The 57,029-nt window shown below is 71.6% G+C and carries 53 protein-coding genes and 3 tRNA genes (1 of these 56 running past the window's edge); 30 read left to right on the plus strand and 26 right to left on the minus strand.

The genetic code is table 11. The annotated features are described in order from the left end of the window. Positions 1-75: 75 nt before the first annotated feature. The 4 genes from AB0C15_RS14100 to AB0C15_RS14115 form a co-directional block, all read right to left on the minus strand. Positions 76-148, minus strand: a tRNA-Glu gene (locus AB0C15_RS14100). 330 nt (positions 149-478) lie between these two features. After that, positions 479-551 (minus strand) — tRNA-Glu (locus AB0C15_RS14105). A gap of 133 nt (positions 552-684) precedes the next feature. Next, a tRNA-Gln gene (locus AB0C15_RS14110) sits at positions 685-756 on the minus strand. Between the two features lie 108 nt (positions 757-864). Further along, a complete protein-coding gene (locus tag AB0C15_RS14115) occupies positions 865-1,668 on the minus strand; it encodes a fumarylacetoacetate hydrolase family protein (protein WP_357351752.1) in 804 nt (267 codons plus the stop codon). A 567-nt stretch (positions 1,669-2,235) separates the two neighbouring features. Between AB0C15_RS14115 and AB0C15_RS14120 the strand changes: the two genes are divergently transcribed. Continuing rightward, entirely contained in the window at positions 2,236-3,450 is a 1,215-nt protein-coding gene (locus tag AB0C15_RS14120) for a hypothetical protein (protein WP_357352138.1), read from the plus strand. A gap of 34 nt (positions 3,451-3,484) precedes the next feature. After that, positions 3,485-4,354 carry a 3-methyladenine DNA glycosylase gene (locus AB0C15_RS14125; protein ID WP_357351754.1) on the plus strand — a complete coding sequence of 290 codons (870 nt, stop codon included), beginning with the start codon at positions 3,485-3,487 and terminating at the stop codon, positions 4,352-4,354. A 149-nt stretch (positions 4,355-4,503) separates the two neighbouring features. On the opposite strand, the gene arfB is transcribed toward AB0C15_RS14125, so the two are convergent. The 7 genes from arfB to AB0C15_RS14160 form a co-directional block, all read right to left on the minus strand. Then, positions 4,504-4,929, minus strand: a complete 426-nt coding sequence (gene arfB / locus AB0C15_RS14130; RefSeq protein ID WP_357351756.1) for an alternative ribosome rescue aminoacyl-tRNA hydrolase ArfB — start codon at positions 4,927-4,929, stop codon at positions 4,504-4,506. 34 nt (positions 4,930-4,963) lie between these two features. Beyond that, on the minus strand, positions 4,964-5,260 hold the full coding sequence (locus AB0C15_RS14135; RefSeq protein WP_357351758.1) for a hypothetical protein: 297 nt from the start codon (positions 5,258-5,260) through the stop codon (positions 4,964-4,966). 99 nt (positions 5,261-5,359) lie between these two features. After that, the gene (locus AB0C15_RS14140; protein ID WP_357351760.1) at positions 5,360-6,229 is read right to left on the minus strand and encodes a trypsin-like peptidase domain-containing protein; all 870 of its coding nucleotides are present in this window, start codon (positions 6,227-6,229) and stop codon (positions 5,360-5,362) included. Positions 6,230-6,267: 38 nt separating this feature from the next. Then, a complete protein-coding gene (locus tag AB0C15_RS14145) occupies positions 6,268-7,227 on the minus strand; it encodes a VWA domain-containing protein (protein ID WP_357351762.1) in 960 nt (319 codons plus the stop codon). Then, entirely contained in the window at positions 7,224-8,249 is a 1,026-nt protein-coding gene (locus AB0C15_RS14150) for a DUF58 domain-containing protein (protein ID WP_357351764.1), read from the minus strand. Before AB0C15_RS14150 ends, AB0C15_RS14145 begins: the two co-directional genes overlap by 4 nt. Continuing rightward, positions 8,246-9,295 carry an AAA family ATPase gene (locus tag AB0C15_RS14155; protein WP_357351766.1) on the minus strand — a complete coding sequence of 350 codons (1,050 nt, stop codon included), beginning with the start codon at positions 9,293-9,295 and terminating at the stop codon, positions 8,246-8,248. The genes AB0C15_RS14150 and AB0C15_RS14155 overlap by 4 nt, the downstream gene beginning before the upstream one ends. Before the next feature lie 223 nt (positions 9,296-9,518). After that, complete coding sequence (locus tag AB0C15_RS14160; RefSeq protein WP_357351768.1) at positions 9,519-10,025, minus strand: hypothetical protein; 507 nt, start codon at positions 10,023-10,025, stop codon at positions 9,519-9,521. Positions 10,026-10,413: 388 nt separating this feature from the next. On the opposite strand from AB0C15_RS14160, the gene AB0C15_RS14165 reads away from it, so the two are divergent. Continuing rightward, on the plus strand, positions 10,414-11,358 hold the full coding sequence (locus tag AB0C15_RS14165; RefSeq protein ID WP_357352140.1) for an endonuclease/exonuclease/phosphatase family protein: 945 nt from the start codon (positions 10,414-10,416) through the stop codon (positions 11,356-11,358). A 241-nt stretch (positions 11,359-11,599) separates the two neighbouring features. On the opposite strand, the gene cimA is transcribed toward AB0C15_RS14165, so the two are convergent. After that, positions 11,600-13,183, minus strand: a complete 1,584-nt coding sequence (gene cimA / locus AB0C15_RS14170) for a citramalate synthase (protein WP_357351770.1) — start codon at positions 13,181-13,183, stop codon at positions 11,600-11,602. A gap of 318 nt (positions 13,184-13,501) precedes the next feature. Here cimA and AB0C15_RS14175 point away from each other — a divergent pair, with 318 nt between their 5' ends. The 4 genes from AB0C15_RS14175 to AB0C15_RS14190 all read left to right on the plus strand — a co-directional run bounded on the left by AB0C15_RS14175 (position 13,502) and on the right by AB0C15_RS14190 (position 15,680). Further along, the gene (locus AB0C15_RS14175) at positions 13,502-13,678 is read left to right on the plus strand and encodes a hypothetical protein (protein WP_357351772.1); all 177 of its coding nucleotides are present in this window, start codon (positions 13,502-13,504) and stop codon (positions 13,676-13,678) included. Between the two features lie 2 nt (positions 13,679-13,680). Beyond that, on the plus strand, positions 13,681-14,211 hold the full coding sequence (locus AB0C15_RS14180) for a carboxymuconolactone decarboxylase family protein (RefSeq protein ID WP_357351774.1): 531 nt from the start codon (positions 13,681-13,683) through the stop codon (positions 14,209-14,211). Between the two features lie 184 nt (positions 14,212-14,395). After that, positions 14,396-14,854: a PRC-barrel domain containing protein gene (locus AB0C15_RS14185; protein WP_357351776.1), complete on the plus strand. Its 459-nt coding sequence runs from the start codon at positions 14,396-14,398 to the stop codon at positions 14,852-14,854. 55 nt (positions 14,855-14,909) lie between these two features. Continuing rightward, on the plus strand, positions 14,910-15,680 hold the full coding sequence (locus tag AB0C15_RS14190) for a tyrosine-protein phosphatase (RefSeq protein WP_357351778.1): 771 nt from the start codon (positions 14,910-14,912) through the stop codon (positions 15,678-15,680). A gap of 51 nt (positions 15,681-15,731) precedes the next feature. Here the strand turns inward: AB0C15_RS14190 and AB0C15_RS14195 are convergent, their stop codons facing one another. Beyond that, the gene (locus tag AB0C15_RS14195) at positions 15,732-16,829 is read right to left on the minus strand and encodes a branched-chain amino acid aminotransferase (RefSeq protein ID WP_357351780.1); all 1,098 of its coding nucleotides are present in this window, start codon (positions 16,827-16,829) and stop codon (positions 15,732-15,734) included. Between the two features lie 152 nt (positions 16,830-16,981). Then, entirely contained in the window at positions 16,982-18,013 is a 1,032-nt protein-coding gene (locus tag AB0C15_RS14200; RefSeq protein ID WP_357351782.1) for a 3-isopropylmalate dehydrogenase, read from the minus strand. A 228-nt stretch (positions 18,014-18,241) separates the two neighbouring features. On the opposite strand from AB0C15_RS14200, the gene AB0C15_RS14205 reads away from it, so the two are divergent. Next, positions 18,242-19,084, plus strand: a complete 843-nt coding sequence (locus AB0C15_RS14205; RefSeq protein ID WP_357351784.1) for an FAD:protein FMN transferase — start codon at positions 18,242-18,244, stop codon at positions 19,082-19,084. A gap of 309 nt (positions 19,085-19,393) precedes the next feature. Continuing rightward, positions 19,394-19,750, plus strand: coding sequence for a hypothetical protein (locus tag AB0C15_RS14210; RefSeq protein WP_238671028.1), 357 nt, complete (start codon positions 19,394-19,396; stop codon positions 19,748-19,750). A 109-nt stretch (positions 19,751-19,859) separates the two neighbouring features. Here the strand turns inward: AB0C15_RS14210 and serA are convergent, their stop codons facing one another. From serA to AB0C15_RS14235, 5 genes are all read right to left on the minus strand, one after another. After that, positions 19,860-21,458 carry a phosphoglycerate dehydrogenase gene (gene serA / locus AB0C15_RS14215; RefSeq protein ID WP_357351786.1) on the minus strand — a complete coding sequence of 533 codons (1,599 nt, stop codon included), beginning with the start codon at positions 21,456-21,458 and terminating at the stop codon, positions 19,860-19,862. Positions 21,459-21,911: 453 nt separating this feature from the next. Next, positions 21,912-22,925: a ketol-acid reductoisomerase gene (gene ilvC, locus AB0C15_RS14220; protein ID WP_357351788.1), complete on the minus strand. Its 1,014-nt coding sequence runs from the start codon at positions 22,923-22,925 to the stop codon at positions 21,912-21,914. A gap of 94 nt (positions 22,926-23,019) precedes the next feature. Beyond that, positions 23,020-23,535 (minus strand): acetolactate synthase small subunit, encoded by a 516-nt coding sequence (ilvN, locus tag AB0C15_RS14225; RefSeq protein ID WP_088946549.1) that lies wholly within the window; start codon positions 23,533-23,535, stop codon positions 23,020-23,022. Then, positions 23,535-25,412, minus strand: coding sequence for an acetolactate synthase large subunit (locus AB0C15_RS14230; protein WP_357351790.1), 1,878 nt, complete (start codon positions 25,410-25,412; stop codon positions 23,535-23,537). Before AB0C15_RS14230 ends, ilvN begins: the two co-directional genes overlap by 1 nt. 188 nt (positions 25,413-25,600) lie before the next feature. Then, the gene (locus AB0C15_RS14235; RefSeq protein ID WP_357352142.1) at positions 25,601-27,955 is read right to left on the minus strand and encodes a bifunctional diguanylate cyclase/phosphodiesterase; all 2,355 of its coding nucleotides are present in this window, start codon (positions 27,953-27,955) and stop codon (positions 25,601-25,603) included. A gap of 129 nt (positions 27,956-28,084) precedes the next feature. Here AB0C15_RS14235 and ilvD point away from each other — a divergent pair, with 129 nt between their 5' ends. From ilvD to AB0C15_RS14255, 4 genes are all read left to right on the plus strand, one after another. Beyond that, positions 28,085-29,932 carry a dihydroxy-acid dehydratase gene (gene ilvD, locus AB0C15_RS14240; RefSeq protein ID WP_357351792.1) on the plus strand — a complete coding sequence of 616 codons (1,848 nt, stop codon included), beginning with the start codon at positions 28,085-28,087 and terminating at the stop codon, positions 29,930-29,932. 432 nt (positions 29,933-30,364) lie between these two features. Beyond that, complete coding sequence (locus AB0C15_RS14245; RefSeq protein ID WP_357351794.1) at positions 30,365-31,696, plus strand: AAA family ATPase; 1,332 nt, start codon at positions 30,365-30,367, stop codon at positions 31,694-31,696. Beyond that, positions 31,677-32,093 (plus strand): RloB family protein, encoded by a 417-nt coding sequence (locus AB0C15_RS14250; RefSeq protein WP_357351796.1) that lies wholly within the window; start codon positions 31,677-31,679, stop codon positions 32,091-32,093. Before AB0C15_RS14245 ends, AB0C15_RS14250 begins: the two co-directional genes overlap by 20 nt. 292 nt (positions 32,094-32,385) lie before the next feature. Further along, positions 32,386-33,225: a hypothetical protein gene (locus AB0C15_RS14255; RefSeq protein ID WP_357351798.1), complete on the plus strand. Its 840-nt coding sequence runs from the start codon at positions 32,386-32,388 to the stop codon at positions 33,223-33,225. A gap of 98 nt (positions 33,226-33,323) precedes the next feature. Here the strand turns inward: AB0C15_RS14255 and AB0C15_RS14260 are convergent, their stop codons facing one another. The 3 genes from AB0C15_RS14260 to AB0C15_RS14270 are packed head-to-tail and all read right to left on the minus strand — an operon-like array spanning position 33,324 to position 35,880. Next, the gene (locus AB0C15_RS14260) at positions 33,324-35,342 is read right to left on the minus strand and encodes a hypothetical protein (RefSeq protein ID WP_357351799.1); all 2,019 of its coding nucleotides are present in this window, start codon (positions 35,340-35,342) and stop codon (positions 33,324-33,326) included. Further along, positions 35,339-35,590, minus strand: a complete 252-nt coding sequence (locus tag AB0C15_RS14265) for a hypothetical protein (RefSeq protein ID WP_357351800.1) — start codon at positions 35,588-35,590, stop codon at positions 35,339-35,341. The genes AB0C15_RS14260 and AB0C15_RS14265 overlap by 4 nt, the downstream gene beginning before the upstream one ends. Beyond that, the gene (locus AB0C15_RS14270) at positions 35,587-35,880 is read right to left on the minus strand and encodes a DivIVA domain-containing protein (protein ID WP_357351802.1); all 294 of its coding nucleotides are present in this window, start codon (positions 35,878-35,880) and stop codon (positions 35,587-35,589) included. The genes AB0C15_RS14265 and AB0C15_RS14270 overlap by 4 nt, the downstream gene beginning before the upstream one ends. Before the next feature lie 113 nt (positions 35,881-35,993). On the opposite strand from AB0C15_RS14270, the gene AB0C15_RS14275 reads away from it, so the two are divergent. The 6 genes from AB0C15_RS14275 to AB0C15_RS14300 all read left to right on the plus strand — a co-directional run bounded on the left by AB0C15_RS14275 (position 35,994) and on the right by AB0C15_RS14300 (position 38,890). Further along, the gene (locus AB0C15_RS14275; RefSeq protein WP_357351804.1) at positions 35,994-36,974 is read left to right on the plus strand and encodes a helix-turn-helix transcriptional regulator; all 981 of its coding nucleotides are present in this window, start codon (positions 35,994-35,996) and stop codon (positions 36,972-36,974) included. Next, positions 36,967-37,161 carry a DUF397 domain-containing protein gene (locus AB0C15_RS14280; RefSeq protein WP_357351805.1) on the plus strand — a complete coding sequence of 65 codons (195 nt, stop codon included), beginning with the start codon at positions 36,967-36,969 and terminating at the stop codon, positions 37,159-37,161. Before AB0C15_RS14275 ends, AB0C15_RS14280 begins: the two co-directional genes overlap by 8 nt. 133 nt (positions 37,162-37,294) lie before the next feature. Then, entirely contained in the window at positions 37,295-37,558 is a 264-nt protein-coding gene (locus tag AB0C15_RS14285) for a hypothetical protein (protein ID WP_357351807.1), read from the plus strand. 15 nt (positions 37,559-37,573) lie between these two features. After that, positions 37,574-37,834, plus strand: coding sequence for a hypothetical protein (locus AB0C15_RS14290; RefSeq protein WP_357351809.1), 261 nt, complete (start codon positions 37,574-37,576; stop codon positions 37,832-37,834). Beyond that, positions 37,831-38,478: a hypothetical protein gene (locus tag AB0C15_RS14295; protein ID WP_357351811.1), complete on the plus strand. Its 648-nt coding sequence runs from the start codon at positions 37,831-37,833 to the stop codon at positions 38,476-38,478. Before AB0C15_RS14290 ends, AB0C15_RS14295 begins: the two co-directional genes overlap by 4 nt. Next, entirely contained in the window at positions 38,429-38,890 is a 462-nt protein-coding gene (locus tag AB0C15_RS14300; RefSeq protein WP_357351813.1) for a hypothetical protein, read from the plus strand. The genes AB0C15_RS14295 and AB0C15_RS14300 overlap by 50 nt, the downstream gene beginning before the upstream one ends. 262 nt (positions 38,891-39,152) lie before the next feature. On the opposite strand, the gene AB0C15_RS14305 is transcribed toward AB0C15_RS14300, so the two are convergent. Further along, positions 39,153-40,382, minus strand: a complete 1,230-nt coding sequence (locus tag AB0C15_RS14305) for an ROK family transcriptional regulator (protein WP_357351814.1) — start codon at positions 40,380-40,382, stop codon at positions 39,153-39,155. A 166-nt stretch (positions 40,383-40,548) separates the two neighbouring features. On the opposite strand from AB0C15_RS14305, the gene AB0C15_RS14310 reads away from it, so the two are divergent. Genes AB0C15_RS14310 through AB0C15_RS14335 form a run of 6 tightly spaced genes read left to right on the plus strand, consistent with a single transcriptional unit; the run spans position 40,549 to position 45,590 of the window. Next, positions 40,549-41,277 carry an amino acid ABC transporter ATP-binding protein gene (locus tag AB0C15_RS14310; RefSeq protein WP_357352144.1) on the plus strand — a complete coding sequence of 243 codons (729 nt, stop codon included), beginning with the start codon at positions 40,549-40,551 and terminating at the stop codon, positions 41,275-41,277. A gap of 19 nt (positions 41,278-41,296) precedes the next feature. Continuing rightward, positions 41,297-42,265 carry a glutamate ABC transporter substrate-binding protein gene (locus tag AB0C15_RS14315; RefSeq protein ID WP_357351816.1) on the plus strand — a complete coding sequence of 323 codons (969 nt, stop codon included), beginning with the start codon at positions 41,297-41,299 and terminating at the stop codon, positions 42,263-42,265. A gap of 16 nt (positions 42,266-42,281) precedes the next feature. After that, on the plus strand, positions 42,282-42,926 hold the full coding sequence (locus AB0C15_RS14320) for an amino acid ABC transporter permease (RefSeq protein WP_357351818.1): 645 nt from the start codon (positions 42,282-42,284) through the stop codon (positions 42,924-42,926). Further along, entirely contained in the window at positions 42,923-43,792 is an 870-nt protein-coding gene (locus tag AB0C15_RS14325) for an ABC transporter permease subunit (RefSeq protein WP_357351820.1), read from the plus strand. Before AB0C15_RS14320 ends, AB0C15_RS14325 begins: the two co-directional genes overlap by 4 nt. Then, on the plus strand, positions 43,789-44,850 hold the full coding sequence (locus AB0C15_RS14330) for an asparaginase (protein WP_357351822.1): 1,062 nt from the start codon (positions 43,789-43,791) through the stop codon (positions 44,848-44,850). The genes AB0C15_RS14325 and AB0C15_RS14330 overlap by 4 nt, the downstream gene beginning before the upstream one ends. Then, entirely contained in the window at positions 44,847-45,590 is a 744-nt protein-coding gene (locus AB0C15_RS14335) for a copper homeostasis protein CutC (protein ID WP_357351824.1), read from the plus strand. The genes AB0C15_RS14330 and AB0C15_RS14335 overlap by 4 nt, the downstream gene beginning before the upstream one ends. Positions 45,591-45,664: 74 nt before the next feature. Here AB0C15_RS14335 and AB0C15_RS14340 read toward each other — a convergent pair whose 3' ends face one another. Then, positions 45,665-48,136 carry a glycoside hydrolase family 2 protein gene (locus tag AB0C15_RS14340; protein ID WP_357351826.1) on the minus strand — a complete coding sequence of 824 codons (2,472 nt, stop codon included), beginning with the start codon at positions 48,134-48,136 and terminating at the stop codon, positions 45,665-45,667. A gap of 112 nt (positions 48,137-48,248) precedes the next feature. Between AB0C15_RS14340 and AB0C15_RS14345 the strand changes: the two genes are divergently transcribed. After that, positions 48,249-49,268 carry a LacI family DNA-binding transcriptional regulator gene (locus tag AB0C15_RS14345; RefSeq protein WP_357351828.1) on the plus strand — a complete coding sequence of 340 codons (1,020 nt, stop codon included), beginning with the start codon at positions 48,249-48,251 and terminating at the stop codon, positions 49,266-49,268. A gap of 6 nt (positions 49,269-49,274) precedes the next feature. Here the strand turns inward: AB0C15_RS14345 and AB0C15_RS14350 are convergent, their stop codons facing one another. Next, a complete protein-coding gene (locus AB0C15_RS14350) occupies positions 49,275-51,632 on the minus strand; it encodes an EAL domain-containing protein (RefSeq protein WP_357351830.1) in 2,358 nt (785 codons plus the stop codon). A gap of 231 nt (positions 51,633-51,863) precedes the next feature. Between AB0C15_RS14350 and AB0C15_RS14355 the strand changes: the two genes are divergently transcribed. Next, positions 51,864-52,256, plus strand: a complete 393-nt coding sequence (locus AB0C15_RS14355) for a PH domain-containing protein (RefSeq protein ID WP_357351832.1) — start codon at positions 51,864-51,866, stop codon at positions 52,254-52,256. Here AB0C15_RS14355 and AB0C15_RS14360 read toward each other — a convergent pair. Continuing rightward, complete coding sequence (locus tag AB0C15_RS14360; protein ID WP_357351834.1) at positions 52,250-53,176, minus strand: 2-hydroxyacid dehydrogenase; 927 nt, start codon at positions 53,174-53,176, stop codon at positions 52,250-52,252. The two genes, AB0C15_RS14355 and AB0C15_RS14360, sit on opposite strands and share 7 nt — an antisense overlap. Before the next feature lie 177 nt (positions 53,177-53,353). On the opposite strand from AB0C15_RS14360, the gene AB0C15_RS14365 reads away from it, so the two are divergent. The 3 genes from AB0C15_RS14365 to AB0C15_RS14375 all read left to right on the plus strand — a co-directional run. Then, complete coding sequence (locus tag AB0C15_RS14365) at positions 53,354-55,171, plus strand: SpoIIE family protein phosphatase (protein WP_357351836.1); 1,818 nt, start codon at positions 53,354-53,356, stop codon at positions 55,169-55,171. A gap of 81 nt (positions 55,172-55,252) precedes the next feature. Continuing rightward, on the plus strand, positions 55,253-56,425 hold the full coding sequence (locus AB0C15_RS14370; protein ID WP_357351838.1) for a PQQ-dependent sugar dehydrogenase: 1,173 nt from the start codon (positions 55,253-55,255) through the stop codon (positions 56,423-56,425). A 59-nt stretch (positions 56,426-56,484) separates the two neighbouring features. Continuing rightward, a protein-coding gene (locus AB0C15_RS14375; protein ID WP_357351840.1) for a metallophosphoesterase crosses the window boundary here: on the plus strand, positions 56,485-57,029 show its start. 1,036 nt of this gene lie beyond the right edge of the window; the window shows 545 of its 1,581 coding nt (coding positions 1-545); it begins with the start codon at positions 56,485-56,487; its stop codon lies off the right edge, out of view.

Consider the following 57,029-nt stretch of genomic DNA (forward strand, 5'->3'; position numbering starts at 1 on the left):
GGCCCCCCCCGCGCCGGGGCGGGGCGGGGGGTATGGGAAAGGCTCACCTCGCGGAGCGAGGTGAGCCTTTGGTTGTAGCCCCGACCGGATTCGAACCGGCGCTACCGCCTTGAGAGGGCGGCGTCCTGGGCCGCTAGACGACGGGGCCAGAACTTTTCCGTTCACCGCCCTCGCGGGCGGTGCGACTGTAGTCTAGCGGCACCGTACCCGGGCACGAGCGCGGGGTGCGGGGGTCGCCAGTAGGCAGGGCAGCGCAGCCAACGGGCCCGCCGGCGGACAAGGAACGGGCCGCCGACACACAAGGAACGGGCCGCCGACACACAAGGAACGGCCCGCCGACACACAAGAAACAGGCCCGCCGGCAAACACGGAACAGGCCCGGAGGCAAACACGAGACGGCCTGCCGGCAGGCAGGGAACAGCCCGGCGGCGGACACGAAACAGCCCGCCCCACGAGGTGGGACGGGCTGTGCACGATGTAGCCCCGACCGGATTCGAACCGGCGCTACCGCCTTGAGAGGGCGGCGTCCTGGGCCGCTAGACGACGGGGCCAGAACAACTTTCGCTCCCCCACCGTTACGGCGGAGGAGCTGCACTCTACCGAAGACCGCCCTCCGCCCCCGGAGGGGCGGAGTCGAACTCCGTCAGAATCCAGCGTCTGAAATTCTCGCGAATTCCAGCAGCGCTGGGGTACCAGGACTCGAACCTAGACTAACTGAACCAGAATCAGTCGGGCTGCCAATTACCCCATACCCCATTGGCCCCTTGCGGCGCCGGGAGTGAACTTTACCCTCCCGGTGCCGACAGGCCAAATCCGATCCCCCCGAACCACCCTTGAGCTGCGGAAACAGGGGCATCAGACGGATCAGGCGACGGGAACCACCGGGTTGGTGAGCTCGCCGATGCCGTCGATCCGCACGGTGACCGTATCCCCCTCGACAAGCGGGCTAACCCCGGCCGGAGTGCCGGTGAGAACGACGTCGCCGGGCAGCAGAGTCATCACGTGCGAGATGTACGACACCAGGCCCGGCACGTCGAAGACCATGTCCTTCGTCCGGCCGAGTTGGCGTACCTCCATCTCCTCCGGGTTGCGACCCACCTCACACCGGATCTCCAGGTCGGAGACGTCCAGCCCGGTGGTGATCCACGGGCCGATCGGGCAGAACGAGTCGAAGCCCTTGGCCCGGGTCCACTGCCCGTCCGAACGCTGGAGGTCCCGCGCGGTGACGTCGTTGGCGCAGGTGTAGCCGAAGATGGCGCGTTCGGCGGCGGCCCGGTCGGCGCGGCGCGCGCCGGGCGCCCCGATCACGACCGCCAACTCGGCCTCGTGCTCGACCTGCTTGGAGAAGATCGGCAGGCGGATGGCGTCGCGGGGGCCGATCACCGAGGTGGACGGCTTGAGGAAGAGCAGCGGCTCCTTTGGCACCTCGTTGCCGAGCTCGGCGGCGTGGTCGGCGTAGTTGCGGCCGACGCAGACGACCTTGCTGGGCAGGATCGGCGAGAGCAACCGGACGTCGGAGAGGGCCCAGCGGGCCCCACTGAAGGAGAGGTTGCCGAACGGGTGACCCTCGATCTCGGCGATGGTCAGACCCTGCGGCCCGGCCTCCACCTCGCCTTCGACGGCACCGAACGACATTCCCTTGGCATGGGCGAAACGAGCGATACGCACCCGGCCAATCTAGCCCCGCCGGCCCCCCGACCGGCCAGGACCGGCGTTCGGGTGTGCTCAACCCGTCAGCAGCGCGGCACCCTACCGGAGCGTGAGGTGACCGGGGCGGGCTTCCCGACTTCGTACCCGCACGGAGGCGGCTCGCCCCTAGCGTCGGCTCCGGAGGTTCGTCGTATGCCTGCATCGACACGACACCACAGAGCCCTCGCAGTGTTCGTGCACTGCCTCGGCATCCTCGCCGCCGTTCCGGCCCTGCCGTCGGCGGCTCCGGAGGCGGCGGCCACGCCACGACCGGCGGCGGCCACGCCACGACCGGCGGCGGCCACACCGGGGCCAGCAGCGGCCACACCGGGACCGGCAGCGGCCACACCGCGACCAGCAACGGCCACACCGAGGCAAGCGGCGGCCACGCCCGGGCTGGCAGCGGCCACAGCGGGACCAGCGACGGCCGCCACCGCGCCGCCGCCGGCCGCCGGGCCGGCGGGCACTGCCACACCACGTCCCGGCGACCCACGGACCTCGGCGGTGCGGCCGGAGGTGTACCGGGCCGACCGGCCGACCGTGGCGATGGTCGCGAGGGTGACCGAGCCCACCCCGCCCTCGGCGCCACCGGCGATGGCGCCGCCCACCCGGGCACCGGCGTCGGCGCCGCCGCAACAGGTGACCGTGGCCGTCGCGACGGAGAACAGCCCGGCACCGAGGTACCGGATCCAGGTGCGCAACGTCAGCAACTCGCCGTTGGAGACCACGGTGCGTCAGGAACTGCCGCCGGGCTCGTCGACGACCGCGATCAGCGGTGGTGGCCGGTCCACCCCCGCCGGCGGATCGTCCACCGAGGTGACCTGGCGGTTGCGACTGCCGGCGCACAGCACCACCACGCTCGGCACCGCGCTCGCCGCGACCGCGCCGGGCCGGCCGGTGACCGCGCCGACCTGCGCGTTCACGAGTGACGGCAGCCGGCCGTACGACTGCGCCACGGCCACCTGGCAGGCGGCCGGGGCACCGGCGGCCAAGGTGACCGAGGCGCCGGTATGGCGTCGCTACCCGGTGCTGCTCGCCGGGCTGGCGGTCCTGCTGGTGCTCAGCGCCGCCCTGGTGTGGGTGTGGCGGCGTCGGCGCGGTCGCCGGGTGACGGCCGCCGCGCTCTCCACCGGCGGCGGAGCCGAGGATGGCCGCGGGACGGTCTACCCCCGACCGGCGGCCCCGAGTCCGGTACGACGTCGGCGCACCCCGCCGGTCTGGATGTTGGTGGGCGCCGCCGTCGTGGTGCTGGCCGGGTTGGTCGGGACGGTGGGTTGGACGGCGACCCGACAGGTGTCGGCGATCGACACACAGAAGCAGCCCACCAGCGGCGCGTGGCGGGGCACCGGGGTCACCGGGGCGCTTGGCGTGCCGCTGCGGGAGTCGGCGTTCGAGTTCACCGTGTACCGGATGATCTGCGGCGCGCCCGGCACCGCCGGCAAGTCCGCCGGCGGTGGTGCGGCACCGGCCAACGGTCGACGCTGCGAGGCCACCGTGGGTGTGCGCAACCTCACCGGCGACCACCAGCCCTGGCACAGCGAGCTGCAACGGGCGTACCTGCCCGGTGGGCGGTGGGTGAGCACCGACGAGTCGGCCACCCGAACGGCGAACCTGGGTCGGGACGTCTTCGCCGACCCGATGGCCGCGGGCACCCGGATGGTGCTGCCGCTGGTCTTCACGGTCGACGGGCGGGACCCGCCCCAGCAGCTGGAGCTGCGCAGCGGGGTGTTCTCCGCCGGGGTCCGGGTGCAGATGCCCTGACCGGTGCGCGGGCGGCGGTCGTACCCTGGGGTGCGTGACCGCCGCCCTCGCCCCCGCCGTGCTCGACGTGGCGCAGTGGCAGGCCCGCCGACGGGCCCACGAGGAACGGGTCGACGTCTGGCTGACACCGCACCTGGCCCGGCGGCGGCGCGGTGAGCGGCATCCGGTGGCCGACTTCCTGTTCACCTACTACTCGCACCGCCCGGCCCAGCTTCGTCGCTGGCATCCGGGCCCCGGGGTCGAGCTGCGCGATGCGGATCCGGCCGAGTTCGGCCGCGACTACCGCGCCACCGCCGCCGGGGTCACCCTCGACACCGATGGGGTACGCGGCCGCCGCGGCGAGTCGATCGCCTGGATCCGCACCCTGCTGGCGGCGACACGTGAGCGGGCGCCGCACTTCGGCTGCTTCGGGATGCACGAGTGGGCGATGGTCTACCGGCAGACCCGCGACGAGCTGCGGCACAACGCCTGGCCACTGCGGTTGAGCGCGGAGCAGACCGCAGCGGTAGTCGAGGAGCGGGGCGTGCGGTGCAGCCACTTCGACGCGTTCCGGTTCTTCACCCCGCCGGCCCGCCCGTTGAACCTGCTCACCCCGACCCGGGAGACGCAGCACGCGCACGAGCAGCCGGGCTGCCTGCACGCCAACATGGACCTGTACAAGTGGGCGTACAAGTTGTCGCCGTTGGTCTCTTCGGAGCTGGTGGCCGACGCGTTCGACCTGGCCCGGGACGTCCGCACCTTGGACATGCGGGCCAGCCCGTACGACCTGGCGGCACTGGGCTACCCGCCGGTGCGGGTGGAGACCCCGGACGGCCGGGCCGAGTACGCGGCGGCGCAGCGCGCCTTCGCCGAGCGGGCCGCAGTGCTGCGCGACCGGTTGCTCGCCGCCGTCCCGGCCCAGTAACCGCCACCCAGGCCAAAGGCCGTCGATCATGGAGTTGTGGTGGGTCGCAAAGCGCCTTTGTGCGACCAGACCGGGCACCACAACTCCTTGATCGACCGAGAGTGGCTGCGCACCGCACGTCACCGTCGACCGCGCCGAACGCTGTCGGATCAGTCGTCGTCGGCGCGGCGGTCCCGCTTGCGTTGGGACTGGCGTTTCTTCTCGGCGAGCCGACGCTCCTTGGCCCCACGGGACGGGCGGGTCGCTCGGCGGGCCGGTGGTGCCGGCGCTGCGGCCTCTCGCAGCAGTGCGGTCATCCGCGCCCGGGCGGCCTCGCGGTTGGCCAACTGGGCCCGGTGCTCGCTCGCGGCGATCGTCAGCACCCCGTCGACCAGGCGGTTGGCCAGTCGGGCCAGCGCCCGCGACCGCAGCCAGTCGGGCACGGCCGGAGAGTTGGCCAGGTCGTAGCTCAGTTCAACCCGGGAGTCCGCAGTATTGACACCCTGGCCACCCGGCCCCGAGGAGCGGGAGAAGCGCTCCCGCAACTCCCCGGCCGGGACGACCCACCGGTCGGTCACCCGCAGTCCGTCGTCCACGCCCCGAGGCTAACCCGCGTCGCCCCGTCGGAGGTCATCGGTGCGGGGGCTCGCTCCGGGTCGGGGACTGGCTGGGCGCCGGCCCGGCGGTCTCGTTGTCGGAGCCGACCGCCGCGTACGCCACCGCGCCGAAGAGCAGCAGCCCGATCACCGCGGCCTTGACGGTGACGCCCCGGATCAGCGACCAGGCTCCGCGGCGGGCGCCAGGCACCGATTTCTTGACGGTCTGGTAGTCGTTCCACCCGCGTCGTGCCCGGGCGTACGCCGACCCCACTGCACATCCGATGACCAGGCCCACCAGCAGGAGGACCGTGAGAAGAGGACGCTCCACCTCCGCCAGTATTCACACCGAACGGCACATTTCCATGATCCGATGCCGTCCGGCCGGATATCCGACAGTGGTGGCCCGCCGGGCGGGCGTTCGGGCAGCTCAGCCACCCTTACCGATGATCGTGTCGGCGGTCTGCTGCACCTGGTCGATCGGAATGGCGAACCCGATACCGATCGACCCGCTTCCATCGATGGTGGCGATGGCGGTGTTCACTCCGACCACCTCTCCGCGCGCGTTCACCAGTGGCCCACCGGAGTTGCCGGGGTTGATGGAGGCGTCGGTCTGCACCGCCGTGTGCCGGTTGTTGCCGAGCCGTACCTCACGGTCCAGCGCGCTGACGATGCCAGCGGTGACCGTCCCGGCCAGGCCGAGTGGCGAACCGACCGCGAGCACCGGCTCACCGACCCGGGTGGCGCCGGGTTTGGCCAGGGGCAGTGGGGTGAGGCCCGCCGACGCCGGCACCTTGAGTACCGCCAGGTCGCTGCGCGGCTCCCGTCCGACCACCTCGGCGGCGAACCGACGGCCGTCGGGCAGCTCCACGGTCACCGGCCCGCCACCGCCCTTGGCCAGGATGTGGTCGTTGGTGATGAGGTGCTGCTGGTCGTCCACGGCGAAGCCGGACCCGGTCGCGGACCCGCCGGTCGAGGACCCGCCGGTCGCGCCGCCAGCAAGCACCGACACCACCCCGGGTACGGTCTTCTCGGCCGCGGTGACCAGCTCGGCCGGCACCGGGGCGGCGGACGCCGCAGCCGGGCCACCGACCCCGTCCCGGCTGGCCACCACGCCACCGGCGAGAGCACCGGAGACGGCCGAGACCGCCACCACGCCCAGTACGGCCAGCAGTCGCCCGGGCCGTCGCCCGCCCGGGTCGCGTTCGGGCGCGTCCCACCACCCGCGCCCGTCCGGGTCGAGTTCCGGCGAGATGAACCAGGGACCACGCGGTTCGCCCAGTCCGGTCTGCACTGCCATGCGTACTCCTCACTGTCGACGTCGGTTGTGCGCGGCGGTCAGGGCAGCCGGGAGAACCAGCGCATCGAGCCGGCGGCGGCACCCATCGCGAACACCAGTCCGAGGCCGATGAACCGGGCCGAGACGTCCTGCCGCTCGGTGCGGTAGCCGACCGAGCTGCCGATGTCGTCGTAGACGGCGCGCAGCTCGTCGGTGGTGCTGGCCTCGTGGAACATCCCGCCGGTCTCCTCGGCGACCGCCTTGAGGGTCTGCCCGTCCACGGGTACCTGGATGGGCCGTCCACCGCGGTCGACGAACCCGGACGGTGTGCCGAACGAGATCGAGTGCACCGGCACCTCCGCCTTCACCGCCTCGGCGGCCGCCTCCATCGGGTCCATCCCGGAGGTGTTGGCGCCGTCGGAGAGCAGGATGATCCGGGCCGGCGGCGGCTCTTTCGCGGCTTCGCTGTCCAGGCCCTTGACCGCGCCGAGCGAGGTGTTGATGGCCTCACCGATCGCGGTGCCCTGCACGCCGGTGATGCCCTCGGCGAGCCGACCGATCCCCTCGTCGAGGGCGTCCCGGTCGGTGCCCGGGGGCACCAGCACGGCGGCGCTGCCGGCGAAGGCGACGAGCCCGACGTTGAACTCGTCGGGCAGACCCTCGACGAAGCGCCGGGCGGCCTGCTTCGCCGCGGCCAACCGGTCCGGTTCGACGTCGGTGGCGAGCATCGAGGTGGAGACGTCCACCGCCACCATCACGGTGGCCCGTTCCCGGGGCACCCGGACCTCGGCGCTCGGGCGGGCGAAGCCGACCACGAGCAGCGCCAGCATGGCCAGGAAGAGCCCAGCCGGTACGTGCCGACGCCAGGCGGGCCGTTGCGGCGCGACCCGGTCCAGCAGTCGCAGGTTGGTGAAGCGGACCGCGTACCGGCTGCGTCGCCGCTGCACCACGAGGTACGCGACGACCAGGGCGAGCACGCCGATCAGCAGCCAGAGTCGCAGCGGCGACTGCCAGATCACGCGACACCTCCCCGGAATTGGCCGGCCGGGGCGGCGGCCAGCCGACGCTGGGCGTGCACGTGTCGGACGATGTCCGCGCTCCAGTCGCCGTCGGTGCGCAGCGGCAGGTGGGTGGCCCCACTGCGGCGCAGCGCCTGGTGGACCTGTTCGCGCTGGGCGGTCGCGGCCTCCGCGTACCGCTCGCGCAGCCTCCGGTCCGATGTGCACACCTCGCGGTGTCGACCGGTCTCCGGGTCGACGAGCGTGATCAGGCCGACGTCCGGTATTTCCCACTCACGCGGGTCGGTCACCTCGATCGCCAGCACCTGGTGCCGGACGGCCAGCCGACGCAGGGTCCGCTCCCAGGGCGCTGCCGCGTGGGGATCGTCGGGCAGACCGTCGAGGAAGTCGGAGACCACCACGACCAGCCCTCGTCGGTTGGCGATCCGGTGCAGCGCGTCGAGTCCGTCGGCGAGGTCGGGTGGTCGGGCCGTCGGCCCCCGCCCCGGCCGGTCGGTGGGCTCGGTGGCGCGCGGGGCGGCGAGCAGCGTGCGGAGCAGGGCAAGCAGATGGGTACGCCCGCTGCGGGCCGGGAAGCGACGTACCCCGTCGGCGCGCAGCACCTGGGCACCGAGCCGGTTGCCGACGCCCGCGGTGAGGAAGCCGACCGCCGCGACGGCGGCCACCGCCAGTTCCCGTTTGTCCAGCTCGGCGGTGCCGAACTCCATGCTGGCGCTGCCGTCGACGAGGAGCCAGGTGGTCAGTTCCCGGTCGGCGTCGACCTGCCGGACGTGCGGCACGGCGGTCCGGGCCGTCACCGCCCAGTCCATCCGGCGGACCTCGTCCTCGCCCGGCCGGTACTCGCGGCTGCCGGACGGTTCGCTGCCCGGGCCGGGCAGCAGACCGCGGTACTGACCGTGCAGCAGACCGTTCAGTCGGCGCGTGACGGTCAGCTCCAGGCGGCGCAGGCGCTGGTCCGGTGCCAGCTCGGCCAGGCCGGGGTCGGCGGGCGTGCCTGCCGACGCGACGGCGGCGCGTCTCATGCCGCCGCCAGGTCCGGCGCCTGCTGGGGGTGCCTGGCGGCCAGCCGGGGCGGCGACACCGCCTCGACGAGCCGACGCACCACGCTCTCGGCGGACACCCCGTCGGCAACCGCGTCGAAGGAGAGCACCAGTCGGTGGGCGAGGACGTCGACGGCCAGCTCACGGATGTCCTCGGGCAGCACGTACTCCCGACCCCGCAGCAGGGCCTGCGCCCGGGCGGCCGCCACCAGGCCCAGGGTGGCGCGTGGGCTGGCCCCGTACGCCAGTAGCGGGGCGATCTCCGGCAGGCCGAACCGGCCGGGGTCGCGGGTGGCGAGGATCAGCCGCACCACGTACTCGGCCAACGCGTGGTGGACGAAGACCCGCTCGGCGTGGATCTGGAGGTCCCGCAGCCGTTGGGCGTCGAGCACCTGGCGCGGAGTCGGCCGGTCGGTGCTCATCCGGTAGAGGATGGCCAGCTCGTCGGCGTCGCTGGGGTAGTCGACGACCACCTTCATCAGGAACCGGTCCCGCTGCGCCTCGGGGAGTTGGTAGACCCCCTCGGACTCGATCGGGTTCTGGGTGGCCAGCACCAGGAACGGCTCCGGCACGGGCCAGCTGCGACCACCTATCGACACCTGCCGCTCGGCCATCGCCTCCAGCAGCGCCGACTGGACCTTCGCGGGAGCCCGGTTGATTTCGTCGGCAAGCACGAGATTGGCCATGATCGGGCCCAGCTCGATGTCGAAGGTCTCCTTGGACGCCCGGTAGATCCGGGTGCCCACGATGTCGGACGGCACCAGGTCCGGGGTGAACTGGATCCGGGAGAAGGTGCCGCCGACCACTGTCGCGAGGGTCTGCGCGGCCAGGGTCTTGGCCACGCCGGGGACCCCCTCCAGGAGGCAGTGTCCGTTCGCGACCAGGGCGGTGAGCAGGCGTTCGACGAGGCGATCCTGCCCGACGATCACGCGTTTGACCTCGAAGAGGGTCTGTTCCAGCTCGATGCCGGTCGGCTCCGGATCGACCGGGCTGGGCATGCTGGCCAGGGTGTCCGAGATGTCCGTCACGGTGCTTGCTTCCCGGGCACACCCTCGGCAAACGTCGGATTGTGCGGCCCGGAGTGGCCTTCAGCAGCCCGAACGGGCATGGACCGCGCAGAAGGGTGACGAGCGGCGCGAGGCCGTCGAAGCGGCACGCAACCGGCAGGTGAACGCCGGGTCCGGAGGGCTCACCTCGACCGGACGGCGAGCGGCCCCCGCGCAGGATGCGCGGGGGCCGGTGCCGGTTCGATCAGGGCGTGTGGGTGAGCAGGGTGAAGCCCAGGTTGGCCGGCGTACCGGCCGAGTTGCGGGTCTGCACGAAGACCGCGTTTGGCGTCAGCAGCCGCGGGGCGACCGAGACCTCACCGCCGGGCGGGATGCAGCAGGAGCCGGACAGGGAGAGGGTGGCCAGGAAGGCACCGGCCGAGACGTTGTGACCGAAGATCACCTCGTACTCCCCGACGCCGTACTTGACCACGGTGCCGGTGCCGCGCGCCTTGGTGCCGTTGGAGTTGACGACGGTGAAGACGTTCGTGGCCACCAGTGGAGTGGCCGCGTTCGCCTTCAGCGCCGCCTTGGCGATGCGCGCCGACTCGGCGCTGACCGGCGGCTGGGCGTTCGTGCCGCGTGCCGGCTGGACGGCTTCCTGCGGCGCCTTCGCCGACGGCTGGGCGATAGCGATGCCCCCGCCGGCGAGACTGAGCCCGAGGACGGCGAACGTGACCGCCGCCACCTTACGTCGGAAGGATGTACTCATGACAGGTCCCCCTTGTGTGACCGGGTGAATTCGGCCGACCCGCGGGGCGGGACGGATGATTGCCCAAAAATAGGCGTACGACGACGGTTGGGTGGGGGTGAAGCTGCTTCGCCTAACACCCGAGGAGATTGATTTCTCAGCAATCTACATCCCCTCTGAGCTGCTGTTACTACTCAGAGTTGCGTCGTTTAAACCAGATGGAACGTAGCACCGGAAAAAGCGGCCAGTCAATAGTTGATCTCGCTTTTCCAGGGTGTCAACCAACCGTCAGACAATTGTGAAATGTGAGTGCGTCACCATTCACGAAATAGCTTCGCCGAGCCCGGCTAGGATCACCGTCGTGATCATCGACGCTCCGCCCCGGCGCCGGAACGCGCGGCTCGGCACGGTGCTCTGCTGGCTCGCCGCCGCACCCACCGCCCTCTGGGCGGTCGCCCGACTGCTCGGCCTGGACCGGGGGCCGTTGGTGCAGGCGCTCGCCTTCACGCCGTACGTCGCAGGCGGCAGCGTGCTGGTCCTGGCCCTCGCGCTCGCCCTGCGGCGCTGGTGGCCGGCGGCGCTCGCGGCCCTGGCGGCGGTGGCGTTGCTCGGCACCGTCACACCTCGGGCGCTGGCCAGCCCGCAGCCGGCGGCGAGCGGGCCGACCGTGCGGCTCCTCACCGCCAACCTGCTCGCCGGCGCCGGTGACGCGCGAACGCTCGTGGAACTCGTCCGCCGACACCGGGTGGACGTGCTCACCGTGCAGGAGTTCACCCCGGACGCGCAGACCGCTCTGGATCAGCTCGGCCTCGACACGCTGCTGCCGCACCGGCAGCTCAACCCGGAGATCGGCACCGCCGGCTCCGGGCTCTACTCGCGGTGGCCGATCACCGACGGCGGCGCCCGACGCAACCTCAACGGTTGGGGCTTCAACCAGGCGTACGCGACGGTCTCCGTCCCCGGAGGGCCCCCGGTCCGGGTCGAGTCGGCCCACCCCTCGGCGCCGTACGCGCTCAACCAGGTGGGCGCGTGGCGCGCCGACCTGACCGCCCAACCACCGGCCACCCCGGACGGTGGCCTGCGGATCCTCGCCGGAGACTTCAACGCGACCCTCGACCACGGTCCACTGCGGGCCCTGCTACGCACCGGTTACGTCGACGCCGCCGACGCGACGGGGCAGGGCCTGACCGGCACCTGGGGCCCGTACGACGGCGACCTCATCCCACCCGTCACCATCGACCACGTCCTGGTCGACCACCGGATAGCCGTCCGCTCCGTACGGGTGCTGACCCTGCCCGGCAGCGACCACCGCCCCGTCCAAGCCACTCTCACCCTCCCCCAACCCACCCCCTAAACCCCATCCCGCGCTGCCCCCGCCCCCCCCAACCGCACGCCCCACGCCCCACGCCCCACGCCCCACGCCCCACGACCCACGCCGATCAAGGAGTTGTGGTGGGGGCTTTGGGCACCAAAGCCCGGTACGTACACCACCACAACTCCATGATCGCAGGGGCGGCGGTCGGGGCAGGTCGGGGCAGGTCGGGGCGAAGGTAGGCGGGGTCGGGGCGAAGGGCGGCGTGGGGTGGGCGCGGGGGTTAGACGGAGGTGGGGGCTAGGCCGTAGGTGAGGGCGTCTACCAGGGCGTGCCAGCTGGCCTCGACCACGTTGGGGTGGACGCCTACCGTGGTCCAGTCGCGGCCATTGCCGTTCGAGGTTTCCAACAGGACCCGGGTGACCGCGCCGGTGCCGTGGCTGCCCTCCAGGATGCGCACCTTGTAGTCGGCCAGTTCGAAGTCGCGCAGCTGCGGGTAGTGCCGCTCCAGCCCCACCCGCAGCGCCTCGTCGAGGGCGTTGACCGGGCCGTTGCCCTCAGCGGTGGCGATCACCCGTTCCCCACGAACCCGGATCTTGACGGTCGCCTCGGAGACCACCGCGCCGTCCTCGCGGTGCTCGACCAACACCCGGTACGACTCCAGGGTGAACGGGCGGGCCGGGCTGCCCTCCGGCAGCTCGGAGCGGACCAGCAACTCGAAGGACGCATCGGCGGCCTCGAAGGACCAGCCACCCGCCTCCAGTTCCTTGACCCGCTTGGTGACCCGGGTCAGGGCCTCCGGGCTGCCGGCCAGGTCCAGGCCGAGCTCGCGACTCTTCAGCTCGACGCTGGCCCGACCGGCCATCTCGGTGACCAGGATCCGCATGTCGTTGCCCACCACCGCCGGGTCCACGTGGTTGTAGAGCAACGGGTCGACCTTGATCGCGCTCGCGTGCAGCCCGGCCTTGTGGGCGAAGGCGGCGGCCCCGGCGTACGCCTGGTGGGTGTCGGGGGCGATGTTTGCGATCTCGGCGATGGCGTGCGAGACCCGCACCATCTGTGCCAGGCAACCCTCCGGTAGGACGGGCATGCCGAGCTTGAGTTGGAGGTTGGCGACGACCGCGAAGAGGTCGGCGTTGCCGGGGCGCTCGCCGTACCCGTTGGCGGTGCCCTGCACGTGGCGGACGCCCGCTTCCACTGCGGCGATGGTGTTGGCCACCGCGCAGGCGGTGTCGTTCTGGGCGTGCATGCCGAGCAGCCCGGCGTCGATCCCCAGCCGCTCGGTCAGGTCGAGGATCACGGCGGTCACCTGCGACGGCAGCATGCCGCCGTTGGTGTCGCAGAGCACCATCCGCTCGGCGCCGGCGGCGAGCGCGGTCTGCACCACGGCGGCGCCGTACGCGGGGTCGTGCCGGTAGCCGTCGAAGAAGTGTTCGCCGTCGACGAAGACGCGCCGGCCCTCGCGGACGAGGTGGTCGACGGTGTCGTGGATCATCGCCAGGTTCTCTGCGCCGGTGGTGCGCAGGGCGCGTTCGACGTGCCGGGTGTCGGCCTTGGCGACCAGGGCCACCGCCGGGGTCTGCGCGTCCAGCAGGGCCTGCACCTGGGGGTCGTCCGCGACCGGAACGCCGGCCTTACGGGTGGCGCCGAACGCGACGAGTACGGCATGCCGCAGGTCCAACTCGGTGCGGGCGCGGCGGAAGAACTCGGTGTCCTTCGGTACCGCGCCCGGCCAGCCGCCCTCGATGAAGCCGACGCCGAACTCGTCGAGCAGCCGGGCCACGGCCAGCTTGTCGACCACCGAGTAGGTGAGCCCCTCGCGCTGGGCGCCGTCGCGCAATGTGGTGTCGAAGACCTGGAACGTCATCAGGATCCTTTCTCGGAGCAACAAAAAGACCTCCCGCGGGATGCGGGAGGTCTGCGCGCTCGGCAGAGGGGAGAGCCGGCGCGCTAGGTCGCAATAATCAGGGCGGTGCTGGTCACGATGGCCACTCTGCCACCCCTCGCCGGGTTTTGGGAGGATCAATCCATATGGCGGGACAGTTACTGAGGGTTCGTTCAGCCCGCACCACCGCTCGTGATCGGCTTCACAAGCCCCCCAGGCCGCTGATCAGCGGCACCAGCCATGCGGAAGCATCTGGAACGGATCCGAGGACGGCCACCGCGCCGTCGCCAAGGAGGACCTGTGCTCACCGTCAGTGACCGCTTACCTGAGCACAGGCCCACCGCCTGCGTATCGTCGGGCGCCAACAACACGTCCAGGACGATCGACCACATGTCCCACGAGGGCAAGTGGCGTGTGGTCTTCGTCGGGCCGATGGCTCGCACCGCCATCAGCCCGGCGAAGACCGCCGGGGTCTGATCATGGGTCTGGACGCGATCACCGCAGCCCTGCCCGGGTACGCCCGGGACATCGCGCTCAATCTGGGCTCCACCCTCGGCACCACGGCGTTGACCCCGGCGCAGACCTGGGGCACCGCGCTTGCCTGCGCGGTGGCAGCCCGTAACCCGGTGGTGCTGCGCGAGGTCGCGGACGAGGCACTCGGGCACCTCGGGCCGGAGGGTGTCGAGGCCGCCAAGGGCGCCGCCGCGATCATGGCGATGAACAACGTCTACTACCAGGCCAAGCACCTCGTCGGCGACGAGCGGTACGCCTCGATGCCGGCCCGGCTGCGGATGCGGATCATCGCGCGACCGGGCGTGGACAAGTACGACTTCGAACTGTGGTGCTTCGCCGTGTCGGCGATCGCCGGCTGCGCCGTGTGTTTGGAGTTGCACGAGAAGAAGCTGCGCGCCAGCGGTCTCACCCCGGAGCAACTGCACGACGCCCTGCGGATCTCCGCCGTGGTGCACGCCGCGGCGGTCACCCTGGACGCCGAGGCAGCGCTGGCCTGAACGCGGTACGCCCCGGACGGGCCGATGCCGCACCTCGCGGGCGTCGGCCGGATCGCCGCACCTCCCGGGCGTCGGCCGGATCGCCGCACCTCGCGGGCGTCGGCCCCTCGCCGTTTCCGGCCCCCGACGCTCGGGTAGCTCCTAGGGGACATCAGGTGATCGGTGACAGTCAGGAGTGAACGGCATGGACAGGATCGATCCGCACGCCACTCACGCCGGGCCGGACCCACTGCCTGGCGGTGACCAGGGCTCGGTTCCCGGGGGCGCGCCGGCCGGCACGTTCGACCCCTGGCGCTACCGCGACCAGGCCGGCGTGGCCGACGCCGATCTGGTCGGCTACAAGGTCGAGGCCACCGACGGCGGGGTCGGCAAGATCGACAGCGCGAGCCACGAGGTGGGTGGCAGCTACCTCGTCGTGGACACCGGGCCGTGGATCTTCGGCAAGAAGGTGATGCTGCCGGCCGGCACCATCAACCAGGTCGACCACGACCAGCGCACCGTCTCCGTCGACCGGACCCGGGACCAGATCAAGGCCGCCCCGGAGTACGACGAGACGAGCCACAGCGACCCGGCCTACCGGGACCAGTTGGGTGGCTACTACGACGAGACGTACGGCGCGCTGCCACCCGGCACGGCACGGTGACTGTTCGACCCGTCGGCCGGTGGGGCACCGCCCCACCGGCCGTTACCGTGTGAACGTGGACGCCATCGAGGACAATCGCCAGCTCTCGCTCCCCGCCACCTTCAACTTCCGCGACGTCGGCGGCTACGTCGGCCACGACGACCGCTCCGTTCGCCGGGGCCGGCTCTACCGCTCCGACTCACTGCACCGCCTCACCGAACAGGACCGGGACGCGTTCGCCGCGATCGGGATCCGCACCGTCATCGACCTCCGTCGCCCCACCGAGGTGGAGCGGGACGGCCGGGTGCCGGCGTACCAGGGGCTGACCTACCGGAACATCCACCCGGAGCACGACGACTGGACGAAGACGCCGCACGAGGAGGGTGCCAGCCTGGCCCGGTACCTCGCCGACAGGTACGCCGACCTGGCCCAGACCGGCACCGCCGGGCTGGGCGAGGCGGTCGGGCTGATCGCCGACTCCGCAAACGCCCCGGTGGTGGTGCACTGCGTCGCCGGCAAGGACCGCACCGGCATCGTCTGCGCGCTGACCCTCGCCGTGCTCGGCGTGGACGACGCGGACATCACCGCGGACTACGCGTTGAGCACCGCGGCGTCGGCCCGGTACAGCGCCTGGCTGGCCACCGTCATGCCGGAGGCGGTGAATGTGCCGGCGCCGTTCCTGAGTTCCCCCGCCGAGGCGATGCAGATCTTCCTCGACGAGCTGCGCGCCGGGCACGGCTCGGTGGAGGCGTACCTGCGCCATGCCGGCGTGACCGACGAGCAGCTCGCCGCGCTCCGCGACCACCTGCTCGGCGAGCCCGGCACGGCGAAACCCGCCGACGCGTAGGGCCGACCGCGCCGGCCTGTCCGGGTGGACGGGCCGGCGCGGTCACCGGGGTCAGAAGACCCGCTGCACCCAACCGTGCGGGTCGGCAGCCTTGCCCCGCTGGATGTCGACCAACTGCTGACGCAGCGCCATGGTGACCTGACCGGGCTCGCCACCACCGATCAGGAACTCGCCCTCGGGGGAACGGACCCCACCGATCGGGGTGACCACCGCGGCGGTACCGCAGGCGAAGACCTCCCGGAGGCGACCGCTGGCGGCGTCGGCCTGCCAGTCGGCGAAGCTGACCGGTCGCTCCTCGACCCGGTGACCGGCCGCGCCGGCAAGCGCGAGAACGGCGTCCCGGGTGATGCCCGGCAGGATCGTGCCGGTCAGCGGCGGGGTGACCACGGTGCCGTCGTCGTAGACGAAGAACACGTTCATGCCGCCCAGTTCGTCGACGAACCGACGCTCCACCGCGTCCAGGAAGACGACCTGGTCGCAGCCGGCCTCGATGGCCTCCGCCTGGGCCGCCAGCGACGCGGCGTAGTTGCCGCCACACTTGGCGGCGCCGGTGCCACCGGGCGCGGCCCGGGTGTAGTCCGGGGAGACCCAGACGGTGACCGGCTTGACCCCGCCGCTGAAGTACGACCCGGCCGGTGAGGCGATCACCATGTAGAGGTACTCGTTGGCCGGGCGGACGCCGAGGAAGACCTCGCTGGCGAACATGAAGGGCCGCAGGTAGAGGCTGCCGTCCTCGTCGGTGGGGATCCACTCCCGGTCGATCTCGATGAGCTTGTGCAGCGAGTCGACGAACACCTCCGGCGGCAGCACCGGCATCGCCATCCGCTGCGCGGAGGTGGCGAAGCGGGCCGCGTTGGCGTCCGGCCGGAACATCGTCACGCCACCGTCGGCCGTGCGGTACGCCTTGAGCCCTTCGAAGATCTCCTGCGCGTAGTGCAGCACCGCGCTGGCCGGGTCCATCGGGATCGGCCCACGGGCCTCCACCCGGGCGTCGTACCAGCCCTTGCCGTCGGCGTAGCGGACGGTGACCATGTGGTCGGTGAAGACCCGGCCGAAGCCGGGGTTGGTCAGCAGCGCGGCCCGATCGGAGGCGGATACCGGCGCGGCATTCGGACGGATCTCGAAGTCGAGCGTGTCACCACCGCTCATCGCACTGGCCTCCCTGGGGAAAAACGGCATGCGGGACCGCACACCGACATGGCTGTACCAGAAACCTACCCCGAACGGTCGTTAAGCGGGTAGCGGCGGGTGGGCCGGGCGGAGTGCCCGGCCAGGCCGACGTCGGGTCGGTCGCCGAGACGTCAGGCTACGGCGTGGGCGGCGAGCCGGTCGCCGACCTCTTCGGTACGCAGCGTCACACCCGGAACCCGGCTGGCCAGCTCGGCGGCGACCGCCGCGTCGACCCGGGCGGCAGCCTCGCTGTGCCCGAGCTGCTCCAGCAGCAACGCGGCGGAGAGCACCGCGGCGACCGGGTCGGCGACGCCCTGCCCGGCGATGTCCGGCGCCGAGCCGTGCACCGGCTCGAACATCGAGGGGTACGCCCCCTCGGGGTTGATGCAGCCGCTGGCGGCCAGCCCGATCCCTCCGGTGACGGCGGCGGCGATGTCGGTGAGGATGTCGCCGAAGAGGTTGTCGGTGACCACCACGTCGTAGCGCTGCGGCTGGGTGACCAGGAACATGGCCGCCGCGTCGACGTGCTGGTACTCGGTGGCGATGTCCGGGTGCTCGGCGGCGACCGCGTCGAACGTGCGCGCCCACAGCGACCCGGCGTGGGTGAGCACGTTGGTCTTGTGCACGAGGGTGACCTTGCGCCGCTCCCGGCGGCCGGCGCGGGCGAACGCGTCGCGGATCACCCGCTCCACGCCGTGTCGGGTGTTCAGGCTCTCCTCGGTGGCGACCTCGGCCGGGGTGTCCCGGTGCAGGGAACCACCGGCGCCGGCATAGAGCCCCTCGGTGCCCTCGCGCACCACCACGAGGTCGACCTCGCCCGGCTTCACGGCGCTCAGCGGGCCGGCGACCCCGGACCAGAGCCGGGACGGGCGCAGGTTGACGTACTGGTCGAAGGCGAAGCGGAGCTTGAGCAGCAGCCCCCGCTCCAGCACACCCGGCGGGACCGTCGGGTCGCCGACCGCACCGAGCAGGATGGCGTCGTGCCCGGCCAGCTCGGTAAGCACCGAGTCGGGCAGCACCTCGCCGGTGCGGTGCCAGCGGGCGGCACCGAGGTCGTACTCGGTGGCCTGCACGTCGGGCAGCACCGCGTCGAGGACCTTGCGGGCCTGCGCGACCACCTCGGGCCCGATGCCGTCTCCGGCCACCACCGCGATCCGCGCCACGACCGCACTCCTCTGTTCAACGGTTCAGTCCGGGCAACGGTACGTCGCCGTCCCGCCTCCCGGTACGGAGCGTCCATAATTTGGGACGCGCAGATGCACAGCACCCTCTCAGCTGGGACTCATGGGGCGGTCATCTCCGCTGCCTACCGTAGTGCTCGGTGGGTCGCGGGGGCCTGCCGACCAACGGAGTCGCGCGGACGCGACGCCACGTGCGAGGGGGCAGATGCGATGCGCATCGACGAGCAGCCACGGACCCGCTGGCCGGACCCGTCCGCGTTCCGTAACCGCCGGCCGGACCTCCGACTCGGCAGCCGCCGACAGCGGATCGACCCGACCGCCGCCACCGAGGGCCGGATCGCGGTGCAGCACACCGTACGCACCGCGACCGCGGAGTACACCCTGCTGCTCAACGCGCCCGAGTGGCTCGGCCGCCGGGGTGTCGGCGAAGCACTGCGGGACAGCGTCGCCGAGCTGCGCGCCATCGACCTCACCTACAGCCCCCACCGACCGGAGAGCCTGGTCTCCCGGCTACGTCGGGGCGAGATCAGCCCGGACTCGTACCCACCGCTCGCCGACCTGGTGGACCGCTGCGCGGCGATGCGCGCGGCCACCGACGGGTGGTTCGACGCGTGGGCGGTACCCGGCGGCTTCGACCCGGGCGGCCTGCTCGGCGGTTGGGCGGTGGAACGCGCCGCCGAGCGACTCCGGGCCGCCGGCATCCACGACTACGCCGTACTCGCCGGCGCCGACCTCGTCGTCCGGGGCCGCGCGCCGCACGGGGGCCCCTGGCGGGTGGCGGTGCACCACCCGACCGCACCCGAACGCGCGCCGCTGGTGCTGGAGATGACCGCCGGCGCGATCGGCACCTCCGGGGTGACCGGCCGCCAGGGGCATGTGGTGGACCCGCACACCGGCGAGCCGGCAAACCACCTCGTCGCCGCCACCGTCGTGGGCCCCGACCTGACGTTCGCCGACGCCTACGCCACCGCGCTCTACGCGGCCGGCGCCACCGGCCTGACGTGGTTCCGGGGCAACTCCGACTATCGCGCGCTCTTCGCACACCGTCGCTGAGCGGAGCGTCGCCGCGATCGGCCCCCACAGTCTCGGCAACGACCATGGGGGCCGGTCAGCGACGAGTGCGCGTGGCTCGCACAACCGAGGGGTGCGGACCGGTCGGGCCGGACGTCGACCGCGCCACCCGAAGACGGGCCGGCGCCGCGAACTCGGCCAGTGACCGCAGTGCGTACGCTAGCGAATCGACGCAACTCGACGCAAGAGTCTCCACACCGGACCGTCTCGACCGGAGACTGCGGCGATCGTTGGTTGACCGGCGGCGAGGCAGTTTCGACATGGTGAACGGCGGATGGCACGCTATCCGCCGTGAGTTTCGATCTGAGCGTGTGGGCCCTGGAGGACGGGGCGACGCCCGAGGACGTACGGACAGCGGTCAACGGTTGCCGGCAGGGACGGCACGTGGACCGCTACCCCGACCCGCGGGTGGTCAGCTTCTACCGGGCGATCACCGCCTCCTATCCGGACCGTCACCCCGGCCCGAACAGCCCGTGGGCGGTGGCGCCGCTGCACGCGGCCCACGACCACGTCGAGTTGAACCTGCACCCGACCTGCGCGGACCAGGTGCTTTTGGACATCGAGCGGCTGGCCGGCGAGCACGGGCTGATGTTGTTCGACCCGCAGGACGGCTCGGTCTACCCGCCTCCGGCGCGACTGCACGGCTGACCCGACCGGCGGCGCGGCTGCACGGCTGACCCGACCGGCGGCGCGGCACGGACAGGAAATGACGAGGGGCCCGGCGAATCGCCAGGCCCCCACGGTGCGTGGTCGTCTACTACTCGTCGCGCAGGTCGGCGGCGCTGGCCGCCGTCGCGCCGATCGACTCGGCGGCCGACGTGAGCAGGTCGGCGCCGAGCGCCTGGTCGACGGTGAGCGTCATCAGCGTTTCGCCGCCCGCCTCCCGACGAGCCACCTGCATGGCGGCGATGTTGATTCCCGACTCGCCGAGCAGGGTACCGACAGTGCCGACCACGCCGGGCCGGTCGGCGTAGCGCAGGAAGAGCAGGATGCCCTCCGCGCCGATCTCCACGTCGAAGCCGTCCACCTCGGTCAGCTTCAGGATGTCCCGAGCGCCGGAGTGGGTCACCGTGCCGGAGACACTCACCGTCCGACCGTCGGGCAGCGCGCCGCGTACCGTGACCAGGGTCGGCTGCTCGGCCGTCTCGGCCAGGGTGGCGAGGGTGACCTCGACGCCGCGCTCGGCGGCCAGGTGCGGGGCGTTGACGTAGGTGACCTGCTCCTCGACCACGGAGCTGAACAGGCCCTTGGTGGCGGCAAGCTTGAGCACCGACACGTCGTGGCTGACGATCTCGCCGCGGACCTCGACCGTGACGCTCGCGGCGACCCCACCGGCAACCGCGGTGAACGCCCGGCCGAGCTTCTCCGCCAACGGCAGCAGTGGCCGGACGTCCTCGGCGACCACACCGCCGGCCTGCACGTTCACCGCGTCCGGCACGAACTCGCCCTGCAACGCCAACTTCACGCTCTTGGCCACGGCGAGACCGGCCTTGTCCTGCGCCTCGTGGGTGGACGCACCCAGGTGCGGGGTGGCCACCACGTTGTCGAACGCGAACAGCGGCGACGAGGTGCACGGCTCCTTGCTGTACACGTCGACGCCGGCACCGGCGACCCGCCCCTCGGCGATGGCGTCGGCCAGCGCCTGCTCGTCGACGAGCCCACCCCGGGCGGCGTTGACGATGCGGACGCCGGGCTTGACGATCGCCAGCTCCTTCTCGCCGATCAGGCCCACCGTCTCCGGCGTCTTCGGCAGGTGGATGGAGATGAAGTCGCTCTCCCGCAGCAGCTCCTCCAACCCGACCAGGCGGACGCCGAGCTGCGCCGCACGGGCCGGCTGGATGTACGGGTCGTACGCGATCAGCCGGGTGCCGAACGCGGCGATGCGCTGCGCGAACAGCACCCCGATGCGACCGAGCCCGACCACACCGACGGTCTTGCCCTGCACCTCGACGCCCGTGTACTTCGACCGCTTCCACTCCCCCGCCTTGAGGGCGGAGCTGGCGCTCGCGGTGTTGCGGGCGACGGCGAGCAGCAGCGCGACGGCCTGCTCGGCGGCGGAGACGATGTTCGAGGTGGGCGCGTTGACGACCATGACGCCCCGGGCGGTGGCGGCCGGCACCTCGACGTTGTCCAGCCCGACACCCGCCCGGGCGACCACCTTGAGTCGCGGTGCGGCGGCGACCGCCTCGGCGTCGATCTGGGTCGCGCTGCGCACGATGACGGCGTCGGCCTCGGAGAGCGCCGAGAGCAGGGCCGGACGGTCGGTGCCGTCGACGTGACGGACGTCGAAGTCGTGGGCGAGCACCTCGATGGCGGCGGGGGCGAGTTCTTCGGCGATCAGTACGACAGGATTCATCGGTCCTCGTAGAGGTCGTGTTTGCGATCGGCCCGGGCCGCGAGGCGCCGCACTGCGCCCTGCGCTGATCCGTGCCGTGGCCGTCAGGTGCCGGCTGCTGCACCTACAGGCGATCGTAGGGGCCCCGCTCGTCGGCGTGTTCCGGTCTTCGGGGTGAGTGCCCTCACACGGGCGGACATCGAGTGTTCACCCCACGGAAACGCGCCCCTCCCCGCGCCCCTCCGCCCCCCCTCCGCCCCCTCCGCCCTCCTCCCCGCGATCTTGCGCTTCCTGTCGCGACCCAAAGGGCGCACCCTGACAAATCGCCATCCGAAAGTGCGAGATCGACGGGCGTTGGGGCGAGGGCGGGGCGGGGGCAGGGCAGGGCGGGGCGGGGGCGTTGTTGACGGCCCCGGGTTGCGCTGGGGAGAGCGCGACCCGGGGCCGTCGGAGAAGGGAGCGTTGTGTGCGCTGTCAGGCGGTCTCGGTGATCGGGCGGTCGACCCAGCTCATCATGCCGCGCAGCTTCTTGCCGGTCTCCTCGATCGGGTGCGCCGCACCCTCGGCCTGCCACTTGGTGAAGTTGGGCCGGCCGGCCTCGTCCTCGGCGACCCACTCGCGGGCGAACTCGCCGGACTGGATCTCGCCCAGGATCTTGCGCATCTCGTCCTTGACCCGGGAGTCGATGATGCGCGAGCCACGGGACAGGTCGCCGTACTCGGCGGTGTCGGAGATGCTGTAGCGCATCTTCGCGATGCCGCCCTCGTACATGAGGTCGACGATCAGCTTCAGCTCGTGCAGGCACTCGAAGTAGGCGACCTCCGGGGCGTAGCCCGCCTCGGTGAGCACCTCGAACCCGGTCTGCACCAGCGCCGAGGCACCGCCGCAGAGCACCGCCTGCTCGCCGAAGAGGTCGGTCTCGGTCTCCTCGGTGAAGGTGGTCTTGATCGCGCCGGCCCGGGTGCCGCCGATCCCCTTGGCGTACGCGAGGGCGAGCGCGAGCGCGTTGCCGCTGGCGTCCTGCTCGACGGCGACGAGGCAGGGCACGCCCTTGCCGTCGCTGTACTGGCGGCGGACCAGGTGGCCGGGGCCCTTGGGCGCGACCATCGCCACGTCCACCTCGGCCGGCGGCTTGATCAGGCCGTACCGGATGTTGAAGCCGTGGCCGAAGAAGAGCGCCTTACCCGCGGTGAGGTTCGGCTCGATCGACTCGGTGTAGAGCTTGCGCTGGGCGGTGTCCGGCGCGAGCACCATGATCACGTCGGCCTCGGCGGCGGCCTGCGCCGGCGTGAGCACCCGCAGGCCCTGCTCCTCGGCCTTCGGACGGCTCTTCGAGCCCTCCGGCAGACCGATCACCACGTCGACGCCCGAGTCACGCAGCGACAACGCGTGGGCGTGACCCTGGCTGCCGTAGCCGATCACCGCGACCTTCCGGGCCTGGATCAGGCCGAGGTCGGCGTTGTCGTCGTAGTACACCTCAACGCTCATGAGAACTTCCCTTTCGTACGACGGCCGGGACGGCCCGTCGTGGTCTGTGCGGATGGATTCGCCGGGCGGCCCGCCGGGGCCGACCGGCGGCGGGTCAGGCAGCCCTCAGTGCGGGACCGGCGGTGATCGAACGCGAACCGCGCCCGATGGCCACCAGTCCGGACTGGACCATTTCCTTGATACCGAAGGCCTCGAGGTCGCGCAGGAGCGCGTCGAGCTTGTCCGGGGTGCCGGTGGCCTCGATGGTCAGCGTGTCCGGTGCGACGTCGACCACCCGGGCGCGGAACAGGTTGACCGTCTCCAGCACCTGCGACCGCGCGGAGCGGTCGGCGCGAACCTTCACCAGCAGCAACTCCCGGGCGACCGAGACCTGCGGGTCCAGCTCAACGATCTTGAGCACGTTGACGAGCTTGTTCAGTTGCTTGGTGACCTGCTCCAGCGGGGACGACTCCGCGTTGACCACGATGGTGATCCGGGAGACGTCCGGATTCTCGGTCTCGCCCACCGCGAGGCTGTCGATGTTGAACCCGCGCCGGGAGAACAGGCCGGAGACCCGGGCGAGCACACCGGGCTTGTTCTCCACGAGCACGGACAGGGTGTGCATGGTCATCAAATATCATCCTCGTCGAAGACCGGACGGACGTCACGGGCGAACATGATCTCGTCGTTGCTGGTGCCGGCGGCGACCATCGGCCAGACCATCGCGTCCTTGCCGACCACGAAGTCGATCACCACGGGCGCGTCGTTGATCTCCATGGCGGCGGCGATGGTCTTGTCCACGTCGGCCGCGTTCTCGCAGCGCAGCCCGATGCAGCCCAGCGCCTCGGCAAGCTTCACGAAGTCGGGAATCCGGTGCTTGTGGGTGCCCAGCTCGGTGTTGGAGTAGCGCTCGTTGTAGAAGAGCGTCTGCCACTGCCGGACCATGCCGAGATTGCCGTTGTTGATGACGGCGATCTTGACCGGGATGCCCTCCAACGCGCAGGTGGCCAACTCCTGGTTGGTCATCTGGAAGCAGCCGTCGCCGTCCACCGCCCAGACCACCGTGTCCGGCTTGCCGACCTTGGCGCCCATCGCCGCCGGCACCGCGTAACCCATCGTGCCGAGGCCGCCGGAGTTCAGCCAGGTGTTCGGCTTCTCGTACGAGATGAACTGCGACGCCCACATCTGGTGCTGCCCCACGCCGGCCACGAAGATCGCGTCGGAGCCGACGATCTCGCCCAACCGCTTGATCACGTACTGCGGGGAGAGGGTCCCGTCGGCCGGCTCGTCGTAGCCCAGCGGGTAGCGGTTGCGCAGGTCGTCGAGCTGCGTCCACCAGTCACCGAGGTCGGCGGTACGACCGGCCGACCGTTCCACGGTGACCGCGGCGATCAGCTCGTCGATGACGTGCTTGGCGTCGCCGACGATCGGCACGTCGACGTGGCGGTTCTTGCCGATCTCGGCGGGGTCGATGTCCGCGTGGACGACTGCCGCGTCCGGGGCGAACGAGTCGAGTTTGCCGGTGACCCGGTCGTCGAAGCGCGCGCCGAGCGCGACGATCAGATCCGCCTTCTGCAGGCCGTAGACCGCGGCGACGGTGCCGTGCATGCCGGGCATCCCCAGGTGCTGCTGGTGCGAGTCGGGGAACGCCCCGAGCGCCATCAACGTGGTGACGACCGGGATGCCGGTCAGCTCGGCCAGCCGGCGCAGCCCGTCGGTGGCACCGGCCTTGAGCACCCCGCCACCGACGTAGAGCACGGGCCGCCTGGCGCCGGCCATCAGCCGCGCCGCCTCCCGGATCTGCTTGCCGTGCGGGTGCAGGGTCGGCCGGTAGCCGGGCAGGTCCAGGGTGGGCGGCCAGGAGAAGGTGGTCGGCGCCTGGAGCACGTCCTTCGGGATGTCGACGAGCACCGGGCCGGGTCGCCCGCTGCTGGCCAGGTGGAACGCCTCGGCCAGCACCCGGGGGATCTCCTCGGCGTTCTGGACCAGGAAGTTGTGCTTGGTGATCGGCAGGGTGATGCCCTGGATGTCCGCCTCCTGGAAGGCGTCCGTGCCGATCGACGGGCGGGCCACCTGACCGGTGATCGCGACCATCGCCACCGAGTCCATGTACGCGTCGGCGATCGGGGTGACCAGGTTCGTCGCGCCCGGGCCGGAGGTGGCGATGCAGACGCCGACCTTCCCGGTCGCCTGCGCGTAGCCGGTCGCCGCGTGCCCCGCGCCCTGCTCGTGCCGCACCAGGATGTGCCGGACCTTCGAGTCGTAGAGCGGGTCGTACGCCGGCAGGATCGCGCCGCCCGGGATGCCGAAGACGACGTCGACGTCGAGCGCCTCGAGGGACCGCACGAGTGAGCCGGCCCCGGAGACCTGGGTTGCGGCGGTGGGCCGTACCGCCGGGGCGGCCGGGGTGGTCGGGCGCGCGGCGGCCTGGTCGACGTCGGTCGGGTCGGCGGCCGCGCGGGCCCGGCGGGCGGTGTGGGCGAGGGTCTCGGGCGTGGGTCTCGTCATGACGGTTCTGGCCTTCGGCTGGAGTGGCTGGTGGCTAGTCAAGCGATGCGACGCGGGCGGGGCCCGCTTCGCCAGGTTCCGATGGCAATAAAAACGGCCCTCGTGCAGATGCACGGGGCCAGCGCACTCTCGATGAGGGAGAGTGCGCTCAGGTAAGTACTCGCAGCGACCGGTACGACGACATGCGGCTAAGCCTGACGCATCTCACGCGATGAGTCAACTGATCCCACATGTTGGTTGACGGAGGCCGGCGCGTCGGCCGGCGACGCGCCATCGACAGGCGGGTTGAGCTGCCCGGACCCGCCCTGAGGGCGACGTGGCGCGGGCACCGGAGCGGGACGCGCACCAGGCGACGTGGCGGCCTCCAGCATCGCCTCCAGGTGCTCGGCGGGCACCCCCCAGCCGAACAGCGCGCCCTGGCCGAACCGGCAACCGGCGGCCACCACCGCGGCCAACTCGGTCGGGTTCGTCACCCCCTCGGCGATCACCTCCAGCCCCAACTGGTGGCCCAGCCGCATCACGATGTCGACCATCGGGGCGAACGCGGGCCCGTCCTGGCCGACCGGGCGGACCGGTTCGTGTTCGGCGACCAGACTGTGGTCGATCTTGAGGATGTCGATCGGCAGTCGGCGCAGTTGCCCCAGCGAGGAGTAGCCGGCTCCGAAGTCGTCGAGGGCGATCCGCACGCCGGTCAACCGCAGCGCGGTGAGCCGCCGGATCAGCTCGTCCAGGTCGGTGGCGACCGCGTGCTCGGTGACCTCCAGCACCAACCGCTGCGGCGGCACGTGGTGGGCGCGCAGCGCCTCGGCGACCTGGACCACGTAGGCCGGGGCGTGCAGCTCGCGCGGGGAGACGTTCACCGACACCCAGACGTCGTGCCCGTCCGCGAGCCACCGGGAGAGCTGGTAGCAGGCCTGGTGCAGCACCCACGCGCCGAGCGGGGCGATCATGCCGCACTCCTCGGCAAGCGGGATGAACTCGTCCGGACGGACGTTGCCCAGCTCAGGATGGTGCCAGCGGAGCAGCGCCTCGGCGCCGACCGGCCGCACCGACGGCAGCGACGCCACCGGCTGGAACGCCAACCGCAGCTCGTCGCGGTCGATCGCCCCGCGCAGCTCGTGCTCCACCGTCGTGCGTCGGCGCAGCAGTTGGTCGTACGCGGCGTCGTACCGCTCGATCCGGTTCTTGCCCCGCTGCTTGGCGTAGCGCAACGCCAGGTCGGCGTGGCGCAGCAGCAGCTCCACGTCCGGCTCGTCGGCCCAGTCGGCCACCCCGATGCTCACCGACAGGAAGACGGGGCCCTCGGGCTGGTCGTACGGCCGGTTGATGACCCCGAGGAGCCGCTCGGCGACCCGGTCCGCCTCGACCGGCCGGCCCTGCATGAGAACGGCGAACTCGTCGCCCCCCAGCCGGGCGGCCACGTCCCCGGGGCGCAGGTTGCCGCGCAGCCGGCGACCCACCTCGGCCAGCACGGCGTCGCCCACGTCGTGGCCCCGCATGTCGTTGACGTTCTTGAAACCGTCCAGGTCGAGGCCGAGGAGCACGCACGGAATGCGGTCCGCGGCGTTACGGTGCAGCGCGCGGAGCAGCCCGCGCCGGTTGGCCAACGACGTCAGCGGGTCGGTGTGCGCCAGCTCACGGAAGTGCGCCTCCCGCTCGGCCAGGCGGCCCGCGTACCCCCGGACGTCGCGCAGGGTGAGGTACTGCCGGGCCACCAGGGCGAAACCCTCCACGCTGCCGGCCACGATGCCCGCCGCGGTGAACCGGCCGTCCTGGGCGAGGTGGTACATCGCCGAGGCGGCCATCGCCAACATCGGGGCGACCGCGTACTCGCCGTCGCTGCCGACCAGGTCCAGGTCGATCTGCCCCGGTCGGTCGGCCCGGTACACGGTGAGCGCGACGGTCAGCAGGCCGGCGGCGAGCACCGCCCCGCCGCTCAGTGCCATGGTCGGCCCGGCCTGGCAGAGGCCCGCGCTGAGACCCAGCCCGCCGCAGGTGACCGCGCTGATGCCGGCGCCCAGCGTGGCGAGCCGTCGACGGGGCGCGGCGGCCCGGAAGACGACGATCACGACGAGCCCGGCACCGAGCGCGGCGCTCACCGTGGCGAGCAGGATCGCCGGGCAGGCCATCGGGGTGGCGGCACCGAGCAACCGGGTGGGCTCGGAGAAGAGCACCCAACCGACGAACCACAGGGCCGCCGCCATGACCAGCCCGTCCAGGGCGAGTCGGGCCGTGCCGGCCGCGGTGGCGGCCACCCCGGGCAGCCGGAGCAGACCGGCCGCGAAGGCCAACCCGCTCACCGCCGCGCCGATCGCCACCGTTGTCGCCCAACCGGTGCGCTGCCCCTGCTCGTGCGCCCAGTGGTCGTTCGCGCTGAGCACGGCGACCAGCCCGCCCAGGAGGCTGAGCAGGGCACCCCCGGCGGCCGCCGCGAGCAGCAGGTGCGCTGGTCGACGCGGCCCCGTCCGCCGCCGGGCGACGACGGTCAGCAGCGCGGCGGCCACCGCGGCGACGAGCCCGCTGAGCGCCGCGACAGCGACCATGGCCGGTGGAAAATGCACGCCTCCAAGAGTGCCGGATGGGCGCACGTCATGGGGGGCTGGGTGTGCATCTGTTGGGACACGGCAGATACGGGGGTGGGCCGGCGCGTCGACGGTGTCATGCTGGTATGCATGCCTGAGCTGCGGTCGAGGACTTCCACACACGGTCGGACGATGGCCGGCGCCCGGGCCCTCTGGCGGGCCACCGGGATGACCGACGACGATTTCGGCAAGCCGATCGTCGCCATCGCCAACAGTTTCACCCAGTTCGTGCCTGGTCACGTACACCTCAAGGACATGGGTGGCCTGGTCGCCGACGCGGTCGCCGAGGCCGGCGGGGTGGGCCGGGAGTTCAACACCATCGCGGTCGACGACGGCATCGCGATGGGCCACGGCGGCATGCTCTACTCGCTGCCCAGCCGTGAGCTGATCGCCGACGCGGTCGAATACATGGTCAACGCGCACTGCGCGGACGCCCTCGTCTGCATCTCCAACTGCGACAAGATCACGCCCGGGATGCTGCTGGCCGCGTTGCGGCTCAACATCCCGACGGTCTTCGTCTCCGGCGGCCCGATGGAGGCCGGCAAGACGATGGCGATCGAGGGCGTCGTGCACAGCAAGATCGACCTGATCGACGCGATGATCGCCTCCTCGAACGAGGCGGTCACCGACGAGCAGCTCGGCGAGATCGAGCGCTCCGCCTGTCCGACCTGCGGCTCCTGCTCCGGCATGTTCACCGCCAACTCGATGAACTGCCTCACCGAGGCGATCGGGCTCGCGCTGCCCGGCAACGGTTCGACGCTTGCCACCCACGCCGCCCGCCGGTCGCTCTTCGTCGAGGCCGGGCGGACCATCGTGGAGATCTCCAAGCGGTGGTACGACGGTGACGACGACTCGGTGCTGCCGCGTACGGTCGCCTCCAAGGCCGCCTTCGAGAACGCGGTCGCCCTGGACGTGGCGATGGGCGGTTCCACCAACACGGTGCTGCACCTGCTCGCCGCCGCCCGCGAGGCGGAGATGGACTTCGGCGTCGCCGACATCGACGCGATCTCCCGGCGGGTGCCGTGCCTGGCCAAGGTCGCACCGAACTCGCCGAACTACCACATGGAGGACGTGCACCGGGCCGGTGGCATCCCGGCGATCCTCGGTGAACTGGACCGGGCCGGGCAGCTCAACCGGGACGTGCACGCCGTGCACTCCCCCTCCCTCGCGCAGTGGCTGACCGACTGGGACGTGCGCGGCGGCTCCCCCACCCCGACGGCCGTCGAGCTGTTCCACGCGGCACCCGGCGGGGTGCGTACCGTCGAGCCGTTCTCCACCACCAACCGGTGGTCGTCGCTGGACACCGACGCGGCCGGCGGCTGCATCCGGGACCGCGAACACGCCTACTCCGCCGACGGCGGGCTGGCCATCCTGCACGGCAACCTGGCTCCCGAGGGCAGCGTGGTGAAGACCGCAGGCGTGCCTGACGACTGCCTGACCTTCCGCGGTCCGGCGAAGGTCTACGAGTCGCAGGACGACGCGGTGACCGCGATCCTCGCCAAGCAGGTCGTCGCCGGGGACGTGGTGGTCATCCGGTACGAGGGCCCCAAGGGCGGCCCCGGCATGCAGGAGATGCTCTACCCCACCTCGTTCCTGAAGGGGCGCGGGCTGGGTCGCTCCTGTGCGCTGCTCACCGACGGGCGTTTCTCCGGTGGCACCTCCGGGCTCTCCATCGGGCACGTCTCCCCCGAGGCGGCCTCGGGCGGGATGATCGCCCTGGTCCGCGACGGCGACGAGATCGTCATCGACATCCCGAGCCGGTCGATCGAGCTGAACGTGCCCGCCGAGGAGTTGGAGGCGCGCCGGGTCGCCGAGGAGAAGCGCGACAAGCCGTACACCCCGACCGACCGGCAGCGTCAGGTGTCGGCGGCGCTGCGCGCGTACGCCTCGATGGCCACCTCGGCCAGCGACGGCGCCTACCGCCGCGTCCCGGAGTGACCCTCCGGGCCTGACCGTCCGCCAGGTGCAACAGGTCCTGCTCGGGGTCGGCGACGTCACGCTGCCCCGAGCAGGGCATCGGCATCGGCGCTGTCGGGTCGGTTGGGGCGCCCTGGCGACGGCGTCGGTCAGGCACTCGACGGGCCAGGCGATCGCAGCGGCAGCGCTCGGCAGCTTTGGGCGAGCAACCACCGCCATCGGTGGGTGTCCGCACCTCAGCACTCCGTCCCCGGGCACCCCACGTGCCGAAACGCAACAACTTCCCTGTTGTTGCTGCCTGCGACGCGCGTGAAGCAGCAATAACCCTGATGTTGCGCGGATTTTCCCGACGGAGGGCCCAACATGTCCCGCCGACGCAGGCTTGGGTGGCCTTCTCGTGGTTTACTCGCAGGAACGCGCTTGTAACCGCCACCAGGCAGGGCCTGACGACCAATGTTGCTGAGTTTCCGCTTCGCCAACCATCGCTCGTTCCGCGACGAGCATCAGCTCAACCTGACCCCCGTCTACAGCGATGCCATCCAGACTGACGAATCGGCACCGAACGCGCTGCAGGTCGTCGGCGTCTTCGGGGCCAACGCTTCCGGCAAGTCGAATTGCCTCGGCGCCTTGGCGTCCATGCGGGAGATGGTCGTGGAGTCGGACCGGGCGGTCGAACCGGGCGTGGGCTTGTCCCGGGAGCCGTTCCGGCTGGATCCGGAGAGCAGTTCGCAACCCTCCCGCTACGTGGTGGACCTTGCGCTCGCGGGAGTCAGGCACACCTACGGCTTCCAGATCGACGACGACGGGGTGCGGGAGGAATGGCTCTACCACTATCCGTTGGGGCGTCGGCGGCGCGTGTTCGAGCGCGACGGCGATGTCTTCGCATGGGGTGAGGAGTCCGGGCGGCGTAGCGATCTGGAGCAGATTGCCGGGATCACCGCACCAACAGCTCTGTTTCTCAGCACGGTCGCCCGCTTCGGTCACAGCCGCCCCGATCCCGATCCAACCAACCCGCAGCCACTGCACGACACCTATCGGTGGTTCCTACTGACGGGCCAACGTGCCGATCCCGGTGCATGGCTGACCGCCCTCGACGGCGGCGGCGGGTTCGACACCGTAGAGGGTCGCCGGCTGGTCGTCGGTCTTCTACAGGCCGCCGACGTGGGGATCGTCGACATGGTCGTCTCCTTCGGGCCGGACGACGAAGGGTCTGCGTGGTTGGAGTCGCCTGCCCGAGGGATGCGCGATCGGGTGCGGAGGGCCGCAGCGCGGGCGCTGCATCCGCCACGCGTCCAGTTCGCCCACCAGGGCCCGCACGGCACCGCGATGCTCGGCTTGCAGGACCAGTCGACCGGAACCCAGCGACTATTGACGCTGGGCCTGCAGACTGCTGCGATGCTGCGCTCAGGCGCATCAATGCTGATCGACGAGATCGACGCCAGTCTGCACCCGATCCTGACCGCCAAACTCATCAGCCTGTTCCGTAGCCCTGAGGCGAACCCCCTGGGCAGTCAGCTCATCTTCACCAGCCACGATGCCGCACTGCTGGGCACGCTGGACGCGGAGGAAATCTTGCGGCGCGACGAGATCTGGTTCGTGGAGAAGGACGACGAGGGTGCCTCTTCGCTGTTTCCGCTGACCGACTTCAAGCCGCGCAAGGAGGGCGAGAATCGCCAGCGGCGATACCTGAATGGCAACTACGGAGCGGTTCCGGACCTTTCGACGTACCTGTTCGAGCAGGCTCTTGCGGCACGAGGACCGGTCGATGGCGAAGCGACAGATTGACCCGCAGCAGCGCAACGGTCGGACGAGAATCGGCACGACCCGTGAAACCGACCTTCGTCGCAGGGTCTCCGTCAGGGAGCAGCGACAGACCATCCTCGCAGTCACCAACGGTGAAGCGACTGAACGGGTCTATCTCGAAGGGCTCCGGCGCGAGCCGTGGCTGGTGCACCGCCTCGTCGTGGCGGTCGAGAAAGGCTCACCCATCGACGCAGTGCGAGGCGCGGCTCGACGGCGTGACGCCAACGACTTCGATCATGCGTACGTCGTCTGCGACGTCGACCACTACCCACCAGAGCTTTCCGAGCGAGAAGCGCAACGACATGCCGTAACTCTGCTCTGGTCGAAACCCTGCTTCGAAGTCTGGCTCATCCTGCACCTGGACTCGTGCACACGTTAACTGGACGACGCCGAGAGGACGGGTGCCCTGCTTCGCAAGTACCTCCCGCACTGGAACAAGAGCAGGCCCGACTTCACCGACTTCCGCAACGGCATCGAGGCCGCCATCGTACGGGCGCAGACGCTGCCCCCTCCGCCTGCGGCAAACCCGTCCACCGCGGTGTGGCGACTGGCGCTGGCTCTTCGCTGACAGCGGCAGCGCTCGGGGCGAAAGCGGTGTCCCCGCATGGACCACGTGGGCTAGCGTGTCGTCGGTCTACTGGGGATCGCCCCAGATTCCTACGGGGGAGGGCATGCACGTGTCTCTTTGGAAGAAGCCCGCGCTGGCGGCGGTCGCGGTGGTCACCGCGTTCGCGGTCTCCGCCTGCGGTGTGACGTCCGGCGCGTCCGAGGCGCCGAAGCAGGCGAACGCCCTGGAACTGCTGGCCAGTGACCTGAAGGGGTCGTTGCAGAAGGCAGTCGAGGTTACCGACGAGACCGACTCGGTGACCGTGACGATGACGGGCACGATGGGTGGCCAGAAGGTCTCGATGCAGGGCTTCCTGGACCTGGGCGACCCGGCCAGGGCAGAGATGAAGATGACGAACGCGGATGGCACCACGGCCGTGGTTCGAATGATCGACGCGGTGTTCTACGTCGAGATGCCGGCGGAGAAGCGCGCGGGCCTGGGCGGGAAGCGCTGGATGAAGATGGACCTGTCCGGTCTGAGCGAGACGGCGGGCACGAGCTTCAGCAAGCAGTTCGAGGACGCCGACCCGGTCAAGCAGGTCAAGACGCTGCTCGCCCTCGAAGGCACGACTGTGGTGGGGCAGGAGACGGTGAACGGGGTGCCGACGGTCCACTACACCGTCACCACTCCCGTGGCGACCTACCTCAAGCAGATCGACGCCATGCGCCGTGAGTCCACCGAGGAGACGCTCGCCGCGCAGGGTGTCAAGGAACTGACGATCGACCTGTGGGTCGACGAGCAGTACCGACCGCGTCGGGCCGGCCTGTTGATGGGCAAGATGGGCGACCTGGTGATCGACTACACCGACTACGGCAAGGCGGTGACCATCGAGACGCCGCCGGCTGCGGAGACCGCCGACTTCGCCGAGATGCTCAAGGGTCTACAGGGCCTGACCACGACCTGACCAGTCATAACGGCACTGCCCGGCAGGCGCGGAGACGTGCCGGCCGGGCAGCGCCATTTCCGCCCGATCATCGCGCCACGCTGGCAGCCGATCCCAGGTCAGCCGAGTTCGCGCAGGTCGAGGGCTTCGGCGAGGAGGCGTACGCCGTCCTCGTCGTGACGGTGCACGGTGCAACCGGCGGGGGTGAAGCGCACGGTGACCACCTGCCCGGCGTGCCGGGCAGCCAGGCGCAGCAGTTCCGGCTCGGGGTCGGCGACGTCGCGCGGTCGCGAACGGGGCACCGGGATCGGCGCTGTCGGGTCGGTCGGGGCGGCCGCGGCGACGGCGTCGGTCAGGCACTCGACGCACCAGGCGAGAGCGGCGGCCAGGCTCGGTCGGTGGGGAGAGTCGTCGGGGCGGACGGGTGCGGCGAGCGGCTTCACCTGCACCGACCAGCGCACTCCGTCGGTGCGCAACGGGTCACCCGCGTGGCGCCGCAGGTCACACACGGCCACCACGAGCGCCAGGTCGAGGCCGAGGGTGAGTCGCAGCAGCTCTGGCAACGGCGGCGCGTCGGGACGTGCCGCAACCACGATCAGGCGGCCGGCCGCCGTACCCCGACCAGCCTGGCGTACGTATTCCCGCACCGGGTCGGCCCTGGCCCAGGGCAGGGTGACGTACCCGTCGCGTAGGTCCCGATCGATTTCCTGCCCGCCGTCGGCGTCGGCGAGGTCTTCGGGTCGCGCACCGAGAAGGGCGGCCCAGGATCCGAGCCGGTAACGGTCCGGAAGCTGCACGACGGGTTTGCCGCCCGGTTGGGTGGCGACCAGCGGGGCGACCTCCGGTGTGCTGGCGTCCCAGGCCAGGTGCACCACGCGGTGCCGCAGATCGGTGACGGTGACCAACGCGGTCTGGTGCAGACGGTGGTTGCCGCAGCAGGTGAAGCAGGGCAGTGCGGACGGACGCAGGCCGGCCCCGTAGCAGTGTGGGCATTCGGGCTCGGCGGGGCGACCGCCGAGCCGGCAGTCGCAGGTACACAGCCGGCTGGGTGGTCGACAGTCCGGGCAGGGCAGCCCGGCGACGGGTTCACCCAGCCAGGGCGGGTCGGGTGGTGCGTAGCCGCGGGTCACCGGCACATCCACGCGGCGAAGCACCTGACCTGTGGGTTGCTCCGCGAAGGTCTCCACCGGCTCGCCGGGGCGAAGGGTGGTGTGCCACCAGCGGCCGTCCCGCCAGAGGGCTTGCGCGCCAGGCAGTTCGTCGCCGTTGGTCGCGTCGACGCAGTCGGCGAGGACGCGGCGTTCAAGCTGGTCGACGTCCACGGCCGGGGCGACAGGTGGGCGCGGCGCGTCGGGGTGCAGCAGCCGGGCCGGCGCGGTGCGGCCGCGCTCGGCGAGGCCGGTGAGCGCTGCGGTCGCGGAGGTGGAAGCCAGCACCTCCGGCAGGTCCCGATACCAGCCGGGCAACCCGGACGGCACCGGGGAGCCGGGCACCTCGTACCGGACGGCCCACCCGAACCCCGCGCCGTGCCGGCGGGCCTCGACGACCAGGTCGAGCAGGAGCAGGTCGGCCAACGCGCAGAGCCGAGTCAGCCGGGCGGCCGGGTCGACGGTGGGCGCGGCCGTGGATCGGCCCAGCACCAGCCGCCAGGCGACGTGGTCGGCTCGCAGGAGGGCGTGCGCCTCCAACTCGTGCCGTTGCGTCGCTGGCAGGTCTGGTCGCCACTGCTCGGCCAGCCACAGCGACGGCGTGTCGGAGTCGGCCACGACCGCGCCCACGATGGCGGCGAGTTCGCGTACCCGGGGAACGAGGTCGACCACCCAGCGGCCCGCCGGGTCGCGGTGGGGGTCGAGGCCGCCGGGCACGACCTGGTGGGACGCGACCGCGCCGGTGTCCAGGTTGGCGACGGAGACCACGAGCTGCGCCCGCCGCCGGCCGCGCCGGCCGCAGCGATAACAGGGGTACGCGACGCGGCCCGCGCCGCGACACTGCTCGCAGTTCCGGTACGCCTCCCGAGGCGGCCCGAGCACGTCGGCGTCGGCGAGGAACCGGTCGCCGTAGGTGGTGCACCGACACGGTTCCAGCGTGAAGGTCATCCCGTCGCAGTCGGGGCAGACGACGACGGGTGCGGCGGTCACCGACACCGCCGGGACGCGCAGTCACCGTCGTGCTCCATTCGCCGCACGCACCGCCGGCCGCCGTCGAGCGGCAGGTCGCAGAACACCCGGTGGCGTACGCCCTGCGCGTCCTCGGCGGACACCGTGGTTTCTCCAGCGTCCACTTCGGTGAGGAAGCTCAGGGAGCGGGCCAGGGTGCCGGCGAACTGTTTGGCGGCCGGCAGGTCGGCGGCGGTGAACGGCAGGTGCGCCACCCAGCGGGCGCTCACCGGTGGGCTGCCAGATCCTCGCGGGCCCGCCGCGACTGCCAGCACCTCAACGCATCCTTGATCCGCTCGGTCTCCCTCCGGCTGCTGCCCAACGCCGCGTACACCTCGGCCAGGTCATGAGCGACGCGGTCGAGGAACTCGGCGACCTCCACCGCGTCCACGCCACGGCGGCCACGTCGGGTGAAGCTGCGGTCGCGGACCTGCCAGGGCTTCAGAGGTACGTAGTTGGCCGCCCGGTAGCACGCCGGCCGGGGTGGCTCGGCCCGGAAATGACGGAGAAACGCGCGCACGAAGCAGCACCACCCTTCCTCGTAATTGTTCGATGCTCGCCGGCGTGGGAATTGCGCGCGCCCACCGGCGTTGTCGGACCAATCTTGTAAGGTCGTAAGCACCATCGCAATAAATGTCGACTCACACTGTTCTGCTGTTTGTGCGCACCATTCCCCTGTTGCAGAACGGCTGTCGGGATGTTGCAAAACTCAACAGGAAGGAGAGCCGGGTGGCCGATGACATGGGCTCGACGGTGCCCCGACGCCAGCTCGGCAGGGCGCTACGTGACCTGCGCACCGAGGCGGGGGCGACCCTCGACGCGGTCGCCGAAGCGCTGGAGTGCAGCCGCCAGAAGGTGTGGCGGATCGAGAGCGGGCTCGGCTCGGTGCGCGGCGTCGACGTGCGAGCGATGTGCGAGCTGTACGGGGCGACGGGCGAGCTGACTCGGGCGTTGATCTCCCTGGCCGGCGAGACGAAAGCGAAGGGGTGGTGGCACGCGTACGGCGATGCCGTCCCCGAATGGTTCGAGCTGTACGTCGGCCTCGAATCCGCCGCCTCGAAGCTCCGCTTCTACAAGAACAGTCTCGTGCCCGGCATCCTTCAGAGCCGCGACTATGCCCGGGGCATCTACCGCATCGACCAGCCCGACATGAGCGACGATGACCGGGAGCGCGCGGTCGAGCTTCGCCTGCAACGGCAGTCCCTGCTGACCCGTCGTCTGCCACGGGCTCCACAGGTGCAGGTGGTGCTCTGCGAATCGGTGCTCCTCCGGCCGGTCGGCAGCCCCGAAACCATGGCGGATCAACTGAACCACCTGCTGGCGATGGCCAAGCTGCCGAACATATCGCTTCGAATCTTGCCGCTCGCCGCTGGTCCTCACTATGGCGCGGTGGGGGGCGAGTTCGTTCTACTGAGCTTTCCGCTCGGCAACCGAAGCACCCCTGAGCCATCTGTCGTCTACAGCGAATCGTGGACGGGCTCGTTGTACCTCGACCGACCCGCCGAGTTCGCCGCCTACGAGAAGGTCTGGTCAGGGCTGCTTGATCGCAGTCTCGATGAGGAACAATCGAGGCAACTGATCAACAAGATCATCGGGGAGGTTCACCATGGCTGATCTGACCGGCGCCCGCTGGCGCAAGAGCACCCGCAGTGGCGGCAACGGCGGTGAGTGCGTCGAGGTCGCCGACAACCTGCCCGACGTCGTCGCTGTACGCGACAGCAAGGACCCGGAGGGCCCGGCTCTCACCTTTTCCCCCACCGCCTGGGCAAACTTTCTCAGCACCACCCACAATTCCCGCTGACGGTCCGGTGGGTGTCGCAGGCCGCCTGGGACGCCCACCCGTCGCAGGACTGCACGCGACCCTCATCTCCGATAGTGTCCGTCCGACCACGCAAACGTGAACTCGTTAGCGCGATCATCAGACGGAGGGCGGCATGGCCAGCATTGAGGAAGTCAAGGCGGCGTTGATGCAGGCCGCCGAGCAGGGCAACTCGACGATCAGCCAGATCCGGGCCGCCGCTGACAATACCGAGCAGATGCTGACGCGGCTGCGCGCCATCTCCGCCGGCACCGGCCACCCGACGATCGCCGAAGCCATCGCCCGCGGCGAACAGAGCAAGCAGCGCCTGGCCGAAGCCATGGCCCTGGTGCAGGGCAGCTCGGAGGCGGCACGCCGCTACATCAGCGTCCTCGGCTGAGCATCGGCCGCAGCGATGAGCGTTGGCGAGGTCAAAACGTCCCTTCGCGCGGCCATTGAAGCTGCCCGTCAGGGACGTCGGGTGTTCGACCAGGCCGCTTCCGACGCCGAGGGGGCGACCCGGATGGCGAACGCCGTCCTGCAGGGCAGCCGGAACGAGGATGTAACAGAAGCCCGGCAGGCGCTTGCCGCAGCCGGGGCAGAGGTCGAACCGACCCGCCGCCGCTTTGACAACACCGCCAAACACGCAGACACCTACCTCACCCGCCTCGGATGAGCGGCAGCATCGCCGAGGTCGTCGCGCAGCTTCTCGCCGTACAGCGAAAGCTCGACACCGCAGCCGTCACGGCGCTGCGTGCCCGGACAGACGCGGAACAGGCTCTGGCACACTTGGCCGGGGTCCAGCGGGGCAGCGCTGACGGTGGGTTGAGCGCGGCAGTCGCGGACGCCGAGGTGGCCCGCGACAAAGCGGGCCGCTACGCCCGCCTCCTGTCCGAGGCTGCCCGACACATCACCGGATACGTCAACACCATCGCCCCCGGTACCGCTCCTACCGAACAGGCAGGGGACGACGCCTCCCCGGCCGGGGAACGTTTGCTGACCGAGGCCGAAAGGCGTGGGCGCCGGGCAGACATCGCCTGGCGCAAACAGGTCCAGAAGGCCGACAACACCGAGGACAGCCTGAAGAACGCCGAGACCAGCGCCAAAGCGGTCTTCAAGTTTTTCAAGCAGCAGCAGGATGGTGCCACAAGCGGCACGGCGAGCCCTCAACCCACGCCAGCTCACGAACGTCCGCAGGTAGACAGCCCGGTGACCGCCGTAGTGATGGCAGCCGGCGCGTTAGCGGTGACCGCGAAGGCCATATGGAACCATGGCAAAGCTCGACGAGCGAGGAAGCGAGACGAAGATGGTCAGACCTGAACTGCCGGAGTACATCCGGACAATGGTGCGCGGCGATCACGCCGCCAACGACGCGGTTGAGGCAAGGCTTGACGCCGAAGGGTGGGACGGGCTTCCACGCTTCCTCGCAGCGGTCTTCTTCCTCGCGGTCGATCGTCGCTTCGGCGAAACCACCGGGCGTTCTGAGGTCATCACGTTCGTCGGTGGCCTTCGAGCAGGGCTCGCTGACGGTGGACCAGAGATCGACGCCGAGGCCGCCGAGACACTGATCATGTCGATCATCGATCCGTCCATCGACTACTCGATCCGTCAGGAGATGATCGGTCGCATCCAGGCGGCCACGGTGCAGAAGATCCTGACGGAGGAGAACCTGACGGACGACGAGCTGGATGCCATGCTCGCCGAGGCGGTCAGTCTCTCCTCACGGGCCTGAGGCCCGCAGCCTCGGCATTGAGTTACCAGAAGCGCTGCCAGTGGCAAGGCTGTCCTGCTTTGACCCTTAGTGCCGCCTTCTCGTGGTTACCCCTCGGCCGCGGTTTGGCGGATGGCGCTGGCGCTTCGCTGACAGCGCTGCGACTTCGCCGGGCCTGCTCGATCAACACGACGTCAGGGATATCGGGGTGTCCCGTCTCGCCGGAAGCCGCGTTATCAAGAAACTCGTGTTGATCATGCGCGCCGCGCGGGGCGAGGCGGCGTCAGACCGCTGCGACGACGTGGTCGATCACCAGGTGGGCGGCGCCGGTGATGCCGGTGTCCTGGCCGGCGGCGACCCGTTCGATGAGCAGGTTCTGGGTGGCCAGCGGGAGGCACCGCTCGTAGAGGGTGGCTCGCATGCTGGCCAGCAGCGGCTCACAGTCGGCGAGCCGGCCACCGATGGCCACCACCTGCGGGTTGAAGAAGTTGACCACCACGGCCAGGATCTCGCCGACAGCGCGGCCGGCCTGCCGGGCGAGCGCGGTGGCCTGCCGGTCGCCGTCGTCGATCAGGCGGATGACACCGGTCAGGTCGGAGACCGGTACGCCCTGACCGCGGAGCGCGGTGACGAGCGCGGCGCCGCTGGCCACGGCCTCCAGACAGCCGGCGTTGCCGCAGGTGCACGGTGGCGCGGGGTCGGCCACCACCCGGCAGTGGCTGATGTCCCCTGCCGAGCCCTGTGCGCCCCGGTGCAACCGTCCACTGGAGATGACGCCGGAGCCGATCCCGGTGCCCGCCTTGATGTAGACGGCGTGGTCCAACTCGGGATGCGCGGTGCGGTGCGCGCCGAGCGCCATCAGGTTGGCGTCGTTGTCCACGATGACCGGCACGTCGACTCGGCCGGCGCAGAACGCGGCGACGTCGAAGCCGTTCCAGCCGGGCATCCGCGACGGGCTGACGATCCGCCCGGTGGCGTGCTGCACCGGCCCGGGGATGCCGATGCCGATGCCGCGAAGCGCGCCGGCCGCCGCCGAACCGCCGGCCACCGCTGCGCCGTCGGCCATCGCCGAACCGCCGGCCACCGCTGCGCCGTCGGCCGCCGGATGGTTGCCGACGAGCGTGGCGACCTCGGTCAGCAGCGCGCCGAGCACCGCTTCCGGGCCGTCCTCGATGCGGACCGGCAGGGTACGGGCCCGGACCACCCGCCCGGAGAGGTCGAGTGCGCCGACCCGGGCGTGGTGCGCGCCGAGGTCGATGGCACCGACCACGGCCCCGCCGGTGGGTACGCCGAGTTGGCGGGGTCGTCGGCCACCCCGGGACCGCCCGGCGCCGGTCTCCTCCAGCAACCCCTGGCTGATCAACGCCTCGACCCGCTGGGAGACCGTCGAGGGAGACAGCCCGGAGAGGCGGGACAGGTCGGCCCGACTGACGGCAGCTCCGGTGGCCACCCAGCGCAGCAGGTCGCGGGGGCCGCCCCGGAGGGCTTCGCGTGGCGCGTCGTCAATCGTCACGTCAGCTTCTTAGCACCCGCAGTTTGTTCAAGCAACCTGTTGACTTAGTTTGCTCGCTACCTTTAGATGGCGCTGTTGGTTCGATATGAACATTACTTAGTTTGAACTTCGAACGAAGTGGGAGCAGTCCGTGGCACCGGAGACGACGACGGGTGCGGACCGACCGATGGTGTCGGTACGCGGCCTGAACAAGTGGTTCGGTCCGCTGCACGTGCTCAAGGACATCGACCTCGAGGTGGCCGCCGGCGAGGTGGTCGTCGTGGTCGGGCCCTCCGGCTCCGGCAAGTCGACCCTGTGCCGCTGCCTCAACCGGCTGGAGACCGCCGGGCAGGGCAGCATCGAGATCGACGGTGAGCCGCTGCCCGCCGAGGGCCGCGCGCTGGCCCGGCTACGCGCCGATGTCGGCATGGTCTTCCAGTCCTTCAACCTCTTCGGCCACAAGACGGTGCTGGACAACATCACCCTCGGCCCCACCCGGGTCCGCCGCATCCCCCGACCCGAGGCACGGCAGCAGGCGATGACCCTGCTGGAGCGCGTCGGGATCGCCGACAAGGCGGACCACCACCCGGCCCAGCTCTCCGGCGGGCAGCAGCAGCGGGCCGCGATCGCCCGAGCCCTGGCGATGCAGCCGAAGGTGCTGCTCTTCGACGAGCCCACCTCGGCCCTCGACCCGGAAATGGTCAACGAGGTGCTCGACGTGATGGTCTCGCTGGCCGCCGAGGGGATGACCATGATCGTGGTGACCCACGAGATGGGCTTCGCCCGTCGCGCCGCCGACCGGGTGGTCTTCATGGACGACGGCCGGATCGTCGAATCCGGTGCTCCCGACGACTTCTTCGCAGCTCCGCGTACCGAGCGGGCCCGCGACTTCCTATCCAAGATCCTCCAGCACTAGCCCCCTTTGGGAGGGTGTCATGTCAATCCTCAAGAAGAGCTTCACCCGGCGGCGGTCGCTCGCCCTCACCGCCACCGCGGTGGCGGTGGCCCTCGTCGCCACCGGCTGCGGCGGTGACGGCGACAGCAGCGCCCCGAAGCTGCCCGGCGACGCCGGCCTCGGTGGCGACGGCGTGGTGGCCCAGTCGGTGTACGACGCCGCCCCGGTCGCCACCGACGCGGACATCCCGGCCGGTTCGACGATGGAGGCGATCCGCAAGCGCGGCTACCTCAACATCGGCGGCTCCCTGGACGCACCGCTGCTCGCCCAGCAGAACCCGGTCAGCGGCACCATCGAGGGCTTCGACGCCGACATGGCGAAGCTGCTGGCGAAGTACATCATCGGCAAGCCCGAGGTGAAGACGACGACGATCGGCACCCAGACCCGGGAGGCCATGCTCAAGGCCAAGTCGGTCGACGCCGTCTTCCAGACGTACACGATCACCCCGCAGCGGGCCACCCAGGTCGCCTTCGCCGGGCCGTACCTCACCTCCGGCCTCGCCGTCGGGGTGCGCAAGGACGACACCTCGATCAAGAGCGTCAAGGACCTCGCCGGCAAGACCGTGATCGTCGGGGCGAACACCCCCGCCGTCACCGCGCTGCCGTCGGCCGCTCCCGGCTCGAAGCAGATCGCCTTCGGCACCGACCCGCAGGCCCTACAGGCGCTGCTGCAGAAGCGCGGCGACGCGTACGTGCAGGACTTCACGCTGCTCGCCTCGGGCGCCAAGGCCAACCCGGGGATGAAGGTGGTGGGCGAGCCGTTCACCACCGAGGCGTACGGCATCGGCCTCAACCGGGAGGACGCGCAGTTCAAGGAGTTCGTCAACAACTGGCTGAAGAAGATCCAGGCCGACGGCACGTGGGCGAAGGTCTGGGAGGGCACCCTCGGCTCGGTGGTGGAGGGTGGCGCGCCCACCCCGCCCGTCCTCGGCTCCGCCGACGGCTCCTGAGCAGTCCCCCGTACCGATGGAAGCCCTCACCGCCCACCTGAGCGCGCTTGGCCACGGCCTGGTCACGACGGTCGAACTGACCGTCGTGACCACCGTCGGCGCGATGCTGCTGGGCATCTTCGTGGCCACCCTGCGGATCGCCCCGGTGCCGCTGCTGCGCGCCATCGGCACCGCGTACGTCGAGGTGTTCCAGAACCTGCCGCTGCTGGCCCTCCTGGTGCTCTTCGTGTTCGCGCTGCCCACCATCGGCATCACGTTCCCGCTGTTCACCTCCGCCGCGATCGTCATCGCGGTGTACGAGGGGGCGTACCTGGCCGAGGCGATCCGAGCCGGGATCAACACGGTAGGTGTGGGCCAGGCCGAGGCGGCCCGTGCCATCGGGCTCACCTTCGGCCAGTCCCTGCGGCACGTGATCCTGCCGCAGGGACTCCGGGCGGTGATCCAGCCGATCGGCAACATCTGCATCGCGCTGCTGATGAACACCTCGCTCGCCGCAGCCGTCGGCGTGGTCGAGCTGACCCAGGCGGCGAACAACGTGAACCTCGTCGAGGCGCAACCGATCGCTGTCTTCACCGGCGCGGGCCTCGCCTACATGCTGCTGGCGCTGATCATCGGTCAGGTCACCGGCCTGCTGGAACGAAGGCTGGCGATCGTCAGATGAACAAGACGCAACAGATCCTCTTCGACGAGCCCGGCCCCCGCGCCCGACGGCGGATCCGGATCGCCACCGTGCTGGGTGCGATCCTCCTGGCCGGTGCCCTGGTCGCGGCCGTGCACCAGTTCGCCAGCCACGGTGAGCTTGCCGCCGCCCGGTGGGAGCCGTTCACCACCTGGCCGATCTGGCGGTACCTGCTCAACGGCCTGTGGGCCACGCTGCGCGCCGCCGCCGCGACCGCCGTGCTGAGCGCCGCGCTCGGGCTGCTGCTCGCGCTCGGCCGGCTCTCCACGCACCGACCGCTGCGCTGGTTGGCCGGCGCGTACGTGGAGATCTTCCGGACCGTCCCCACCCTGCTGCTGATCTACGTGACGCTCTTCGCCCTGCCGCAGTACGGGCTGAACTTCCCGCTGTTCTGGAAGCTCGTGGTGCCGCTCGTGGTCTCCAACTCGGCGGCGTTCGCGGAGATCTTCCGGTCCGGCATCCTGGCCCTGGACCGAGGGCAGACCGAGGCCGGCCTCGCGGTCGGGCTGCGCCGCGGGCAGGTGATGGCTCTCGTGGTCCTGCCGCAGGCGCTGCTCCAACTCGCCCCGTCCCTGGTCAGCCAACTGGTCGGGCTGCTCAAGGACACCTCGCTCGGCTTCGTGGTCAGCTACACCGAACTGCTCTACAGCGGGCAGGTGCTCGCCTCGTACACCCATCTGCTGATCCAGACGTTCCTGGTGGTGGCGCTGGTCTACCTGGTCGTCAACGCGTCGCTGTCGAAGTTCGCCCGCGTACTCCAGGCCCGTAACGGCCGCTTCGGCGGCCGACGCGGACGGCGGACCGCCGACCTGCCCCCGCCGCTTCTCGAAGGGACCACACCCCGGTGACCATCTTCCGCTACGCCGAACTGGCCCGGGTGGTGCGCAACGGCTTCGTGGAGAGCCGGCACTACGGCAGCGTCGTGGTGCTCGCGCCGGACGGAACGATCGCCCTCGCCGCCGGCGTACCCGACGAGCCGGTGCTCCCCCGCTCCACCCTCAAGCCGGTGCAGGCACTGGCCTGCCGGATCGCGGCGGGTGACGAACTCACCGGCCCGGCGCTGGCCCTCGCCGCCGGCAGCCACACCGGCGACGACCGACACGTCGAGGTGGTCCGGGCGATGCTCGCCGGTGCCGGCCTGACCGAGGACGCGCTCGGCTGCCCGGTCGACTGGCCGGAGGACGAAGCGACCCGGGACCGGCTGATCCGGGCCGGCGGACAGCGCGACCGGATCCGGATGAACTGCTCCGGCAAGCACGCCGCGATGCTCGTCGCCTCCGTCGCCCGATCCTGGAGCACGCCCGACTACCTCCACCCGGAGCACCCGATCCAGCGCGAAACGGCCGCCGCCGTGGCCCGGCTGGCCGGCACGCCGATCGCGCACCACGCGGTCGACGGCTGCGGCGCACCGCTGTTCGGCCTGCCGCTCACCGGCCTGGCCCGCACCTTCCAGGCGCTTGTCAGCGCGCCCGCCAGGAGCGACGAGGCCCTTGTCGCGCAGGCCATGCGCCAATACCCGGAGTACGTCGGCGGCTGGCACGGGCACCCGAACACCGACCTGATGCGGGCGCTGCCAGGCGTCCTCGCCAAGGGCGGGGCCGAGGGCGTGCTGGGCGTGGCCACCCCGGACGGCCATGCCGTCGCGGTGAAGGTTGTCGACGGTTCGCCCCGGGCCACCACCGCCATCGCGCTCGCCGCCCTCGACGCCGTCGGCGTACCGGTGGGTGGGGCCGAGGCGCTGCGCCAGGTGCCGGTGCTCGGCGGCGGTCAACCGGTCGGCGCCGTCACGGCAGTCATCGACTGGACCACGGGATCCTCTCCCACCGAACCGGCATCGTTCCACGCCGAAGCGGCGTCGTCTCCCACCGAGCCGGTGTCGATTCGCACGAAGAAGGAAGAGTCATGAGCACATTCGAGATCTGCATCGACAGCGTCGAGGGGGCGGTCGCCGCCGAGGAGGCCGGCGCCGACCGGGTGGAGCTGTGCTCCGCGCTCTTCGACGGCGGGTTGACCCCCAGCCTGGGCACCATCGAGACGACGATGCGGGCGGTCAGCCGGATCCGGGTGCACGTGATCGTCCGTCCCCGGGCCGGCGACTTCATCTACTCGCCGTTCGAGGTCGAGGCGATGGAGCGCGACGTGCGGGCCGCCGTCACCGCCGGAGCGCACGGCATCGTGATCGGCGCGCTCACCGCCGAGGGTGACGTCGACGTGCCGACCACCCGCCGGCTGATCGCCGCCGCGGGCGACGCCAGCATCACCTTCCACCGGGCGTTCGACATGACCCGCGACCCGTACGCGGCGCTGGAGCAGCTCGTCGAGCTGGGCGTCCAGCGGGTCCTCACCTCCGGGCAGGAGGTCAGCGTGCTGGAGGGCGCTCCGCTCATCGCCGACCTCGTGCGCCGGGCCGCCGGCCGGATCGTCATCATGCCGGGCGGCGGCATCACCCCCCGCAACATCGCCCGGATCGTCGAGGCGACCGGCGCCGACGAGTACCACTTCGCGGCCCTGGTCAGCTCGGACAGCCCCGCCGTGCACCGCAACCCGGCGCCGCTGATGGGCGGCAGCCTCAACCGCCCCGAGTACGAGCGCTCCGGCACCTCGGGCAGCCTGGTCGGCCAGGTGCTGGCCGCCGCCCGCGCCTGACCGCCGCCCGCGCCTCCGGGTGTGATGATCGTGCTCGATCCATGAAGTAGTGGCCTCCTACGCCGGGGAGGCCACTACTTCCATGTTCGAGCACGATCATGGGACGTCAGGTCGTTGACGCAGCGCAGGACCGGGCGGGCCACGAGGGCGGCCGGGTCCAGCGGCCCGGGAGCCTGCACGGTGAACGTCGTCGACTCGCCCGGCAGCAGGGTGACCAGGGCTTTGTCGACGGACGCCGACGGGTCCAGGCGGTCCGGGAAGAGCGTCAGGTCGCGCAGCACCGTGCGGGCCGTCACCCGGACCCGCTGCCCGCCGTCGACCGGCTCGACCGTCGCGTCCCAGGCCGCCGCCGGCCAGTCGACCTCCCGGTCCCCGGCGAAGAACCACAGGGCCCGCTGCGCGGTGGCACCGGCCTCCGCGACGAGCAACTCCCGGCGGCCCTCGTCCGGTCGCGCCAGGTCCGCCGGCAGCGCCAGCACCACCGAGGAGTACGCCGGGACGTCGAGGTCGACCGAGGTCTTCGCCCTCGGCTCCCCGGTGAGGGTGAACCGGGTGACCGCCGCTGGCCCGGTCCACGCCTCGGCGGTCTCGTTGACCGCGACGAGCGTCAGACCACCGTTGCGGGGCTGCACAGTGAGGAGCCGGTCGGCGTAGGCGTGGCGCAGCGCGTACCACAGGGGTTTGCGGCGGCCGTCGCCGTCGACGGCCGACCAGGAGGTCACCGGCCAGCAGTCGTTGAGCTGCCAGACGATGGTGCCCGCGCAGACGTCCCGGTGGGAACGGAAGTGCTCCACGCCGAGCTGGATCGCCCGGGCCTGGTTGAGCTGCGTCAGGTAGTGCCAGTCGTCGAAGTTCGCCGGGGTGGGCAGGTGCGCGTCGAGGCCGCGCTGGAGCTTGGCGTCACCGCCTGTCGCCTTCTGGTGGTGCGCCATGCCCGGTGAGTCGTGCGCCAGGGGTTCGTCGCTCAGCGCCCGCCGCAGCGTGGCGTACGCCGGTGGGGCCTGGTAGCCGAACTCGGCGACGAAGCGCGGAACGTACTCCCGGTATTTTGTGTAGTCGTCGGTGTTCCACACGTCCCAGATGTGGGTGGTGCCGTGCGCCGGGTCGTTGGGGTGGATCGCCTCGCTGCCCGACCACGGGCTGCCCGGCCAGTACGGGCGGGTCGGGTCCAGCTCGCCGACGATCCGGGGCAGCACGTCGAGGTAGTAGCCGCGCCCCCAGGTGCGCCCGGCGAGGGCCGCCTGCCAGTCCCAGTCGTGCCAGCCCCAGATGTTCTCGTTGTTGCCGGTCCAGAGCACCAGCGACGGGTACGGCGCCAGCCGGGTCACCTGCTCGGCGGCCTCGGCTGCCACCTCGGCGCCGAACGGCTCCTCCTCCGGGTACGCGGCGCAGGCGAAGAGGAAGTCCTGTTGGACGAGGAACCCCCGCTCGTCGGCGAGGTCGTAGAAGTCCGCCGACTCGTACCGGCCGCCGCCCCAGACCCGCAGCAGGTTGACGTTGGCGGCGGCTGCCTGGTCGAACCGCTCGGCCAGCCGGGCCCGGGTGATCCGGGTGGGGAACGCGTCGTCCGGGATCCAGTTGACCCCGCGGACGAACACCGGCACGCCGTTCACCGACAACGAGAACGGGGTGCCGTGTTCGTCGGGCGTGGTGTCCAGCCGTACCGAGCGGAAGCCGATCCGGTGCGTCCACCTGTCCAGCGTGTCGCCGTCGGGTGCGTGCAGGGTCACCTCGATCGGGTGGCGCGCCTGCTCGCCGTACCCCCGGGGCCACCACAGCGCGGGCTCGCGGACGGTGAGGGTGAGCACGGCCGTGCGCTGCCCGGCGGGGACCACCACCTCGGCGCGGGCGTCGGCCACGGCGGCGCGGACGGTCAGCGGGACGTCCGTGACCCGCTCGATGTCGACGTGCACCTCGACGCGGCCGTCGTGACCGTCGAGGGTGGCGAGTGGACGGACGGTGGCAAGCCTCGCCGTCGACCAGGCGTGCAGGCTGATCTCCTGCCAGATGCCGGCGGTGACCAGGGTCGGCCCCCAGTCCCAGCCGAAGTTGCAGGCCATCTTGCGAATGAAGTGGAACGGCTCCGGGTAGGCGTTCGGCCGGTCGCCGAGCCGCTCCTGCTGTGCCTCGGCGTAGCGGTACGCGGAGTCGAACCGCACCGTCAGGTCGTTGTCGCCGTCGCGCAGCAGCGGTCGGACGTCGAACCGGTAGCCACGGTGCATGTTCGCGGTGCGGCCGACCTCGACACCGTTGAGGGTGATCGTGGCGACGGTGTCCAGGCCGGCGCAGACGAGGTCGAGGCGGTCGTCGTCGCCCGGCCGGTGGACGACTGTGGTCCGGTAGACCCAGTCGGTGCGCCCGATCCAGGCCACCGACAGCTCGTTGTCGTCGAGGTAGGGGTCGTCGATCAGCCCGGCGTCGAGCAGGTCGGTGTGCACGCAGCCCGGCACGGTCGCCGGCACGGACCGGTCGGTGATCTCCTCGGGCACCTGCGCTCCGGGGGCCGCCCGCAGGGTCCAACCGTCGTAGAGTGCCTGTCGGCTCACGATGTCACCGCACCTTCTGCATCGAAAGATGCCAACTGAACCGGATAAGCTGAGCCACCGTACGGTTCGCAAATTCGGGCTGTCAACGGCCAGCGAGCGAAGGAGCACGCCGGTGAAGCGGCCGACAATCGCCGACGTCGCCCGACGCGCCGGGGTCTCCAAGGGCGCCGTGTCGTACGCGCTCAACGGGCAGCCCGGCGTCTCCGAGGCCACCCGGCAGCGCATCCTGGCCATCGCCACCGAGATCGGGTTCAGCCGCAGCAGCGCCGCCCGAGCCCTCTCCGCCGCCACCGCCGGTGCGGTCGGCCTGGCCCTGTGCCGTCCGGCCCGGACCCTCGGCGTCGAGCCGTTCTTCATGGCGCTGATCAGTGGTGTCGAGGCCGAACTCTCGGCCCGCTCGTACGCGCTGACCCTCCAGGTGGTGGCCGACCCGGACGCCGAGATCGCGGTCTACCGGCGCTGGTGGGGTGAACGACGGGTGGACGGCGTGCTCGTCTGCGACCTACGCACCGACGACCGTCGCATCCCGGCACTCGAACAGCTGCACCTGCCGGCGGTGGTGATCGGCGGCCCCGGCGGCACCGGTGAGCTGGCGAGTCTCTGGTCCGACGACGCCGCCGCGCTGACCGAGGCGGTGGAGTATCTGGTCGCGCTCGGGCACCGCCGGATCGCCCGCGTCGCCGGCCTGCCCGACCTGCGGCACACCGAGATCCGCACCGACGCCTTCGCGGCGATCAGCGAGCGGCTCGGCCTGGTCGACGCGGTCACCGTCTGGTCCGACTACACCGGCGAGGAGGGCGGCCGAGCCACCCGCCGGTTGCTCAGCTCGGCCACCCGGCCCACCGCGGTGATATACGACAACGACGTGATGGCCATCGCCGGGCTCTCCGTGGCCCAGGAGATGGGGCTGACCGTCCCCGGCGACCTGTCCATCGTGGCCTGGGACGACTCGCCGCTGTGCCGCCTGGTGCACCCGCCGCTGACCGCGCTGGGCCGGGACATCGCGGCGTACGGCGCGCACGCCGCCCGGCACCTGCTCGCCGTCGTCGACGGGCAGGTGCCCGGCCGGGTGCAGGACGAGACGCCGCACCTCACGCCGCGCGGCAGCACGGCACCGCCCCGCAGCAGATGAACCGGTTCAGCGAGACGCGGAGGGGAACTCCTCGAAGTACGCCTCCACCCGCTCGGCCGTCGCCGGGCGGGCCAGCGCGAACCCCTGCCCGTACCGGCAACCGCCCCGACGGGCCCCCTCGACCTGGGTCGACGCCTCCAACTCCTCGGCGACGATCTCGACGCCCAGCCGCTCGCCCACGTTGACCACCACGTCGATCAGCGGCGGCTGCCCGTCCGGCCGTGCGCCCACCAACTCCGGACCCACCTTGAGCAGGTCGATCGGCAGGCGGCGAAGCTGGGCCAGCGAGGCGTGCTCGGCCCGGAAGTCATCCAACGCGGTACGTACGCCGAGCGACCGGAGCCCGGCCAGCCGCGCCACCACGGTCGGCAGGTCGACGGCGACCCTCGGCTCGCTCACCTCCACCACCAGCCGCTCCGGCGGCACCCCGTACGCGGCAAGCACGGCAGCGAGCCGCTGGACGAAGTCGGGAGTGGTCAGCTCCCGGGTCGTGACGTTCACCGCCATCCACAGCTCCCGGACGCCCGCCGTCCAGTTGGACAACTGCCGGCAGGACCGGTCCAGCACCCACCACTCCAACTCGCCGACCAGGTCCAGGTCCTCGGCGACCGGCAGCAACTCGGCCGGGAGCACCGTGCCGAGCACCGGGCTACGCCAGCGCAGCAACGCCTCCGCGCCCACCGGCTGCCCGTCGGCCAGGTCGACCACCGGCTGGTAGACGAGGTCGAGCTCGCCACGCGCCACCGCGCCGGGCAGCTCACGCTCCAGGTCGAGGCGGCGCACCAACTGCTCCTCCAGGAACGCGTCGTACCACTCCACCCGGTCCCGACCAAGCTGCACGGCGCGCCGCCGGGCCAACTCGGCCTGCCGGAGCACGTCGGCCGGCCCGACGCCGCTCACCTCGGCCAACCCGATGCTCGTCTGCACCCGCAGCATCGCGCCAGCCAGCCGGTAGGGCGGGCTGAGCGCGCTCAACAGTCGGGTGCCCAGCGCGTACGCCAACACCGGACCGGCAGTGGTGACCACCGCGAAGCTGTTACCCGTGCACCCGGTGACCAGGTCACCTTGGGCGATGACCGCGCGGGCCCGGTGCACCGCCTCGGCCAGCACGTCCTCCCGGGCCGTCGGACCGACCCCCTCGGTGCCGTGCAGGTCCACGAGCAGCAGCGCGCCGGCCGGCGCGGGAACGTCGCCGATCACGGCCAACGCGTCCAGCAGGGCAGCCCGGTCGCCGGGGGTGCCGCCCGCCGCCACCGCGGATCGCCGGTCGAGCCCCGCCCATGCCGGGGTGTGGTCGGGCGACCAGGCCGAGCCCACCCCGATGGCCGCTCCCTCCGGGGCGCCCCGATCGGGCTGCGGCGGGCCCAGCCAGCGTGCCGAGGCCGCCCGGCGGTGCCGCAGGGACCGACCTGTCGGTCGGCGATGCGCGGCCCGCCGACCGGACGTGGGCACGTCGCCCCCGCGCAGCAGCTCCCGCAGCACCAGCGGCGGGACCGCTGCCAGGGCCAGCAGCACGCTCGTCCGGTCCGGTGCGCGGCCGGCGCCCAGGTGCAGACCCGACGCCAGCAGCAGCACCGCCGCGGGAAGTACCGCGCGGGGCCAGGCCGCGGCGACCGGCTCCGCCGGCTCCACCTCGTTCACCGCGTCCGCCGCGCCGACCGCGACGAGCAACATCCCCCACACCAACGGGGGTACGGCCAGCAGGGCCACCCGCCCGGTCGGCGCGGACGGCACCGTGGCCAGCAGCACCAACCCGCCGAGGGTGAGCAGGACGCCGCCCCGGCACACCGCCGCACCCGAGCGCCGCGCCGGCCCCGCGAGCGCGTTCAGCGCAGCCATGCCCAAGCCGCCGAGCGTCAACGCGGCGACGAGCCGGACGGGGGCCGGCAGGCCGTCCGGGGGCAGCAGCAGCCAGCCGGCGAGGGCCAGACCGACGGCCGGGCCGGTCGCCTCGACAAGCACGCGCAACCGGACCGGGGCCGCCGCCCGCGAGCGGCCGGGAAGCCGATGCAGGCCGGCCGTCGCGAGGGCCGCCACGACCAGCGACCCGATCAGCACGGCGAAGGTGTGCCCGACGCCGGTCAGGGACAGCGCGACGGCGGTGAGACCGGCGGCCACCACCGCCGCGTCGAGCAGCAGAGCCGGCGCAAGCGGTGCCGGGTCGGTGCCACGACGGGTGGCGAGCCGGGAGAGTCGCAGCCCGCCGAGGGTGGCGCCGGCACCGGCGGTCAGCGCGATCACCACCGGGATCGGCACCAGCTCGGCGGCACCGGCGAGGAGGAGCAGCGCGACCGCCAGGGAGGTGGCGGCCTCGGGTGCCGCACGACGGGGGACGAGAACGCGGAACGGGTACGCGAGAAGCACGGCGGTCGCCTTCGTGAGGGGGCACGGGGGCGGTGCGGCGGTGCGGGACATCGGACGTTGCGAGTCCGCTACCCACGAGTGGCAACGATGAACTGCCGAAATGGTTACTTGGCGGTCACTCAGGGGATACAACGACAGGTGTCACTGTACGGCTGTCACTGTACGGCGAACCGCGCGCTGTCGGCACCGCCCGCCGCGAGCCGAAACGACCGGGAGTGGGATCATCGGAGGGTGAGTAAGCCCGACACGGTCCGCTTCCGGTACAACCAAGCCATCCTGGTGGCCGCGATCATCGCCTTCTTCGGCGCCCTGCCGCTGGCGAACGCCCGGGCCTACCTGCTGCCGGTGCTGCTCGTCCCGCTCGCCGTCGCGGTGTGGGCCTGGCGGGCCGGCACCGACGCCGACGCACGGGAGCTGCGGATCCGGGCGTTGGCCGGGCAACGTCGGATCGACTGGGGCCGGGTCCTCGAGCTGACCACCGACCAGCGGGGGCGCGCGGTCGCCCGGCTCGACGACGGCAGCCAGGTCACCCTGCCGGCCGTGCGGGGGGCGGACCTGCCCCAGCTGGTCGCGGCGACCGGCCAGACACTGCCGGACGCTTCGGCTGACGCGCCAGGTCAGTAGCCGTCGACCACCGTGTTGATCAGCGGTTGCCCGGTGGCGAACCGGCGGACCTGATCGCCGACCAGCCGGTAGGCCCGCGGCAACAACCCGCGCACCGACCCGCCGACGTGCGGGGTGAGCAGCACGTTCGGCATGGCCCACAGCGGGGAGTCGGCGGGCAGCGGCTCCGGGTCGGTGACGTCCAACGCGGCCGAGATCCGGCCCGTGCCCAGCTCCGCGACGAGCGCGTCGGTGTGCGCCACCGGCCCTCGGGCGGCGTTTACCAACAGCGCCCCGTCCGGCATCGCGGCCAGGAACTTCTCGTCGATCAGGCCACGCGTCCGATCGGTGAGCGGCACGATCACCACCACCACGTCCGCCTCGGGCAGCAGCCGCGGCAACTCCTCGACGGCGTGCACCCCCTGCTCCGGGCGGGCCGTCCTCGCCACCAGGGTGAAACTCACGTCGAACGGGGCGAGCCGGTCGCGCACGGCGGCGCCGATCGAGCCGGCCCCGACGATGAGCACCCGCTTGCCGGTCAGCTCGTCGGTCGGGGTGTGCTCCGCGTACGCCCACCGCCGCTCGGCCTGCGCCCGGACGAACGCCGGGAACGCCCGCAGTTGGGTGAGGATCGCGGTGACCACCCACTCGGCGGTGGAGGGGTCGTGCACGCCCCGGGCGTCGCAGAGCGTGACACCCTCGGGCGTACGACCGGCCCAGGCGTCGGCCCCGGCGGAGAGCAACTGCACCACCGCCAGGTCGGGCAGGTCGCCCGCGAGCGCCGTCGAGTCCGAGTTGCCGAGGAACGGTGGCACCCAGAAGCGGACCCCGGCCGGGTCGGACGGCATCCGGTCGGCGTGCTCGAAGACCTCCACGCGCACGTCCGGGGGCAGCTCGCCCAGGAGGTTCAGACCGGCCTGGTGCGGAATCCATACCTTCACGTACGCCGACAGTAGTCTTCGCCGGTGCGGGCACGGCGGCGAACCCTGGCCCCCGGCTATGGCGCACGGGGCCGGGGCGGGCGAGACTCAGCACACGGAGGTTCGGCCCGGGCCCGCGCGAGGTATTAAGGAAGGGTCGGAGGCCCCGTCCGCCTCCGCTCGGCAGACAGGTGCACGATGACCGACGGCTCCCCCGCCACCAACCGGCGTTCGATCGCCCCGCCCGCGGCGCTCGGCGATCCGCAGCGGTTGCGCGCGCTCGCCGACACCGGGCTGGACGCCACCCCGGACGAGGCGCTCGACCGCTTCGCCCGACTGGTCGGCGACCTGCTGGACGTGCCGGTCGCCCTGGTCTCCCTGGTCTCCGCCGACCGGCAGTTCTTTCCGGGCGCGGTCGGGTTGCCGGAGCCGTGGTCGCAACGCCGGCAGACCCCGCTGAGCCACTCGTTCTGTCAGCACGTGGTGGACATCGAGGCACCGATGGTGCTGCCGGACGCCCGGCTCTACCCCCGGGTCCGGGACAACCTGGCCATCGACGACCTCGGGGTGGTCGCGTACGCCGGGATGCCACTGACCGACCTCTCCGGCCGCGTGCTCGGCTCGCTCTGCGCCATCGACAACAAACCCCGGGCGTGGACCACCGCACAGCTACGCACCCTGGCCGACCTGGCCGCCGCCTGCTCGTCGGAGCTGCGACTGCGGATCGCGCTCGACGGCGCACAGGAGGCGCAGCGGCGGGCGGTGCAGGCACACCAGCGGCTGGAGCTGCTGGCCGGGGTGAGTGAGACGCTGGCCGGCACCCTGGACGTGGCGACCACACTGCGCCGGCTCGCCGCCGCCATGGTGCCGCTGCTCGCCGACTGGTGCCTGCTCACCCTCGTCTCGCCGACCGGCCAGGCCCGCGAGGTGGTCTCGGTGCACCGGGATCCGGCCCGTACGGCGGACATCGAGCGGTTCGGCCAGTTGCTGCGCACCGGGCTGAGCGCCGAGTCGGTCATCCGGTCGGTGCTCCGGACCGGTCGACCCCAACTCGGCAGCGTGGCATCCCTGGCCGACGTGACGAAGGGCACCACCAACCCGGAGATGACGGTGATCGCGGACCGGCTGGGCATCGCCTCCTACCTGAGCGTGCCGGTGCGCGGCGTGGGCGGCACGGTGCTGGGGGCGATCACGCTCGTCAACGGCGCCCAGCGTCAGCCGTTCGACGACCGCGACCTGCTCACCGCTGTCGACATCGGCCGCCGGGCCGGTCAGGCCGTCGGCAACAGCTCGATGTACGGCGAGCAGCGTCACGTCGCCGAGGTCCTGCAACACAGCATGCTGCCGCGGCTGCCGGTGGTGGCCCGGTTGGAGCTGACGGCCCGCTACCAGCCGGCGGCCGACCGGGTGCAGGTGGGCGGTGACTGGTACGACGCCTTCGTGCAGCCCGACGGCGACGTGATCGCCGCCATCGGGGACGTGGCCGGGCACGACATCGAGGCGGCGGCGACCATGGGTCAGCTGCGCAATCTGGTGCGCGGCAACGCCTTCAGCCGGCCGGACGACGTCGGGGCGCTGCTGCGCAACCTGGACGACGCGATCCGCGGCCTGCGACTGGCGACCGCAGCCACCGCGACGCTGGTCCGGATCCGTCCGCCGCGCGCCGGGGTGCACGCGGTGACCTGGGCCAACGCCGGGCACCCGGCGGCCCTGGTGATCCGCGTCGGCGGGGCGGTCGAGGCTCTCGAGGCGACGCCGGAGCCGCTGCTCGGCCTGCTCCGGCCGACGACGCGGACGAGCCGGTCGACAAGCCTGGCCACCGGCGACACGCTGCTGCTCTACACCGACGGGCTGATCGAACGGCGGGACCGTTCCATCGACGACGGGTTGGCCGAGCTGGCGGCCCGCCTGACCGGCACCGACACGCTGCCCCTGGACGAGCTGTGCGACATGCTGCTCGACCCGGTCCCGCACCGGGAGGACGACACCGCGCTGCTGGCCGTACGGGCGCGCTGACCGGTGCGCCCGACGGGTCGTCGGCACCCGTTGGATCTCGACGGGCCCGGCGCGGCCGTTTCGCGGGCTACCCTGGGCCGGGTGAGAGCCCGTCCCCCGTACCCTCGCGTCCGCCGCCTCCGGGTGGTCCTCGCGGCGTCCTGCGCGGCGCTGCTGTTCACCGCCGGTTGCAGCTTCGGCGAGCCGGACCCCGACCCGGCCGGCGAACCGCCGAACCTGCCCACCCCGTCCGCGCCGGCGAGCCCCGGCGGTGCCGGCCAGCAGGCGGTGGCGACAGTGCTCGCCAAGGGTCTGCGGGTGCCCTGGGCCATCGCCTTCCTGCCGGACGGCGGCGCGCTGGTCACCGAACGGGACAACGGCCGGATCCTGCAGGTCGGTCCGGAATCCGGGCCGGACGGGCTGCGGGTCCGCCCGGTGCAGACGATCCCGGACGTGGCGGCGGCAGGCGAGGGTGGCCTGCTCGGCATCGCGGTCTCCCCCGACTACGCCCGGGACCGGTCGGTCTTCGTCTACTACACCGCCGAGCGGGACAACCGGGTCGCCCGGTTGCAGCTCGGCGGGCAGGTCACCCCGATCCTCACCGGCATCCCCAAGGCCAACGTGCACAACGGCGGTGGGCTGGGCTTCGGCCCGGACAAGCAGCTCTACGTCAGCACCGGCGACGCCGGTCAGCGCCCCCTCTCCCAGGACGTGAAGAGCCTCGGCGGCAAGATCCTCCGGATCACCCCCGACGGCAAGCCGGCCGCCGGCAACCCGTACCCCAACTCCCCGGTCTGGTCCCTCGGGCACCGCAACGTGCAGGGTTTCGCCTGGGACGCCGCGAAGCGGATGTACGCCGTCGAGTTCGGCCAGAACACCTGGGACGAGATCAACCAGATCACCAAGGGCGGCAACTACGGCTGGCCGGAGGTCGAGGGCCAGGCCCGTGACAAGCGGTTCACCGACCCGATCGTGCAGTGGGCGACGTCGGACGCGTCCTGCTCCGGTCTGGCCGCCACGGACCGGCTGCTGGTCACCGGCTGCCTGCGCGGCAAGCGCCTCTGGGTGATGGAGCTGACCGACACCGGCACGCTGCTCGGCCAGCCCAGTGAGCTGCTCACCAACCGCTACGGTCGGCTGCGGGCGGTGGCCGCCGCACCGGACGGGTCGCTCTGGGTCAGCACGTCGAACCACGACGGGCGGGGCAACCCGGCGGGCGACGACGACCGACTCCTCCGGGTGGTCTTCGCGGGCGGTGACGGCGGGCGCAGCTGATTCGTCACCATCCGTTCAGGTTTGCCAAGATCTCTGGACGGGCAGGTCAGACTTTCACCATGGATGGGCAACGCGGCGAGCGGCACGACGACGCCGAGGACCGGGACGACCCGGTGACCGGTGACGACCAGCCGCGCCCGACGGGTTGGCGGGTCGCTGCCGCCGGCCCACTGCGCCGCCTCGGGATCATCGTCGCCGTCCTCACCGTGGCCCTGGCCGGGGCGGTCCTCGGGGTGCTGGCCGGCGGCCGGGTGAGCACCGACATCGGCCCGTTCCGGGCGAACCTCAGCATCTCCCCCGCCCGCGACGGCGGCACCACCGTCGACATCCCGCCGCTCGGCGCGCTGCTGCTCGACAGCCACAACGGGCCCACCCACCTCACCGTCCGGCTGGGCGCGCTCGACCAGGGGCGCACCGAGGCGCTCATCGACGACCCGGCGAGCATCAGCCGGGCCAGCCAGAGCGCCGTGGAGGACGTCCGTTCCGGGGTGATGCGCCTCGGCCTGCGTACCCTCGGCGCGTCGGTGCTCGTCACCCTGGTCCTGGCCGGCCTGATCTTCCGCAACGTCCGGCGCACCGCCTGGGCGGGAGGGTTGGCGCTGCT

Source organism: Micromonospora sp. NPDC048835, from assembly GCF_040649995.1.
In the GTDB taxonomy this organism is placed as follows: domain Bacteria; phylum Actinomycetota; class Actinomycetes; order Mycobacteriales; family Micromonosporaceae; genus Micromonospora.

Coding starts and splice junctions, on each gene's coding strand:
- AB0C15_RS14120 (WP_357352138.1), top strand. CDS start 2,236: ATGGTCGCGAGGGTGACCGAGCCCACCCCGCCCTCGGCGCCACCGGCG.
- AB0C15_RS14140 (WP_357351760.1), bottom strand. CDS start 6,229: ATGGCAGTGCAGACCGGACTGGGCGAACCGCGTGGTCCCTGGTTCATC.
- AB0C15_RS14150 (WP_357351764.1), bottom strand. CDS start 8,249: ATGAGACGCGCCGCCGTCGCGTCGGCAGGCACGCCCGCCGACCCCGGC.
- AB0C15_RS14160 (WP_357351768.1), bottom strand. CDS start 10,025: ATGAGTACATCCTTCCGACGTAAGGTGGCGGCGGTCACGTTCGCCGTC.
- cimA (WP_357351770.1), bottom strand. CDS start 13,183: ATGACGTTCCAGGTCTTCGACACCACATTGCGCGACGGCGCCCAGCGC.
- AB0C15_RS14180 (WP_357351774.1), top strand. CDS start 13,681: ATGGGTCTGGACGCGATCACCGCAGCCCTGCCCGGGTACGCCCGGGAC.
- AB0C15_RS14185 (WP_357351776.1), top strand. CDS start 14,396: ATGGACAGGATCGATCCGCACGCCACTCACGCCGGGCCGGACCCACTG.
- AB0C15_RS14195 (WP_357351780.1), bottom strand. CDS start 16,829: ATGAGCGGTGGTGACACGCTCGACTTCGAGATCCGTCCGAATGCCGCG.
- AB0C15_RS14205 (WP_357351784.1), top strand. CDS start 18,242: ATGCGCATCGACGAGCAGCCACGGACCCGCTGGCCGGACCCGTCCGCG.
- serA (WP_357351786.1), bottom strand. CDS start 21,458: ATGAATCCTGTCGTACTGATCGCCGAAGAACTCGCCCCCGCCGCCATC.
- ilvC (WP_357351788.1), bottom strand. CDS start 22,925: ATGAGCGTTGAGGTGTACTACGACGACAACGCCGACCTCGGCCTGATC.
- ilvN (WP_088946549.1), bottom strand. CDS start 23,535: ATGACCATGCACACCCTGTCCGTGCTCGTGGAGAACAAGCCCGGTGTG.
- AB0C15_RS14230 (WP_357351790.1), bottom strand. CDS start 25,412: ATGACGAGACCCACGCCCGAGACCCTCGCCCACACCGCCCGCCGGGCC.
- AB0C15_RS14235 (WP_357352142.1), bottom strand. CDS start 27,955: ATGGTCGCTGTCGCGGCGCTCAGCGGGCTCGTCGCCGCGGTGGCCGCC.
- ilvD (WP_357351792.1), top strand. CDS start 28,085: ATGCCTGAGCTGCGGTCGAGGACTTCCACACACGGTCGGACGATGGCC.
- AB0C15_RS14245 (WP_357351794.1), top strand. CDS start 30,365: ATGTTGCTGAGTTTCCGCTTCGCCAACCATCGCTCGTTCCGCGACGAG.
- AB0C15_RS14250 (WP_357351796.1), top strand. CDS start 31,677: ATGGCGAAGCGACAGATTGACCCGCAGCAGCGCAACGGTCGGACGAGA.
- AB0C15_RS14255 (WP_357351798.1), top strand. CDS start 32,386: ATGCACGTGTCTCTTTGGAAGAAGCCCGCGCTGGCGGCGGTCGCGGTG.
- AB0C15_RS14275 (WP_357351804.1), top strand. CDS start 35,994: ATGTCGACTCACACTGTTCTGCTGTTTGTGCGCACCATTCCCCTGTTG.
- AB0C15_RS14280 (WP_357351805.1), top strand. CDS start 36,967: ATGGCTGATCTGACCGGCGCCCGCTGGCGCAAGAGCACCCGCAGTGGC.
- AB0C15_RS14285 (WP_357351807.1), top strand. CDS start 37,295: ATGGCCAGCATTGAGGAAGTCAAGGCGGCGTTGATGCAGGCCGCCGAG.
- AB0C15_RS14290 (WP_357351809.1), top strand. CDS start 37,574: ATGAGCGTTGGCGAGGTCAAAACGTCCCTTCGCGCGGCCATTGAAGCT.
- AB0C15_RS14295 (WP_357351811.1), top strand. CDS start 37,831: ATGAGCGGCAGCATCGCCGAGGTCGTCGCGCAGCTTCTCGCCGTACAG.
- AB0C15_RS14300 (WP_357351813.1), top strand. CDS start 38,429: ATGGCAAAGCTCGACGAGCGAGGAAGCGAGACGAAGATGGTCAGACCT.
- AB0C15_RS14310 (WP_357352144.1), top strand. CDS start 40,549: ATGGTGTCGGTACGCGGCCTGAACAAGTGGTTCGGTCCGCTGCACGTG.
- AB0C15_RS14315 (WP_357351816.1), top strand. CDS start 41,297: ATGTCAATCCTCAAGAAGAGCTTCACCCGGCGGCGGTCGCTCGCCCTC.
- AB0C15_RS14320 (WP_357351818.1), top strand. CDS start 42,282: ATGGAAGCCCTCACCGCCCACCTGAGCGCGCTTGGCCACGGCCTGGTC.
- AB0C15_RS14325 (WP_357351820.1), top strand. CDS start 42,923: ATGAACAAGACGCAACAGATCCTCTTCGACGAGCCCGGCCCCCGCGCC.
- AB0C15_RS14335 (WP_357351824.1), top strand. CDS start 44,847: ATGAGCACATTCGAGATCTGCATCGACAGCGTCGAGGGGGCGGTCGCC.
- AB0C15_RS14365 (WP_357351836.1), top strand. CDS start 53,354: ATGACCGACGGCTCCCCCGCCACCAACCGGCGTTCGATCGCCCCGCCC.